The organism is Arthrobacter sp. GAS37, assembly GCF_044908325.1.
In the GTDB taxonomy this organism is placed as follows: domain Bacteria; phylum Actinomycetota; class Actinomycetes; order Actinomycetales; family Micrococcaceae; genus Arthrobacter; species Arthrobacter ramosus.
In genome coordinates this window covers 228,265-285,935 of sequence record NZ_JBIYDB010000001.1, presented here as the reverse complement: position 1 = coordinate 285,935, position 57,671 = coordinate 228,265, and the positions used below count along the sequence as shown (strand labels likewise).

Genomic DNA, 57,671 nt, shown 5'->3' with positions numbered 1-57,671 from the left:
CTGTGCTGGACTCAGGAATCGAAGTGCTCGCCACGGAAACAGTGGTTGCCAACGGACTGGATGCCGCCCGCTTGAACGGCCTGCCGGATGGAATGTCGCTCCCGTTGCGTCCCGTGTACGGCGACATACTGCGGCTGCGCGTCCCGGACCACCTGCAACCCCTGGTCACCGCCACGGTCCGTGGAATGGTGCGCGGAGTGCCCGTCTACATCGTGCCCCGCGACGACGGGACCGTGGTGGTCGGCGCGACGCAACGTGAAGACGGCTTGTCGGCGTCGGGGGGATCGGCCAACCCGGTGTCGGCCGGCGGCGTGTACCAATTGCTCCGCGACGCCCAGGTTCTGGTTCCGGCTGTGGCCGAACTGGAACTCCTGGAAGCAACTGCCCGAGCGCGTCCAGGCACTCCGGACAATGCACCGCTGTTGGGCCGTGTGGAACGTCGCGAAGGCGAAGGAACCGTGCCGGGCCTCATCGTGGCCAGCGGCTTCTTCCGCCACGGCGTGCTCCTCACCCCGGCAGCGGCGAAAATCTGCGTCGGACTCATGGATGGCGCCGTCGATCCCCGGTGGAACAAATTCCGCCCGGACCGCTTCTCCCGCCCGCTTTCAGTACCACGGGCCTCAACGGACGGCCCATCGGCCGATACCTCATATCCCCTTCCGAAGGACCACGCATGAACATCAAATTGAACGGCGCAGACCACACGTTGAGCGACGACGCGTCCGTGACCACCCTCGTCAGCCACATCACCGGAAGGGTTGTGGACTCCAGAGGCCAGGCGGCCGACGGACGCAAGATCGGCGTCGCCGTCGCACGCAATTCCGAAGTGGTGCCGCGCAGCCAGTGGGCTGCTACCGCGCTCGCAGAGGGCGACGAACTCGAAATCGTTACCGCAGTACAGGGAGGCTGAACCATGACCGCAGCAAGCACTCAAGCAGCAACCACCCGAACCGACGCCCTGGTGATCGACGGTGTTGAGTTCGGCTCGCGCCTCATCATGGGGACCGGCGGAGCCCCGAGCCTGGACGGCCTGGGGGCAGCCTTACTGGCCTCCGGCACCGAACTCACCACCGTGGCCATGCGGAGGTACTCGCCGACTGAAACAGGTTCGCTGTTCCAGTTGCTCGTGGACCATGGCATCCGTGTCCTGCCCAACACGGCCGGCTGTTTTACCGCCAAGGACGCTGTCATGACAGCCGAGCTTGCCCGTGAGGCGTTGGAAACGGATTGGGTGAAGCTCGAGGTCATCGCCGACGAACAGACGCTGCTGCCTGACGCCGTGGAGTTGGTGGATGCGACGGAGAAACTGGTGGACCGCGGCTTCAAGGTCTTCGCCTACACCAACGACGACCCTGTCCTGGCGCTTCGACTGGAAAACCTCGGAGCAACAGCGGTGATGCCCTTGGGCGCGCCTATCGGCACCGGTCTGGGCATCCTGAATCCCCACAACATCGAGCTGATTGTGTCCCGCGCTTCGGTCCCGGTAGTACTCGACGCCGGAATCGGCACCGCGTCCGACGCAGCACTCGCCATGGAGCTCGGTTGCGACGCCGTGCTGCTGGCCACCGCGGTGACCCGTGCGCAGAACCCGGTGCAGATGGGCGAGGCCTTCAAACACGCGGTCATCGCCGGTAGGCTGGCGAAGCAGGCGGGCCGCATCCCGCGCCGGGAACACGCCCTGGCGTCCTCGGCGATGGAGGGCCGGGCCGAGTTCCTCTAGCGGCCTATGTTGGCCGCTCCGGGGATTCCTGCGAATTCCACGTCAGCGAAGGAGCCCAGATGGCCGGCAAAGATGACATCCTCACCAGGTCCGCGATCGACGACGCCCTGGCGGAACTGCCGGACTGGCGGTACCGCCTGGGCGGCCTCGCCACCGTCTACAAATGCCCGACGTCGGCTGCCGCACTGGAGCTGATTGCCGCCGTCGGGCGCATCGCCGAGCAGCAGAACCACCACCCGGACCTCGACTGGCGGTACAACCGGGTGTTCATCCGGTACACCTCCCATGACGCCGGGAGCGCTGTGACCCAACGCGACATCCGGGCGGCCACGAGCGCCAGCGAAGCAGCCGCGGAAGCCGGGGCAGCGGCCGAACCGGGGCTCTATCGGACGGTTGAAGTCGGAATCGACACCCCGGATCCGGACGGGATCTCGGAAGTCTGGAGGGTGGCGCTCGGCTACCGCAAAGACCGCTTCGGAAACCTCGAAGATCCCTACGGGCGTGGGCCCAGGGTGTGGTTCCAAACAACTGAGACACCCAATCCGCATCGGATCCACCTGGATGTGCACCGAAGCCAAGCCGAATCCGGACCCGTTATGGAGAAAACGGCGGCAACCGGTGCGTTAATGGACCGTGACCACGCACCCCAACGGGTGGTGGTCACGGATTCACAAGGAAACAGGCTGTGCCTCTGCACAGAAGCGGGTGACACCCAAGTTTATCCGCGACACGCAAACAGCTAGGCGACGCCCGGATATGAGTGTCGCCGGCCCGTTTGAGTGTCGCCGGCCCGTTCGCGCAGCGCCAGCTAGAGTCGCAGGGCCGCGGTCAGCTGGGCGGTGTTGTGCCGCGTCCGATGGCGGCCCAGGAAGTAGGCGGCCACTGCGGCGGCCACGGTACCCAGAATGATGGGCAGAACCCACGGGATCCACGTCATGCCAGGCTGGTAGCCAAAGCCAAGTTGGATGAAGATCATCCAACTCAGCATGGCGACAGCGACGGAAACGCCGGCGGGCAGGGTTATTCCGTACGTGCCACGGTGTTTGTCAGTTCCCCAGACGATGAAGCCTGAGGCGATGGTGGCTAGCGCCACGATGACAAGTGAGAGCATGCGGACTCCTGGCTCGCTGGTGTTCTTGCGTATTGCTTAGAGAGCGCCGAATCCGACCCGGCGTACTTCCTCGGCGCCGATCTCCACGTATCCGAGGACGTTGCCGGGAACGATGACCTGGCGGCCCTTTTCATCGGTCAGACGCAGGTCCGTGCCATTGGCAATGGCCTCGCTCACGATCTTGGCAACAGCCTCGGCATCGAGAGCGGACTCAAGCGCGATCTCACGGCCAACATTCTGAATGCCGATCTTTACTTCCACAGCGGGGCCTCCCAGCCAATCAAGAAATTACTCAGTCTTCTATTTGTAGTCTAGGACTCTTTCGGGAAGCGACTGATTCCGCGCCAAGCTAAACGGTAGATCAGATCGCTGGCGACATCGAGGTCCAAATCGCCGTCAGTTTCGAGCCAATACCGGGCGCTGACCTGCGCCATTCCGGCCAGGCCGCGGCCCAGCAGCTGGGCCTCCAGCGGGGGCAGCTTGGTGTCTTCGGCGATGACCTTGGCGACGGCGTCGGCGAAGGTGCGGTTGAAAGTCTCCAGTCGGGAGCTGACGTCCGGGTCATTGATGAGATCGGATTCGAAGACGAGCCGGTGAGCTTGGTCATCGCCCGCGATGAAACGGTAGTAGGCACGCATGACGGCCTGGACGCGTTCCTTGTTGTCCGACGTCGAATTCAGCGCCGTGAGCATCTGGTCCGTGAGCATGGCCAGGTGGCTGTCGAGGAGTGCCATGTAAAGCTCCCGCTTGGACGGGAAGTGTTGGTACAGCACCGGCTTGCTGACATGGGCGGTCTCGGCGATTTCGTCCATCGCAGCACCATGGAAGCCGTTGGCAACGAAGACTTCCAAGGCAGCGTTCAGGAGCTGGGCCCGGCGCTCATCGCGTGGCAGCCTCGCCGAGCGTGGCGAAACGGTCCGATCTTGCCTGACCTGCGCCTCCTGTTTGATACGTGCACTCTCAGCCACTTGTCTGCCGCCTTTCCTTTGCAGTTATGACCACAATACTGCGCAGTAATATGACCGGGCGGCAGCGGCAGGCATACTTTGGAGTATGGCCACTATTTTTGCTGCCCAAACGTTGCCGTCTTCGCTGCCGCCACTCGTGGAACCGGCCGCGGAGCTGACCACCGAAGAGGTGGAACGGTACTCGCGCCACCTCATTATTCCCGAAATCGGAGCGGCCGGTCAGCGCCGGCTCAAGAACGCGAAAGTCCTCGTGATCGGGGCCGGCGGACTGGGCTCTCCGGCGTTGCTGTACCTGGCCGCCGCCGGGGTAGGGACGCTCGGAATTGTGGATGACGACGTCGTCGACCTCAGCAACCTGCAACGCCAGATCATCCACGGCGTGGGCGATGTCGGACGGCCGAAGATCGAATCCGCGCGGGATGCCATCAAAGAACTCAATCCGCTGGTCAACGTACAACTGCATAACGTGCGCCTGGACTCATCCAACGCTTTGGAGATTTTCTCAGGCTACGACCTCATCCTGGATGGCGCAGACAATTTCGCCACCCGATACCTGGTCAACGATGCTGCCGCGATTCTCGGCAAACCATACGTCTGGGGATCCATTTTCCGCTTCGACGGCCAGGTCAGCGTGTTCTGGGAGAAGCACGGCCCCAGCTACCGCGATCTCTATCCCGAAGCCCCTCCCGCCGGCTCGGTCCCGTCCTGCGGCGAAGGCGGCGTGTTCGGCATGCTGTGCGCTGCTGTCGGCTCCCTCATGGTGACGGAGGCAGTCAAGCTGATCACCGGCGTCGGGCGCTCCATGCTGGGACGCGTGGCGCTCTTTGACGCGCTCGGCGGCAGCTGGCGCGAAATCAAGGTTTCGAAAGACCCGGAGGCCGAGCCGATCACCGAATTGACCGACTACGAAGCTTTTTGTGGCATCGCTCCGGCCCCCGCAGGCGACTCGGTTCGGACCGTCACGGCCACCGAACTTTCCGGGATGCTCGAGGCCCGCGCGGCGGGGGAACGCGACTTTGAACTGGTGGATGTCCGCGAGATCGGTGAACACGAGATTGTGAACATCGACGGTTCGGTGCTCATCCCGCAGGGACGCATCCTGGCGGGAGAGGCCTGGACGGAACTGCCGCAGGACAAAGAGATCGTGTTCCACTGCAAGGGCGGCACCCGTTCCGCTGCGGTGCTCGCCGCGGCACAACGCGCCGGCTACACCCGGGTCAGCCACCTCGACGGCGGGATCCTTGCGTGGGTGCGCGACGTCGAGCCGGGCAAACCGGTCTACTGAACCCACTGTGCCGTTGAACACGAAAGGTCCCGATATGAGCGAGGAATCCATGGCCACACCGCAACACCCCATCGGATCGGGTTTCGGCCATGGCTCCACGGCATCGGACGTTGTGGCGGGAGTGGACCTCCGCGGTAAGTCAGCGATTGTCACGGGTGGCTATTCCGGGCTTGGCCTGGAAACGGTGAGGGCCTTGTCCTCCGCCGGAGCCAGGGTCACGGTTCCAGCCCGCCGTCCCGAACACGCCAAGGAAGTCCTCGCCGCGGCCGGCCTGGCACCGGAGCAAGTGACCGTGGAAGCCTTGGATCTGGCCGATCAGGAAGCTGTGAAGGATTTCGCGGCACGCTTCCTGGCGTCGAACCCTACGCTGGACATCCTGATCAACAACGCCGCCATCATGGCGAGCCCGGAACAGCGCGTGGGTCCGGGCTGGGAATCCCAGTTCGCCACCAACCACTTGGGCCACTTCACGCTTCTCAACACGTTGTGGCCCGCGCTGGCGGCTGCTGGTTCGGCCCGCGTAGTCTCCTTGTCCTCCACGGGACACAAACTCTCGCCCGTCCGTTTCGAGGACATCAATTTCGAGACCGGCTACGACAAGTGGAAGGCCTACGGCCAGGCAAAGACCGCCAACGCGCTGTTCGCCGTAGAGCTGGACCGTCTGGGCCGCTCCTCTGGGGTGCGGGCCTTCGCGGTCCATCCCGGCGGCATCATGACCGAGCTCCAGCGCTACCTGCCCCGCGAAGAGATGGTCGCCGCGGGCTGGATGGACGACGAGGGCAACGTCAGGGAGGGTTTCAAGACTCCGGAGCAGGGAGCCGCCACGTCCACGTGGGCAGCCACGTCCCCGGCCCTGGCTGGCATGGGCGGGGTGTATTGCGAAGACTGCGATATCGCCAAGCCCACGGACCCGGCCTCGCCGCTCGCCCGGTACCAGGGTGTGGATGCGCACGCAGTGGATCCGGAAGCCGCGACAAAGCTGTGGGCTGTGTCTGCCGAAATGACGGGCGTCAACGCCTTCGCCTAGGATTCGCGAGCCTCCCACAGCGATTCTCGAACCAGCGCCACAAGGGACATGCTCATTCTTGGTTGTTGTTGCTGGACATAACCCTGTTATGTCCAGTGCTGGTGATCAGGGGAGGGCATGCTCTGCGTGGAGCGAACCAGCACAGCGATTCTCGAACTACCGCCACAGGGGACATGCTCATTCTTGGTCATTGTTGCTGGACATAATCCTGTTATGTCCAGTCCTGGTGATCAGGGGAGGGCATGCTCTGAGTGAGTTCGAGCGTGGACAACGCCACCCGGGGGGCGGGCAGGGCCGCGTGGGCTAGGCGCTTTCAGCCTGCTGGGATGTCTGTTGGTGGTTGACAGGGCACTCGGCTGCGGGTGACGCAGCCGGCTGCTCAACCTGAATGCCGTACAAGGCCTCAAGGGCGGCCACGTAATCGTCTTGCTGGCCGTTCGCGGCGAGTTCGCGTGCGCGCACGGTGGGGATGTGGAGCAATTGCTTGACCATGCGGCGGAGCGCGAACTCGACCTCTTCTGCCGCAGCGGTGCAGCCGTGCCGGGCCCGGACTTTCTCCATCTCGGCGTCGAGCACGTTCATGGTGTGGCGGCGCAGCGCCACAATGGCCGAATCCACGGACCGGGCTTCGCGCTCTTGCTCGAAGGCCTCTGCCGCACCGGAAACAATAGTGCTCGCTTGTGCCAGCGACTCCGCTTGTTCCTGGGGTGCTGCGAGCCGCACGGATTCGAGCGTCAGGAGCTCGACGCCGTCGAGCTCGCCCACCGCGGGGTCGAAGTCGTGGGTGAGCGCGAGGTCGATCGCGATGAGCGTTTGGGTGGACAAAGCACGGACCTTGGCAAGCTCTTCGGCCTCAACACGGGTGTCCGATCCGCTGCAACCGATCATGACATCGGCGGCAGCGACGGCGGCGGGAAGGGTTTCGGCGTCGAGCGCGGTTCCGCCGCGGGTCGCCACGAAAGCCTCGGCGCGGCCGGAAGACGAGTAAACGCAGACGTCGGTGCAGCCGCGATCGCGAAGCAGCGACAAAGTGGCCCCGGCGTAGGCCCCGGTCCCGAAGACAACTACCTTCTTGGTGGTCCAGTCGGCATTCTCGGAGAGGTCGGTGGCGAGGTCCAGGGCAACTGAAACGATGGACAGGCCGCGCGAACCGAGGGCGGTCTGGGCCCCGACGTCCTTGGCCGTCTTGGAAGCGGCCTGGAACAAGCGGACCAGCCCGGAACTCGCGGTTCCTTCGTGCTGGGCAGTGATGAGGGCGCGGCGCACTTGGCCGGCGATTTCGCGTTCGCCGACGACGGCGGAGTCCAGTCCGGCGCTGACTGCGAAGAGGTGCCTGCTGACCTCAGGGCCGGTGCGGGTGCTGAAGGCGCGCGAAACGAGTTGCTCGTTGAGTCCGCTCAAGCCACTGATCTGCGTGACGAGCGCCGAGCGGGCAGCCTCAAGGTTCTCGACATGGGGCGTTTCGCCGTAGATTTCGTAGCGGTTGCAGGTGGCCAGGACCACGGCGCCGGAAACAAGCTGGGAATCGGCCAGAGCGGACGAGGCAACCTCGGATGAACCGTTGCTCAACTGAGCGACGGTCTCAAGATCGATGTCGGCGTGTGTAGCCACCAATGAGAAAAGAACCACAGCAAAGCAATCATAGCTTTTTCGTTGCCATGTAGAACAACGCACGCCAGTGGTTCTCCGCACTGACCGGAGTGACGCCCGTCACCTTGGATGGTGCGGGACAGGCTGTCGTTATCTTTTGATCCCGATCTTCGGCACAATCGAAGGCATGACTTCCAGTTCCGCACTGCCTCATTCTGTGTCGGCCAACGGCGTTTCCGGCACCGCCGCCTCAAGCCTTGATGCAAGCCACCCGCTCATGGATGGCCGCACCGCAGACTCCCCGCTGATCCAGGCGTATCGCGGAGGCAAGCCGTCCCGCCGTCCGGTCTGGTTCATGCGACAGGCCGGCCGATCGTTGCCGGAATACCTCAAAGTCCGTGAAGGCGTGGCGATGCTGGACTCCTGCCTGCGTCCCGAGCTCGCCTCCGAGATCACTTTGCAGCCGGTTCGCCGCCACGACGTTGATGCAGCCATCTTCTTCTCCGACATCGTCATCCCCCTCAAGCTGGCAGGTGTCGGCGTGGACATCGTCCCCGGCGTCGGTCCTGTCCTGGACAAGCCAGTCCGCACCGCGGCCGACGTGGCCGCCCTGCCGCAGCTGACGTGGGAGGCCCTCGAGCCGATCCGCGAGGCCGTACGCCTGACCGTGGCAGAGCTCGGCACCACGCCCCTGATCGGCTTCGCCGGTGCGCCGTTCACGCTCGCCGCGTACATGGTGGAAGGCAAGCCCTCCCGCGACCACCTCGGTCCGCGCACCATGATGCACGCCGATCCGGAAACCTGGACCGCCCTGGCCAACTGGGCAGCCGACGCCTCCGGCATGTTCCTGCGCGCCCAACTGGAAGCAGGCGCCTCTGCAGGGCAACTGTTCGACTCCTGGGCCGGTTCCCTTGGCCTGGCCGACTACGCCAAGTACGTCGCTCCCGCCTCGACCCGCGCCCTTGACCACGTCCGCCACCTCGGCGCGCCGCTGGTCCACTTCGGTACGGGAACGTCCGAGTTGCTCGTCGCGATGCGCGACGTCGGCGTGGACGTCGTAGGGGTGGACTACCGGCTGCCGCTTGACGAGGCAAACCGGCGACTGGGCGGCACCGTGCCCCTGCAGGGCAACATTGACCCCGCGCTGCTTTCCGCGCCGTGGGAGGTCCTGGAAGCCCATGTCCGCGAGGTGATCGCCGCCGGTTCCGCAGCCCCGGGCCACGTCCTGAACCTCGGCCACGGCGTGCCTCCGGAGACGGACCCCGCCGTCCTGACCCGGGTAGTGGAACTCATCCACTCGATCCCGGCAGGGTAGCGGGCATGCGCGGGACACGTGCACAGCCCGAACACGCACTTTCCGAAGATTCAGCAGCTAGGTTGACGGCCGTCGTCGTGGGCGGCGGCATTTCCGGCCTGCTCGCCGCCCGGGGACTGGCCAAGGCCGGGCTCACTGTCACAGTGCTCGAAGCGGGCAACGCGTGGGGCGGTTGCGTGGGAAGCCACACTGTTGGCGGCCTTGAGCTGGACAGCGGAGCAGAGTCCTTCGCCACGCGCTCCACCGCTGTGGCCGATCTCGCCCGCGATCTCGGGCTCGGCGGCAACATCGTGGCGCCCCATCCTGGAGGTGCCTGGGTGCAGTTGCCAGACGGCCCGCAGGAACTGCCCAAGACCGGAGTGCTCGGAATTCCGGCGAATCCCTGGGACCCCGAGGTCCGCCGTTCCTTGGGCTTCGCTGGCTCCTTGCGCGCCTCGCTTGACCGCTACCTGCCTGCCTCGGTCGGCACCTCGGCCGAGGTCACGAGTGTCTCCTCGCTGGTCCGGGCACGGATGGGCAAGCGGGTCCTCGAACGACTCGTGGCACCCGTCGTCGGGGGAGTGCACTCCGCCGATCCCGGACTGCTCGACGTCGACATGGTGGCCCCCGGACTGCGTGCAGCACTGCGCCAGCACGGTTCGTTGGCCGCGGCGGTGTCCAGCCAGCGCAAGGCCGCTTCGGGGTCGGCCGCTTCGGGCGAAAACGGAAGCGGGACGGCGAAGGCCGGATCCGCCGTCGCCGGCTTGAAAGGCGGAATGAACACCCTGGTCTCCGCCCTCGTGGCGGAGTTGCGTTCGCGGGGCGTCTCCCTTGTTTCCGGTGCCCGGGTGGATTCGGTCACCCGCACTGAAAGCGGTTGGCAGGCCACTGCGGCGGGCACAACGTACGACGCCGGACGGCTCGTCGTGGCACTCGACGGTCCCGCCGCCGTCGGGCTGCTGGAGGGGGCATTTCCGGAGCTGTCCGCGCTGCGTCCCGCCGCGGGCCCCTTGGTAAGCCTCGTGACCCTGGTGGTGGACGTGCCCGAACTGGACCGCCGTCCCCGCGGCACCGGCATTCTCGTCGCTCCTCAAACCGAGGGGATCGAGGCGAAAGCGCTCACGCATGCCACGGCAAAGTGGGACTGGCTGGCGGAAGAAGCCGGTCCCGGCACGCACGTGCTGCGCCTGTCCTACGGGCGGGGCGAGGGAACAGACGCGCCTGAATCGGCGGCCGCGCCGGATGACAATGCACTGTTTGAGGCTGCGCTCCGCGACGCCTCGACCTTGCTGACCGTGCCGATCGTCCGCGAAGACGTGCTCGATTGGGACGTTGTCCGTTGGGCGGGCGCGTTGCCGTTCGCCGCCGTCGGTCATAAACAGCGCGTTGCCGAGGTGCGCCGCATCTGCTCCGAAGCCGAGGGTCTGTCGGTTGTGGGCGGCTGGCTCGCCGGAAACGGCCTGGCTGCCGTGGTTGCGGACACTTCTGCACAGATCGACGCAGGTTTGTGAAATGCACCACTTCTACGCCTTGTAGAAGTGGTGCATTTCGACTTAGCGCCATCCACGGGGCAGACTTGTACCATGAGCCACACTTCTGTCGAATCTGTCACTAAAACTGCCGAATCCGAAGAGCAGTTCTTTACGCTGTGGACCGTGTTCAAGCGGTCGGGCGATGTCCTGCGCAGCGCCGATGCTGTCCAGGATTTCGAGCAACTGGCTGCCAAGCTCGCCGAGGACGGCGTGGTCCTCCGCGGAAGCTACGACGTCTCCGCCATGCGTTCCGACGCCGACATCATGGTGTGGCTCCACGGCGCCAAGCCCGAGGCCCTGCAACAGGCCGTCCGTGACATCCGCCGCAGCGCCCTGTTCGCCGGCACCGAGATCGTCTGGTCCGCCATGGGCGTCCACCGCGAAGCCGAATTCGCCAAGAACCACGTTCCCGCCTACGCCCGCGGCGTCGAGCCCAGCACCTGGCTGTGCGTTTACCCGTTCGTGCGCTCCTACGAGTGGTACATCCTGCCGGCCGAAGAGCGTGGAAAGATGCTGCGCGATCACGGCATGCTGGGCCGCGAGTTCCCCCAGGTCATCTCCAACACCGTGTCCTCCTTCGCCTTGGGCGACTGGGAGTGGATCCTCGGCCTGGAAGCACCCGAACTCGTTGACCTGGTCGACCTCATGCGCCACCTGCGGGCCACCGATGCCCGCAACCACGTCCGCGAGGAAATCCCGTTCTACACCGGTCGCCGCATCACCGCAGCGGAGATCGCCGAGGTCCTCGCGTGAGCGGCCGCCACTCCACCGGCCCGGCCAGCCTCACCGAGGTCAATGACGTCACCGAGGCCGGACGCATGGCTCCCAAGGAGTACGACGCCGTCCTCCTCGCCTCTTTCGGCGGGCCCGAAGGCCAGGACGACGTCATTCCCTTCCTGCGCAATGTGACCCGTGGCCGCGGCATCCCGGATGAGCGTCTCGAGGAGGTGTCCCACCACTACCGCGCCTTTGGTGGGATCAGCCCCATCAACCAGCAAAACAGGAACCTCAAGGCCGCCCTCGAGGCAGAGCTTGCATCGCGCGGCATCAGCTTGCCAGTGCTGTGGGGCAACCGCAATTGGGATCCTTATATCCCGCAGACGCTCCAGGAAGCCTACGACGCCGGCCACCGCAAGTTGCTGATGGTCACCACAAGTGTCTACTCCTGTTACTCCAGCTGCCGCCAGTACCGCGAGGACATCGGCATTGCGCTGACGGAGACCGGCCTTGACGGCAAACTCGAGGTGGACAAGGTCCGCCAGTACTTCGACCATCCCGGCTTCGTCGAACCCTTCGTGGAAGGAACGGCTGCAGGACTTGCGGAGATCAAGGAGAAACTGGCCGCGGCCGGTCTCCAGGACGCTCCGGTCCACATCCTGTTTGCAACGCACTCCATTCCAACCCGCGACGCCGAGGCCGCCGGGCGTTCGGACGCCGAGCCCCGCGAGTTCGAGCAGGACTCGGCTTATGTGGCCCAACACCTGGCCGCCGGCGCCGAGGTTGTTCGGCGGGTTGAATCCGAATCCGGACTCACTGCGCCATGGTCCTTGGTGTACCAGTCCCGTTCGGGCGCACCGAGTGTTCCATGGCTTGAGCCGGACATCAACGATGCGATCGAGGAATTGGCCGGCCAGGGGATCAAAGGCGTCGTGATCGTTCCGCTCGGTTTCGTCTCCGACCACATGGAAGTGGCCTGGGACCTGGACACCGAGGCCTTGGAAACGTGCAAAAACCTCGGCCTCGCCGCCACACGCGTCCCCACCCCGGGAACCCACCGCAAGTTCGTTTCCGGCCTGGTAGACCTCATTTGCGAGCGGACTGTAGCCAACAACATCGCCGATCGCCCCGCCATGACCGGACTGGGCCCGTGGTACGACATCTGCCGTCCGGGCTGCTGCGCCAACTTCCGCGGAGAGAAGCCCACGATTGCGGGTGCAGACACCACCGTCGGCACTGGCCATGATGCCTACCCTGTAGGAGAAGGCGCGAAATGACCGTACGGATCGGTACCCGCGCGAGCAAACTCGCGCTCACCCAGAGCCAGCAGGCAGCCGACCAGCTTGCCGCCGTCGGGGGCTTTCCCGTTGAACTGGTGCGCATCAAGACCGAAGGCGATGTCCGGACGGGCTCCCTGTCCCAGATGGGCGGCACCGGAGTGTTTGTCGCCGCCCTTCGCGACGCGTTGTTGGAGAACGCGTGCGACGTCGCGGTGCACTCCCTGAAGGATCTGCCCACGGGTGCGGCACCGGGACTCACCATTGCCGCAACGCCCAAACGCGTCGACGTCCGTGACGCCTTGTGCGCGCGTGACGGGCTCAAGCTCGCGGATCTTCCGCCAGGCGCACGGGTCGGTACCGGATCGCCGCGCCGCGCTGCCCAGCTGCGCGCCGCCCGCCGGGATCTCGACGTCGTGGACATCCGCGGCAACGTGGACACCCGGCTGGGCCGCGTTCCCGGGCTCGCAGGCAACGCAGAAGATTCACCCGGAGACCTCGACGCCGTCGTCCTGGCCGCCGCGGGACTGGAACGGATCAGCAGGCTCGACGCCGTGACAGAGTTCTTTGAGACCGATGTCATGCTTCCTGCCCCCGGACAGGGCTCACTTGCGATCGAGTGCCGCACCGTCGACGCTCCCGGACAGTCCGGCGCCGAAGGTTCCCAGGGCGCTCTGGCCCAGGCCCTGGCCGCCCTCAATGATGAAGACACCCGGCTGGCCGTCACCGCGGAGCGGGCCGTCCTGGCCCGCCTCGAAGCCGGTTGTGCTGCGCCGGTGGGTGCCTACGCTTACCGCAAGGGCAGCATGCTGTACCTGGAAGCGGTCGTCTGTGCTGTGGATGGGAGCAAGTCCGTACGCGAGAAAAAGGCCACCGACGGGCTCACTGAAGTGGGCGCCACGTTGCTGGGCATAGAAGTCGCCGAGCTCCTGCTTGCCGCAGGTGCTGCGGACATCGCAGATCTTGCAGCTTCCAGATAACCGGAGCCAACAGGAGACCATGGGACGGCACAGCGCAGTGAAGTCGGGGGAGGCCCGGGTCCTTGAAGGCGCCCGGGTTCTTGTGACGCGCAGCCCGGATCGTGCCGCCCCCCTCGTTAGTGCCCTTCGCGAAGCCGGCGCGGAGCCGCTCCTGTTGCCCTTGATCGACTTTGAGCGTGCCCGCGACCAGCATTCCCTCGAGGTCGCCTTGGACGCCCTCCGCGCGGGAGCGTACGGCTGGTTGGTGGTCAGCAGCATCACCACGGTGCGCGCCCTGAAGGAAAAAGCAGCCGAGCGTCGCTTGGAGTTGAAGGACCTGATTCCGGATTCCGTCCGGATCGCGACGATCGGCCCGTCGAGCCGGCGCGTCCTCGAAGCGGAGGGCGTTCCCGTGGACCTCGCGCCGGAAGACGTCCAGTCGGCAGCAGGACTCGTCTCCGTCTGGCCGACAGGCCCGGCCAATGTGCTGTTGCCCCAAGCGGACATCGCCGATTCGATGTTGGCGGAGGGGATCGAAGCCAAGGGAGCCGTGGTCCAGCCGGTGACGGCTTATCACACCGTGGACTACCCGGCGGTCCCCGAACGCAGGCTGACTGCTGCCTTGGCTGCGGCGAACGGCTGGAAGACGGGGGCGGGATCCGGGGCGCCGGAGCTCACCCCCGAAGCCGCCAAGGCTGAACTTTCCAGCGGCCGGCTCCACGCCGTCGTCGCCGCTTCACCCAGTGCGGCACGCCGCATCCACGCCTCCTTGGGGCCGCTGCGGGATTGCCGCTTTATTGCGATCGGGCGCTCGACGGCGGCAGAGGCTGCGGCTCTCGGGATCACGGTCGCGGCAACCGCCAAAGAACCCACACCCGACGGCATCGTGGCCGCCCTACGCACAGTATTCGCCACCGAAGGGAACGAAAGTTGAGCTTTCCAAACCACCGGCCCCGCCGGCTCCGCACCACCCCCGCCATGCGCCGGATGACCGCCGAACACCGGCTGGCCCCCGCGGACCTCATCCTGCCGGCCTTTATTCGCGAAGGACTCAGCGAACCGGCTCCGATCAGCTCCATGCCCGGTGTTGTCCAGCACACCACGGACTCGCTCAAGCGCGCCGCTGCGGAAGCCGTGGAACTGGGTGTCAGCGGCATCATGCTCTTCGGTGTTCCCGCAGTCCGCGATGCCCGCGGCACAGCCTCCCTGGATCCGGACGGCGTGCTGAACAAGGCCATCCGAGACGTCCGCGCAGAGGTTGGCGATGACCTGGTGGTCATGGGCGACGTGTGCCTCGACGAATTCACCGACCACGGCCACTGCGGTGTCCTGGACGCCAACGGTTACGTGGACAACGACGCCACCCTCGAAATCTACGCCCAGATGGCCGTGGCGCAGGCCGACGCCGGTGCCCACGTCCTGGGGCCGTCCGGGATGATGGATGGCCAGATCGCCGTGATTCGCCAGGCCCTTGAAGCGGCGGGACACCAGAACACTGCGCTTCTGGCCTACGCGGCGAAGTACGCCTCTGCCTTCTACGGCCCCTTCCGCGAAGCAGTGGACTCGCAGCTCAAGGGTGATCGCCGGACGTACCAGATGGATGCCGCCAATCGCCGGGAAGCCATCATCGAGGTGGAACTCGACCTCGAAGAGGGCGCTGACATGGTCATGGTCAAGCCGGCCATGAGCTACCTCGACATCCTGGCCGACGTCGCCGCCATGAGTCCGGTTCCCGTGGCGGCCTACCAAATTTCCGGTGAATACGCCATGATCGAAGCGGCTGCCGCGAACGGCTGGATCGATCGTCGCGGCGCCATCACAGAATCCGTGCTCGGCATCAAGCGGGCCGGCGCCGACATGGTGCTGACGTACTGGGCCTCCGAGCTTGCCGGCTGGCTTAAGGAGTCCTGATGACAGATACCGCTTCCACTCCCACGGCCCCTGTCGGAGCTACGGAGATCCTCCTCGGACTGAATACTTTCGGTGACGCCGGGGTGGACGCCGACGGCAACCCGAAACCGCATGCCCGGGTTTTGCGGGAGCTGCTGGCGGAAGCGGAACTTGCGGACGCCGTCGGGCTTCATGCCTTTGGCGTGGGGGAGCACCACCGCCGCGACTTCGCTGTCTCGGCGCCCGAAGTGTTCCTCGCTGCCGCCGCCGCCCGGACATCGCAGATCAAACTCGGTTCGGCCGTCACCGTGCTCAGCTCCGACGACCCCATCAGGGTCTTCCAGCGCTTCTCCACCGTTGACGCGCTCTCCAACGGTCGCGCGGAAGTGATGCTGGGCCGCGGCTCGTTCGTTGAATCATTCCCGCTGTTCGGCCTGGACCTGGCGGACTACGAAGTCCTGTTCGAGGAGAAGCTGGAACTCTTCGACAAGGTCCGGGCGCAGAAGCCCGTGCATTGGGAAGGCCGTACCCGGCCGAACGTGAACGGAATGAGCGTTTTTCCGCCGCTGGAACACCACTTGCTGCCAACGTGGATCGGTGTGGGCGGTACCCCCGAGTCGGTGCTGCGCTGCGCCCAATACGGCTATCCGATTATCTTCGCCATCATCGGCGGGGAGCCGCGCCGCTTTGCCCCGCTCGTGGAGCTCTACCGCGAGGCAATGGGGAAATACGGACACCCCATGCAGCAGATTGCTACACACTCGCCCGGCTACGTCGCTCCCACCGATGAGCAGGCCCGGGAGGAACTGTTCCCGCATTGGCTGGCCCAGCGCAACCGCATCGGCGCGGAACGCGGCTGGGGACCGGCGAGCAGGGGCGAGTTCGACGCCATGTGCGGCCCTGAGGGTGCACTTTACGTGGGTTCCCCGGAAACGGTCGCCCGGAAGATCGTCCTGCTGAAGCGGAACCTCGGCGTCGACCGTTTCGACCTGAAATACAGCAACGGAACCTTGCCCCACGAATCCATGATGCGCTGCATCGAACTCTTCGGCACCGTGGTGGCCCCACTGGTGACCGAGCAGCTTGCCGGCGCTTGAAGGCGCCTGAACCGCCCTTGCCGGCGCCTGAACCGTTCCAAATCCCTGAAAGAATAGGCACCATGACTTCAAACACCCCTGTCTCCGACCAGCTGTTCGACCGCGCCCGCTCCCTGATGCCAGGCGGCGTCAACTCCCCGGTGCGCGCCTTCGGTTCCGTCGGCGGCACCCCGAAGTTCATGGTTTCGGCGCAGGGTCCGTACCTGACCGACGCGGACGGCCGCGAATACGTCGACCTCGTGTGCTCATGGGGCCCGGCCCTGCTGGGGCATGCGCACCCGGCCGTCCTCGCCGCCGTCCACGCCGCCGTCGACCGCGGCCTGTCCTTTGGCGCCTCCACGCCCGATGAGGCAAACCTCGCCGCGATCGTCAAGGAACGCGTGTCCGCCGTCGAACGCATCCGCATGGTGTCCACGGGCACCGAGGCCACCATGACGGCCGTACGCTTGGCCCGTGGGTTCACCGGCCGCAACCTGATCGTGAAGTTCGCCGGCTGCTACCACGGCCACCTCGATGGACTGCTCGCTGCGGCTGGCTCGGGCCTTGCGACCATGGCTCTGCCCGGTTCCGCCGGTGTCACCGAAGCTGCCGCCGCTGAAACCCTCGTCCTGCCGTACAACGACCTCGACGCGGTGGAAGCCGCTTTCGCTGCGCACGGCAACAACATCGCTGCCGTCATCACCGAAGCCGCTCCCGCCAACATGGGCGTCGTCACGCCGAACGAAGGCTTCAACGCAGGCCTGTCCCGCATCACCCGCGAACACGGCGCGCTGTTGATTCTGGACGAGGTGCTCACCGGCTTCCGCACCGGCTACGCGGGCTACTGGGGCCTCACGGGCCGCCAGGAAGGCTGGACGCCGGACCTGCTGACCTTCGGCAAAGTCATCGGCGGCGGCATGCCGACGGCGGCGCTCGGCGGGCGCGCCGACGTCATGGATTACCTTGCGCCCCTTGGCCCGGTGTACCAGGCAGGAACCCTGTCCGGGAACCCGGTGGCAATGGCCGCCGGCGTCGCCACCCTGACGCTCGCGACGCCCGAGGTCTACAGCTTCGTGGATGCCCGCTCGCTGGAACTCTCGGCGGCGCTCTCATCGGCGCTGGACACCGCCGGCGTGGACCACTCGATCCAGCGCGCAGGGAGCCTCTTCTCCGTGGCCTTCGGCACTTCGGCCAACGGCGTCCACAACTACGCCGACGCCCAGGCCCAAGACGTCTTCCGCTACGCACCGTTCTTCCATTCCATGCTGGACTCCGGCGTCTACCTGCCGCCGTCGGTCTTCGAGGCATGGTTCGTGTCGGCCGCCCACGACGACGCCGCGATGAACCGGATCTTCGACGCGCTCCCTGCAGCAGCCAAGGCGGCAGCGGAGGCCACCGCGTTGTAACGGCGCTTTCCGATGTTTTGCAGCCTGCTCCTTGCACGCACCGCCGGGCCAGGAGCAGTCTGTGGGCAACGATCGAATCGACAAGGCGATGATTTATCTGCTCAAGCCGTCCAGAATTTCACTGCTCGTCCTCTTCGCCCTGATGGCCGGGGCATTTGCCGGCATTGCGCATGCCGACGCGCCTGACCGCGGGATCTCGGCCGTCGGAGACCCGCCCCCGGCGCCAAGCACTCCCCAGGCCGCCCCAGCGCCTGGGTTCTCCGACTCTCCGTCCGGGGGATCGCCGGACGTTTCTGCAACGCCAACCCGGCCTGCTGATCCGCCGCCGCCTCCGCACCCGACACCGGAACAGAGGCTCGCGGGCCTGACCCTGGAACAAAGGGTAGGGCAGTTGTTCATGGTGGCGGCCAAGGCCGACGGAAGCGATTCGAGCGCAGTGGCTGATCTCCTGAACAACCACGTGGGCAACATCTACCTGGCCGGACGCAGCCAAGCAGGTGTTGCGGCAACGGCATCGGTTGTGGCAAAGCTGAGGGCGGCCATTTCGCCGGCCTCAAGCCGTGGCTTGCCGCTGTCCGTCGCGACGGACCAGGAAGGCGGCTCCGTTCAAGTCCTCAGGGGACCAGGATTCCTGCCTATTCCCGCAGCCTTGGACCAGGGCAATTCGAGCCCCGAACAACTACGCGCCGACGCCCGGAACTGGGGGACCGAACTCTTGCAGGCCGGAGTGAATGTTGATCTGGCGCCCGTACTGGACACGGTTCCCAGCCCCGAATTTGCGCCCTCGAACAAGCCCGTTGGGGCGTTCAAGCGTGAATACGGCTTCACCCCGGCCGCGGTGTCCGAGCACGGGAACGCGATGGCGGCCGGACTGCGGGACGCAGGGGTGGCTCCGGTGGTCAAGCACTTCCCAGGAATGGGGCGCGTAAGCCTGAACACTGACGTCAGCGCGAACGTCCACGACGCCGAAACCACCCGGACGGATCCCTACCTGATGCCGTTCAAGGCCGCGATCGACGGCGGACTCCGGTGGGTCATGATTTCGAACGCCTACTACGACAAGATCGATCCCGACCATGTGGCGCCGTTTTCATCGGTGATCATGCGCACCATGTTGCGGACAGACGCAGGGTTCACCGGCATCATCGTGTCTGATGACCTTTGCAACGCCGTGCAACTGTCGCCTTGGAGCATGGGGGATAGAGCAGCGAATTTCATCGGAGCGGGCGGCACCATGGTTTTATGCGCGGACACTGCTTCAGTTCCGGCGATGTACGCCCAGGTCCTGCAACGGGCGCAGACCGATCCTGGATTCCGCAATTCAGTAGACGCCGCGGCCTTGACAGTTCTTCAAGTGAAGGCAGGGCAGTAAAGCGGACGCGGACGGCCGATCGCGGCCGGACGCAGAAAATCCCCGGCATCCGGACGATTTACCACTGTGGGTGGTTTGTCCGGAAGCCGGGGATCCTCGTTGTTAAGGCCTAGAGCACGTCCGAGAGGAAGCCCTTCAGGCGCTCGGTCCGCGGCTCGGTGAAGAGTTGTTCCGGCGATCCGGTCTCTACGACGACGCCTGCGTCCATGAACGTCACGGTGTCGGACACGTTCCTTGAGAAGCCCATTTCGTGGGTTACCACCACCATGGTCATGCCGCCCTTGGCCAGATCGGTCATGAGCGCGAGCACGCCCTTGACCAGTTCAGGGTCCAGGGCCGATGTTGCCTCGTCGAAGAACATGACCTCGGGCTTCATGGCAAGCGCGCGGGCAATGGCCACTCGCTGCTGTTGCCCGCCGGAGAGGTTGGCTGGCCGGGCGTCGGCCTTGTGCTTGAGCCCTACGAGGTCCAGTTGGGCCAAGGCATCTTCGCGTGCCTGCTCCTTGGACATGCCACGGAGCTTCCGCAGGGCGAGGGAGACATTTTCCACCACGGTCTTGTGCGGAAACAGGTTGAACTGCTGGAAAACCATGCCGATTCGCCGTCGCAGTTCATCCGGGTTGTCCTTAAGCACCGAACGGCCGTCCAGCAGTATGTCGCCCTGGGCGGGTTCGATCAGCCGGTTCATGACCCTCAGCAACGTGGATTTTCCCGAGCCGGAGGGGCCGATCACGGAAGCAGTTGCGCCCTTCTCGACGTGCAGGTCGATGCCGCGCAGGACATGGTTGGACCCGAAGGACAAATGGATGTTTTTAGCCGTCAGTGTTCCTGAAGCGAACTCGCTCATGCCTGGGCTCCCTTCCCGACGACGGCGGCTGCCTCGTCGGGTTCTTTCTTTTCCGGTCGGCCTGTCCTCAGGCGGCGGTCAATCCAGTTCACGAAATGTGTCAACGGAATGGTCAGCGCCAGGTAGAAGATTGCCGCCGCTACATAGGGCGACAGGTTTCCGCTGGTGGAGGCCGCATCCTTGCCGATCTGGAAGATCTCGCGCTCCGAGGCCAGCAAGCCAAGGAGGAAGACCAGCGACGACTCCTTGATCAACGCAATGAACTGGTTGACCAGCGCCGGCAGGACCCGCCGGACGCCCTGGGGAACCACCACAAGCCGCATGGCGGGGCCGTAGCCGAACCCCAGGGCACGTGTTGCCTCAAGCTGACCCTTGTCAACACTCTGGATACCGGATCGGAAGATCTCGCCGATGTACGCCGCCGACATCAGGGACAGCGCCGCGACGGCCAACGGATACGGGCTCGTGGAGCCGCTCAGCTGGCGGATGATCGGGCCGAAGCCGAGGCCGATCACCAGGATGGTGAGGACGGGAGGCAGCCCACGAAGGATATCGGTGTATACGCGGGCTATCCACCGGGCCACGGGGTTCCGGGAGATCCCCATCAAGGCGAGCGCCATGCCGAGCACCGTTCCGATCACGCCGGAGGTGACGGCCAAGACAATGGTATTCGGCAAGCCGACCGCGAACATCTTGGGGATGACTTCGCCTATCGCCTTCCAATCGAGGAAGGTCTCGCCGAGTTGCTTGAGGATTTCCTGGAGATCCATGGAACGCCTGGGTTACTTGGCCGGAATCTGGACGGCCTTGCTGCCCGGCTTCCAGCCCTGCGGGGTCTGCTCCGCCGTGGTCGGGCGGTCCTTGTACCACTCGGCCGTCAGCTTGGTCCAGGTACCGTCTGCGATCACGGCATCGAGGCCGGAGTTGAGGGCATCGATCAGAGGCTGGTTGTCCTTGTTCACGGCCCAGGCAGTGAAGTTCTGGGTGTTGACGACCTTTTCGGCGATCTTGGTGTTGTCGCCGTCCTTGACCTGGCCGGTTGCCTGCTGCGACGGGGCGACCCAGGCGTCAACCTGGCCGCTCTTCACGTTGGCGTAGACCGTGTTGTAGTCCGGGAAGCGGACGGGCTCAAGCTTGAGAGTGTTGGTGACGTAGTCGTCCTGGACGGTGCCCTGGACGACGCCGATGCGGACGTCGGACTTCAGGTCCGCGAAGCCCTTGATCTTGGAGTCGGTCTTGGTCACGACGGCCATGTAGCCGAAGTCGTAGCCATTGGTGAAGCCGACCGTCTCGCGGCGCTTGTCCGTGGTGGAGATCGAGGAGGATCCGACGTCGAACTGCTTGTTCTTGACCTGGGAGAGCAGCGCGGAGAAGTCAGTGGAGGCGAATTCGACCTTGAGGCCCAGCTTGGCGCCAACGGCGCGCAGGAGCTCGTTGTCATAGCCGGTGAACTTGCCAGAGGGATCGATGAAGATGTTCGGCGGGGCGTCCGAGAGCGTGCCGACCCTGATCGTGCCGTCGGTGATGAGGCCCAGCTTGGACTTGTCGATCTTGTCCACCGGAGTGACGTCCTTGGTGGTGTACTTGTCGAGCGTCTTCTGGTCGCTGCCCTGGAGGGCGTCGGTCGGCGAGGCGCTGCCGGTGCTGCCCGCTCCGCCACCGCAGGCGGCCAGGGACACGGCGAGAACTGCAGCCACGGGGACAGCAGAGAACCACTTCAGGGCTTTGATTTTCATCAAGCAAATCACTTTCATCGGGGAACACGCGTTCGTATCGAGACGGGCGGGGAACGCAGCCAAAGCAGGTTTGGGCCGCAATATCAGAACTCGACCCGCCAAACTTAATTATGTCATCCGTCTATTCAGCGATAAATTGACGGCGATAAGACGTGCGATTCCCGGAAAATCCGAATTAAATTCAGCATTCGATGGAATTTGTCCCTGAAGTGCCGCACCCTCCGGCGTCGATGGGGAATTTGTGACTGACGTCCAGCTGGCCTTCAGGCACCAGCTGCCATGTGACGTGCGTCCCATCATGCGGACACTGGAAAAGCGTCCGGTCCGTGGACGGGCGCTTTGAAAGTCCCGACGCTTTAGAAGTCTCCGCGGCTGGCATCTTCCGGCGGAAGAACCGGCCAATTGCCTTCGATGACGGCTGTTGGCTTTGTCTTGCGCAGGTAGCTCTGGAAATCGGCAGCCTGTGCAGCCGCCCAATCAACCTGGAGCTGGTGCAGCTTGGAAGCGGGCATCTGCAGCTTCGGGAATTTGCCGGCCATGGCATCAAGGACGCGCAGGGTGGCGAGGGCGTCTGCGGCGGAGGTGTGGGCGTTATCGAGGTTAACGCCGTACTCCTCGCACAGCGCGGTCAGGGTCCGCTTGCCCTTGCGGTATCGGTCGACCTGCTTGTTCATGACGTAGGGGTCAAGCACAGGGAAACGGCTCAGTTGGGGCACGCCGTAGCGGGCGGATTCGGCCGCCAGGACCGTGAAGTCATAGCTGGCATTGAACGCAATGACCGGCACGCCGTCGTCGAACAGTTCCTGGAGCGCTGCCGCGACTTCGCGCGTCACGTCTGCGGCCGGACGGCCCTCGGCCCTCGCCTTTTCCGTGGTGATGCCGTGGATCTCGCTGGCCTCCAAGGGGATCTCCACCCCAGGATCAGCCAACCATTCGAGTTCCTTGATGATGCCGCCGTCGTCGTCCACTACCGTGACGGAAGCGGTGACGATCCTCGCGGAACGGGAGTTCCGTCCGGTGGTCTCAAGGTCGAACGCGGCGCGGGGGAGGGTGTTCCAGGAGCTCATGCTTCAACGCTACCGGCGCCCTACGACAAGAACCGGACCGACACCCCTTCTGTGCCGATCCGGCGGCCCGTGCCGATAGGCTGGTGGCATGCGGATGGAGTTTGTGACGGCGGTGCTGGCCGTCGTGGATCTCATGCCGCCCGGCGTTGCCGTGTCCTACGGGGATGTTGCCGAGCTTCTGGGCTCGGGCGGTCCCCGGCAGATCGGATCGGTCATGAGCCATCACGGGAGCACGGTGGCTTGGTGGCGCGTACTGCGTGCAAGCGGCGAAGCTCCCCCCGGCCTTGAGTCGGAAGCGCTGCACCACTACTTGGACGAGGGAACGCCGCTGCACGGCGCCTACGCAGAGTATCTGCGCACTGGAGAGGGCCGCTGGCGGGTTGACCTGGCCCTGGCCCGGTGGGCTCCGACGGACCTCGACTTCGACAGTATCGACGCGATCTCTGAGCAACTCGAGCGTCAGCTCCATAAATTGTCGGTACCCGATGATGAAATGACCGTGTGAGTCCAACACCGACACCTCAAGCAACAACGCTGGAAGCAACAACACCGCCGCGGCAGGCACAATCGCGGCAGGCACAGTCGCGGCAGGCGCCCGCGCGGTTGCGCCTGCTTCCTCCGTGCGAGGTCCACTACGCAGCCCCGGAGCTGTCCGCCGACCAGTCCGCCGTCGTCGGGCTCCCGCACGGATCCGGGCCGGTCCTGATACCGGGGGCGCCGGGCACCGGGAAGTCCACTGTGCTCGTGGAAACCGCCGTCCGGCGGGTTCAGCGTGACGGTGTGGATCCGGAACGGATCCTGGTTCTCGCACCCGGCCGGCATGCAGCGTCGGCGTTGCGGGACACCTTTACGGGGCGGCTGGACCGCAGCTTGAGTACGACGCCGGCGCGCACCTGGGCGTCATACGCTTTCGATCTGATCCGGCGAGCCAAAGCCGAGGGCGTGCTGCCGCTCCAGCGGCCGCCCAAGTTGCTCTCGGGGCCGGAACAGGACCTCATCATCAAGGAACTGCTGGAGGGGCACGCCCGGCCGGGTTTTGAACTTCCTTGGCCACAGGACTTGTCCGCGGCATTGCCCACCCGGGGTTTCCGGCAGGAGATCCGGCAGCTCTTCGACCGGATCATCGAATCCGGCCGCACTGCGGAAGATCTCACGTCGCTTGCCTACGAATGCGGCAGACCGGACTGGATTGCTGCCGCAGACCTCTATTCGGAGTACCGGGATGTCCTGGACCTGCGCATGCCGGAGGCCTTTGACCCGGCAGGAATCATTACCGCGGCGCGCCAGATCTTCCAGGACTCACCCGGATTCCTGGCCGCAGAGCGCGAGCGGCTGCAGTTGATCCTGGTGGACGACGTCCAAGAGGCAAACCCCGCCGTGTTTGAACTGCTCGCGGACATCGCAGAAGGAAAGGACGTCTTGGTGGCGTCCTCCCCGGACACCGTGGTCCAAGGGTTCCGCGGTGCCCGGCCCGACCTTGTCTCCGAACTGCCGCGCCTTCTCGGCGGCCTTGCAGGTACTGTGCGGGAGCTCCCGCTATGGCACACCCACCGCCACCGCCCTGACGTCGCGAAAGCCTGGACGGGCGTGGCTGCGCGTATCTCGCAGCGTGCGGGAGGCCAGTTGGCCCGGCGTCTGGACCCACTGCCTGCATCGGCGGAGGAGGCTCGTTCCGGAGGTAGTCAGGCCGCGGGCCGGGTGGAAGCACATGTCCTTCCCTCCACAGTCCACGAATTGCGCTACGTGGCACAACGCATCCTTGAAGCACAGCTGCGCGAGAACCACGAGTTCGGCGACATCGCTGTGATCGTGCGCAACGGTGGGCAATTGGCCCAACTGCAGCGCTATCTGAGCGGTCAAGGAATCCCGGTCCGCGTCCCCGTCGCGGATTCCGCTGTCCGCGACGAAGTGGCTGTTCGTCCCCTGCTTGAGGTGTACGGCGTGGTGCTGGATGCCGCCAAGCTGACGCCTGAGTCTGCGGTCTCCCTTCTCACGTCGAGGATCGGCGGGGCTACAGCCATCGAGTTGCGCCGCCTTCGGCAATCCCTGCGCCGGGAGGAACTGTTGGGCGGTGGTGGACGGTCCAGCGATGCGTTGCTGGTCGAAGCGCTGCTGGAGCCGGGGGCGCTGGGGTCTTTGGGTATCGAGGGTAGCTCGGCATGGCGTTTGGCCCGCATGATCGCGGCGGGACGCCTCGCTGCCGCCGAACCCGGAGCCAACGCGGAGACGGTGTTGTGGGCATTGTGGCAAGCCACCGGTCTGGCTTCGCGCTGGACGGAAATGGCGCTCGACGGCGGCGCGGCCGGCGCCCGCGCGGACCGGGACCTCGACGCCATGATGGCTCTGTTCCACACCGCCGAGCGCTATGTCGACCAGCTCCCCGGCTCCGGACCCGAACAGTTCCTGGAGTATCTGCTCAGCCAGGAACTCCCCATGGACACCCTTGCCGCCAGGGCCCAGTTGGAGGAAGCAGTGGAGCTCATGACGCCGGCCAGCGCAGCCGGGCGGGAATGGGCCGTGGTCATCGTCGCGGGCCTCCAGGAGGGCGTCTGGCCCAACACCAGGCTCCGGGGTGAACTCCTCGGCAGTACTTTGTTTGCCGATGCGGTGGAGCATGGAGTTGAACACGCCTTGCAGCGCGGGCCGCTCAGCAGGCTGCGGGATATCCGCTACGACGAATTGCGGAGCTTCTCCACGGCCGTTTCGCGTGCCCGGGAAGTCCTCATCTGCACGGCGGTTTCTTCCGAAGACGAGCAGCAATCGGCCTTTCTCGACTACGTGGCGCCTTTGGAACCGGGACAGTACCAACGCGAGTACACGCCAGTAGGCCGGCCCATGACCCTGCGTGCCTTGGTGGCCGAGCTGCGGCAGCGCGTCCAGCCGGACGACGCCGCGCTTGCCCGCCCGGGCGTGGCCGAGGATGCCGCCGAAGCTGCGCGCGTGCTGGCACACCTCGCCACCGCAGAGCCCGCAGTGCCGGGCGCGCATCCGGATTCCTGGTGGGGATTGGCGCCGCTCAGCAGCGAGGAACCGGTGGTCCCGGAGCAAGGCACCGTGTTCGTTTCTCCTTCGAAGGTGGAAACTGTGCACAAATCGCCGTTGGACTGGTTTGTCCAGGCGGCCGGAGGCGAGGCCGCTACCGACTTTGCCCGCAGTCTGGGCACCTTGGTCCATGCGATTGCCCAGGAGTTGCCCGATGCCTCTGGCGCCGAGTATGTCGCCGAGCTCGTGCGTCGCTGGCCCACACTGGGCATGAAGGACAACTGGGAGGGCAGGCTGGACTTCCAACGAGCAGAGCAGATGGTCCGGAAACTCGCCCAATACGTCCTTGTCATGCGGAGCGAAGGCCGAACCCTGGCCGGGGTCGAAGCGGACTTCGAGGTTCCCCTTCCGGAGGTGCGCCTGGGCCACGTTGCCGAGGATTCCGATGCTGTCCGGAACGCCGTGCTTCGGGGACAAGTGGATCGTTTGGAAATAGACGCAGAGGGCAGGCTGGTGATTGTCGACCTCAAGACGGGCAAACGCCAGCCGGGCAAAGCCGAACTCGCCAGGCACCCCCAGCTCGGTGCGTATCAGGCGGCCGTCTTGCACGGGGCATTCCAGGATCTGCCTGTTCCGGGGCTTGTTCCCGGCGGTGCCGTGCTGGCACAGCTGGGGACCAAGACAAAGACGCCGGCGGTCCAAGTGCAGGAGCCCCTGGACCCGGGAGACAACTGGGCACAGGACCTTGTCAAGGAGGCCGCCGTGCTCATGGCCGGAGCAAGCTTCGAAGCGCGTCACGATCCCTCAAAAGGCAGCCATGGAGGCCACGGCTGCCGACTGCCCGATATTTGCCCATTGTGCGCTAGGGGAAAGCAGGTCACGGAATGACCGTCCAGACACTCGCAGAAACCGAGGCCGGAGACGCTGCCGAGGATGCCACGGTATTGCCGGAACCTCGGTTCTCGCCCGGCGAATTGGCCGATATCCTCGGCGAACGGAACCGCCCCACGGAAGAGCAATCCGCCATTATTGCGTCACCGTTGACCCCCCGGCTGGTCATCGCCGGCGCCGGATCCGGGAAAACCGCAACCATGGCGGACCGTGTGGTGTGGCTCGTGGCGAACGGATGGGTTCGCCCCGAAGAGGTCCTTGGCGTCACCTTCACCCGGAAAGCGGCAGGAGAGCTGGCCAGCCGTATCCGCGCCAAATTGGCCACCCTGCAACGCATAGCGTCCTCGGACAACGGGCAGTACGGCTTCCCGGAGGGCGTTGCAGGCTCCGATGAGCTTGAACCCAAAGTGTCCACCTACCACTCCTACTCCAGCGGGATCGTATCCGACTACGGCCTGCGCCTGGGTATCGAGCGCGATGTGGTGCTGCTCGGCGGCGCCCAGGCCTGGCAGCTTGCGAGTGAAGTGGTCGAAGCGTACGACGGCGACTATGAGCACTTCACCGCGGCCAAGTCCACGTTGGTCAACGCCGTGATGCAGTTGGCCGGCGAGTGCGCCGAACACTTGCGCGAACCCGCCGAGGTTCAGCACTGGTTGATGGACCGGGTGTCCGAATTCGCGCAATTGCCCTATATGTCCGCCGCGAAAAAGAACCCGAGCCAAGCTGCCGGCGATCTCGGCGCCATGTTGCGGACCAGGGCCAGCGTCGCAGACATGGTGGGGCGTTACCAAGAGGCCAAGAGGAATCGCGGCGTCCTCGACTTCGGCGACCTCGTTGCCCTCGCAGCGAAGATTGCCCAGGACATACCCTTGGCGGCTGCCACGGAGCGGGCCCGCTACAAGGTGGTGCTGTTGGATGAATTCCAGGACACCTCGCACGCGCAGCTGGTCCTGTTCTCCCGACTGTTCGGGGGCGGGCACGCAGTGACGGCGGTGGGAGATCCCAACCAATCCATCTATGGGTTCAGGGGTGCTTCGGCCGGCCAACTATTCCACTTTGTCCAGGAATTTCCCGTCCGGGTGGAAGACAGCTTTGGAACGGCATCCCTGGCCACCGCGCCCACCTCGTACCTGACCACTGCCTGGCGGAACGGGCGCAGCATCCTGGCCGCCGCCAATGTCATTTCCGCCCCCCTCAATAAGGCCGCCGCGAATGACGGAGCCCCGGGCTCCAGGGCCGAAGACAGTTCCGTTGCAGTACCGCCGCTACAGCCGAGCCCCGCAGCCGTGGACGGCAATGTCGTTCTCGGACGATTTGCCACCGACGAAGACGAAGCCGCAGCGATTGGGAGGGACGTCCGCCGCTACCGGCGCACAGTCTTTGAAACTGCGGCTGACGGTACCCCGGTTTCCCCCACCATGGCAGTACTTTGCCGCCGTCGGGCACAGATGGAGTGCGTGCGGCGTGAATTCGAGGTCCAAGGGATCCCGTACGAAATAGTCGGCCTCGGCGGTCTCCTCGACACCCCGGAAGTAGTGGATCTCGTGGCTGCGCTCCGGGTCCTCGCCGATCCCGGCCGTTCCGATGCCCTGATGCGTTTGCTGGCAGGTGCCCGGTGGAGGATCGGAACCGCTGATCTGATGGCATTCCGCGACTGGTCCCAGTTCCTGGCCAGGCGGCGATCCCACGGCGGTGCGGGAACCAGCGATGCGGGGGACGATGCGTCCAGCGCTGACGAAAGCCCGCTGGAGACGGTCGTGGAGAGCGACATTACCGATGCGGCCAGCCTTGTGGAAGCGCTGGACTTCCTGCCACGCCCAGGGTGGACTTCCGGCCATGGACGCTTCCTCAGCGCGGCGGCCTTGGACCGTCTTGGCCGGCTGTCTGCGGAACTTCGGAACTTGCGGGGGTTCATCGGAGACGATCTGACCACGCTGATCGGCGAGGTGGAACGTGCCATGCTGCTGGACATTGAGGTCGCTGCCAAGCCCGGGACGAGCATCCACCAGGCCCGCCGGAACCTGGACGCATTCCATGATGCCGCGGCGGGCTTCCTGCAGACTTCGCAGCGCGTGGATCTTTTGGCTTTCCTGGGATGGCTTGAAGCGGCCGCATCAGAAGAAGGTGGACTAGACATGGCCGACGCCGAGGTGAACCACGAAGCCGTGCAATTACTGACAGTCCACGCCTCCAAAGGCTTGGAATGGGACGTTGTCTTCGTCCCCGGTCTCAACGCCGGGGCCTTCCCGAGCAACCGGGACTCCCGGTGGAGCAGCGGTACCGCGGCCCTGCCATGGCCCCTCCGTGGCGACAGGGCGGATCTCCCCCAATGGGACCTGGACCAGCCGGACCAAAAGGGCTGGCTGGACGCCGAAAAAGACTTCAAATCGGAGGTCCAGCACCACGGCGAGGCTGAAGAGCGGCGCCTCGCCTACGTTGCCTATACGCGCGCAAAGTTCGTCCTGTGGGCATCGAGCGCCGCGTGGAATGGTTCCCGGGCAGGCATTGCCGAGACGTCACCTTTCCTTGCCGAGCTGGCAGGCCTTGCTGCTGAGGCAGGCAACGGCGCCGGCGGAGCATCGGACGCTGCCATTCACCCTCAGTCCCTCAGCGAAGACGCGCTGCCCACTGAGAGCCCCCTGACCGTCGGCACCGAGGTGGCGACCTTTCCCTATGATCCGCTCGAAGGTCCCAGCGACCCCCGCACGGGGGAACGGCTCCGCTTGGTACCGGGGCGGCGGGCCGCCATGGAGGCGGCAGCAACCCGGGTCAGGGACGCCGTCGAGGCACTGCGGACGGATTCGCCGCTCGTCATCGATGCTTCGCCGACGTCCCTCCGCGGGGCGGCAGCCGGCTGGGCCGCCGAAGCTGAGCTGTTGTTGGAACGGCAGCTGCGGCGGAAACCCGTTCAGGACGTCCATTTGCCCGGACACATCTCGGCATCCATGTTCGTCGACCTGGGAGACGACCCCAGGGCGGTCCTGGCCCAGCTCCGGCGCCCGGTGCCCCGCCAACCCGGGATCTCGGCACGCAAAGGCACCGCCTTCCATTCCTGGGTGGAGGAATACTACGGAACCACCGGCATGCTCGATCTCGACGAAGCGCCCGGCTCTGACTCCCACATCGACGAAGCCTACGGACTTGACGACATGGTGGCGACGTTTAGCAATTCAGAATGGGCACACCGGTCCCCGGCCTTCGTCGAAGTTCCCGTGGAAACAAGGATCGGGGACGTCGTGGTGCGCGGACGGATTGACGCGGTCTTCAAAGACGCCGCTGGCACATGGGAACTGGTGGACTGGAAAACGGGCAAGCGCCCGGCCGGCAGGCAACTCAAGACCCGCGCCGTGCAGCTGGCCGTCTACCGGCTGGCATGGGCGCGCCTCAAGGGTGTGCCGTTGGAGCAAGTGAGTGCAGCGTTCTACTACGTTGCCGATGACGCTGTCGTGAGGCCCCACGACCTGGGCACGGCCGAAGAACTGGAGAAGATCATCGCTTCCGCGCTGGGCAGCCGAAACCGATAGGCAGCCGAAACCACGATAGCTAAGCCGGGGCGGCCTAATGGTCCTTGGCGTCCTGTAGCGGCGCGGGCTCCACTATCGGGAGGGCCGTCGTCGAGGTGTCGTCTGCTTCGGACGGCGCCTCCAGCGTCGAGGCGGTCCCGTCTGCTGAATCTCCCACGGGCTCCGGGATGGCCGTAACACTCACCGTGGGCTTTGCTGAGTCGCCCTCCGAGGCCTTGGCTTCCGAAGCCATGACGACTGCCGGTGCTGCCAGCCCGTCCGCAGCGGCAAGCTCCGAAGCGGCAAGCTCTGAAGCCGCAAGGTCTGAAGCGGCAAGCTCCGCAGCGGCGGCTTCGGCCTCCTCGGCTGCCAACGCGTTTTGCTCCTCGATGTCGTCGGCGAGGGATTTGAGCATCGCCTCGGCTTCTGCCGTCATGTCACTGTGACCGGCTGCCAAGGCCTTGACGAGATACTGGGCCAGGGCGAATTCGGCAAGAAGTGCCGAGCGTCGCAGCAGGTGGCTGTCAGGCGTATCCCGCCGGGCTTCCGTGTAGTGCCGCAGTACGGACTCCACGAAGCGCTGTTCGTTTGACGCCACGAGCCAGGCGAAGTCATCGGCGGGGTCGCCGATCCGCAGATCGGTCCACCCCGTCACGGCCGTCACGCTGTCGCCATCGACCAGCAGATTGTCTTCATGGAGGTCGCCGTGGACTACACACGGGTTGAAGCGCCACAGCGCCACGTCTTCCAGTGCGTGCTCCCAGCGACGCAGCAGGGCTGGCGGAATCTTGCCAGTAGTGGCGGCCTGGTCCAGCTCGTTCAACTTGCGCTGGCGGAATTCGTTGGCCGTGTAGCTGGGAAGATCGGCGTTATTGACGAGGGATTGGGGGAGGTCGTGGACGGCGGCCAGCGCCACACCTATCTCTTTGGCCAAGGCATCACTGCAGGTGGACAACTCTTCGATGCTCCGCGTGGCCCCGGCCAAGTGGGCGTAAACAAATGTGCTCAGCGGGCCTTGGCGCACCGTTCCGGCCACAGTGGGCATCAGAAAAGGCAGCTCGGCCCGGATCGCCGGCGCGAAAGCCCGCAGAATCATGAATTCGGTTTCCAGCCGGGCGCTGGCTTCAGGATGGCGCGGCGATCGGACACGCCACCGCTTGCCCTCCGAATCCAGCAGAAGCGCCGAATCGAAATCGGCAGCATCATCCGGGGCGGAGGCGGCAGCCATCGGCGTCAGGCCGGGCACCGCCGCAGTAGCTACAGCGGCCAGTTCGAACGGTGTTCTTCTCACGTCTTCCACGGTAGATTGACAAGCGCCTCTGGCAGCGATGCAGTGCGGCGAGTCTTGAGATCCGCTGGAAAACAGCATCCAGGGGCGCGCATCGCCGAAAGATCCAAATGTCAATTGTCGGTGCGAGTCAGTACGGTAGGTACATGAGTTTCACCGAGTTCCAGGCGCCGGCAAACCACCTTATCGATACCGTTCTTCCGGTGCGCCCTGCCATGGTTGACCGCGGATCTGCTGAACGCCTGAAGCCGGGCATGCTTGACCAAGTGATCTCATCAGCTTCGGCCAAGGCCATGGTGTTGTCGCAGCGCCAAGCCCTCGTAGTGGGTGACAAGCTGTGGCTGGGCGACGCAGCGCCGCTCTTCGAAACCCTTCAAGCCGCCGGTGGACCGCTGACTGCCATTTATCTCGGCCGGACCCTTGCTGCTTCCTCTGTCGCGGAGCAAACCCCCATCGTCCTCTTTGTGTCCACTGAGCCGGTTTCGCCTGGAGCCGCGGGCCTTCCGGCCGACGGCTCCTGGGCGGGATTCCGGGAGGTCGCCGCCCGCCTCGGTGCCATGGACACAGCCTTGTTTGTTGAGGCCAGCGCCATTTCCAATTGGCATGCCACCCATACCCACTGCCCGCAGTGCGGAACTCCCACGGAAATCGAAGCCGGCGGCTGGGTTCGGCGGTGCCCGCGGGACAAGTCGGAGCACTATCCGAGGACCGATCCGGCCATCATCGTCACCGTGGTCGGTTCCGACGGCAGGCTGCTCCTGGGTGGAGGAGGGCCGCTTGACGCCAAGAACTACTCCACGCTGGCCGGCTTCGTTGAGCCCGGGGAATCGCTTGAACAAGCCGTGGTTCGCGAAATCGGGGAAGAAGTGGGTGTGCGGGTCACCGCTTGCCAATACCTTGGCTCGCAGTCGTGGCCGTTTCCGGCCTCGCTTATGCTCGGGTTTACAGCAACAACGGACGACGTCCAGGCCCGGCCCGACGGCGTCGAAGTCACCCGGGCCCGCTGGTTCAGCCGTGCGGAACTCCAGGCAGCCGTGCTCAGCGGCGAGATCACGATCTCAACGAGGCTCTCGATTGCGCGTTCCCTGATCGAGCACTGGTACGGCGGCGTCATCGAGGACCTCCAGCAGTGACAGACGGTATTTTCAGCGACACCGTTTCACTCGAGGACCGGATTCTCGGAGGCCTTGACGCCGAGCAGCGGGAAGTCGCCAGCAACCTTACTGGACCCATGTGCGTCCTCGCCGGAGCGGGTACGGGAAAAACCCGCGCCATTACGCACCGCATTGCCTATGGCGTCCACTCCGGTGTCTACAGCCCGCAGCGCCTCCTGGCCGTCACCTTCACCTCCCGGGCCGCCGCCGAGATGCGAAGCCGCCTGCGGGATCTCGGCGTCGGAAACGTCCAAGCACGCACCTTTCACGCCGCCGCGCTCAGGCAACTGCAGTTCTTCTGGCCGCAGGCGGTCGGCGGCGTCCTGCCGAACTTGCTGGACCACAAGGCGAACATGATCGCCGAAGCCGCGCGGCGGCTCCGGCTGAGTACCGATCGCGCTTCCATCCGTGACCTTGCGGCGGAGATCGAGTGGGCAAAGGTTTCCATGCTGACGCCGGCCAACTACCTTGAGAATGCCCAGGACCGCGGCACTCCGGGAGGTTTCGACCTCACCGCCGTCGCACGGGTTTTCCAGTCTTACGAAGACGTGAAGACGGACCGCAACGTGATCGATTTCGAGGACGTCTTGTTGATCACGGTGGGCATCCTTCAGGAAGACCCGAAAGTGGCAGCTACGGTCCGCGAGCAGTACCGGCACTTTGTGGTGGACGAGTACCAGGACGTTTCGCCGTTGCAACAGCGGCTTCTTGAGCTGTGGCTTGGCGGCCGCGACGAACTCTGCGTGGTGGGCGACTCCAGCCAGACCATCTACTCCTTCACGGGAGCATCTCCCAAGCATCTCCTGGGATTCAAGGGCCATTACCCGTCGGCGACGGTCGTCAAACTGGTTCGTGACTACCGTTCCACGCCTCAAGTGGTGAAGCTCGCCAACGATCTCCTCGGGTCCCGCCGCAGTGGTGGAACGGTTGCCGACGCCGCCTGGGCCAAACCCCTGCAATTGGTGGCCCAGCGCCCGGCCGGTCCGGAGCCACGGTTCATGGAATGCCCGGACGACGAGGCCGAGGCGGCGGTGGTCGCGGGCCGGATCCGGGAATTGATCGACGCCGGCACCAAGGCGAGCGAGATCGCCGTGCTCTTCCGCACCAACGGCCAATCGGAAGCGTACGAACAAGCTCTTGCTTCGGCGGGCATCGGCTACCAGCTCCGAGGTGGTGAGCGGTTCTTCGCGCGCAAGGAAGTCCGGGACGCCATCCTGCAGCTGCGCGCCGCCACACGTGCGGTGGCCGAGGATTCCGCCAAGGAGCCGCTGGGCCAACTGGTCCGGGACATCGTGGCTTCGCTCGGTTACACGGATGCCGCACCGCATAGCGGCGGTGCCCTCCGCGAACGCTGGGAGTCGCTGGCCGCGCTCGTGGCCCTCGCGGACGAGCTCGCCATTAGCCGCGGGCCGGAATTCACGTTGATGGAATTCGTCAACGAACTCCAGGAACGTTCGGTGGCCCAGCACGCCCCGACAGTCCAGGGCGTGACCCTCGCATCGCTGCACGCCGCGAAGGGCCTGGAGTGGGATGCCGTGTTCCTGGTGGGCTTGAGCGAGGGACTTATGCCCATTTCCTTCGCCGACACTCCCGAGAGCGTGGACGAGGAACGCCGCCTGCTCTACGTCGGGATCACGCGGGCACGCGAGCACCTGAACCTGTCCTGGTCCACAGCCCGCACGCCTGGTGGCCGTGCCAACCGCAAGCCTTCGCGCTTCCTCGACGGGCTCCGCCCCGATTCGGTGCTCGGAGCCAGCGCGCGCAGCCGCCCCACGCCACGGCGCAAGGCGGCAGCACCGGCGTCGTGCAGGGTCTGCGGCACGATGCTCGCCACTGGCGCTGAGCGCAAAGTGGGTCGCTGCAGTCAGTGCCCGCCCACGTACGAGGACCAGACCTTTGAGGCTTTGCGGCAGTGGCGCAAGGAAGAGGCCTTGAGCAACGAGGTTCCCGCCTATGTGGTCTTCACGGACGCGACCTTGACCGCCATCGCCGAGGCCCGGCCCACTTCACTTGAGGAACTGGCGCAACTCGCTGGTGTCGGGCCTTCCAAGCTGGAAAAGTATGGCGAAGCCGTGCTGGCAGTTCTGGTCGAGAACGGGTCTGCGTAGTGCCGCGGATCCCGGGACAGCCCGCTTTGCCGCTGACCACCGACGACGGCGCGCCCGTCGTCGTTCGTCGCTCGGCCCGCCGCCGTCGTACTGTGGCGGCTTTCTGGGAGGACGGGAACGCCGTTGTGGCGATCCCTGCCCACTTCACGAAGGCACAAGAAAGCGAATGGGTCCGGCGGATGCTGGACAAGCTCAAGCGACAGGGGGAGAGGGGCGCCCAGGGAGCCGGCAGGCGGAGGCCCGCGAGCGATGCGGCCCTTGCCGGCCATGCCGCGGAACTGTCCTCAAGGTACCTGGGCGGGCGCGCCATCCCGACGTCGGTCCGCTGGGTCAGCAACCAGAAGTCACGGTGGGGCTCGGCAACTCCGGCGGACGGGACCATCCGGCTTTCGGACAAGCTCCAAGCCATGCCGCAGTGGGTGATCGACTACGTGTTGCTCCACGAACTCGCGCATCTGCTGGTGGCCGGCCACAACTCCGCGTTTTGGCGCTTGCTTGAGGCATACCCCGAAACACAGCGGGCCAAGGCGTTCCTGGAGGGCGTCGCCTTTGCGACGTCGCGGGGGCTAGGACCGGATGAAGAAGGCGCCGACGCACCAGCCGGAGGCTGGGACGCCGACGCCGACTAGGTGTTCAAGGAGCGGCTAGGCCTTGGGCTCCCCGGGTTCCGTGCTGTCGGGGGAGTCTCCGTCTTCAGGCTTCGGAGCCTCCGGGCTGGCCTCTGTGTTCTCCTCATCCTTCGGAGCGTCGTAGCCACCTTCAAGGAGCTTCTGCAGTGCATCGTCCACTTCGGTGTCGCTGGCTTCAGCCAAGCGGCGCCGTTCGGTGAAGCCCGCCGGGTCGTCGAGGTCATGCGCCGTGGGGAGCAAATCGGGGTGCTGCCAGATGGCGTCGCGGCCGGCGATTCCACGTTCGTCCTTCAGCACCGCCCACAGCGTGGCAGCTTCGCGCAGGCGCCGCGGGCGCAGCTCGAGTCCCACCAAGGAGGAGAACGCGTGCTCAGCGGGTCCTCCCGTGGCGCGGCGCCTCCGCACTGTCTCGCGGAGGGCGACGGCAGATGGGAGCACATTCTCGGTGGCAGCGGCCGTGAGTTCGTCCACCCAGCCCTCAACCAGCGCCAGGGCTGTTTCGAGTTTCTCCAGGGCAGCCGATTGTTCGGGAGTGCGCTCGGGTGTGAACACCCCCTGGGAGAGGGCTTCTTGAATGCCCTCGGGGTTGCCGGGATCCAGGTCCCGGGCGAGGTCCTCGACGCGGGACAGGTCGATGTGGATGCCGCGGGCATAAGCTTCGATCGCCCCGAGGAGATGGCCGCGCAGCCATGGAACCTGCACGAAGAGCCGGGCATGCGCGGCTTCGCGGACGGCGAGGAACAACCGGACATCATTCTCGGGGACGCTCAGGCCTTCGCCAAACTTCGCCACATTGGCCGGTAGCAATGCCATCTCGAGATCAGCGAGCGGAACGCCGATGTCGGTAGAGCTGACCACCTCGGCGGACAGGGCCCCGATGGCCTGGCCCAGTTGCATGCCGAAGATTGCTCCGCCCATGTTCTGCAACATGGACGAAGTGCCACCCATCATGGCCTTCATTTCTTCCGGCATCTGCTGGGTCAGAGCATCCGAGAGGGCATTGGCGATGCTGTTGGCCACCGGCTCCGTGAGTCGTTTCCACGTCGCGAGGGTGGCTTCCACCCATTCAGCGCGGGACCAGGCGCGGCCGATGAGGCCCGTTGCCTGAAGATCGGTGACCGGATCCAACCAGAGTTCCGCGAGCCGGAGCGCCTCGTCGACTTCGCGGGCCTGCACGGCATTCACCGACGGATCCGTGCCTGCAGCGGCAACACGGCGGGCATTCTCGTGGGCGAGCTGCCAATTGACAGGGCCCTCGGAAGTGGAGCTCATCATGGCCTGCACTTGGGCGAACATTTGCTGCAGCATGTTGGGGTCGTTCGGCAGCCCTGCGGCCTTTGCCAATTCGGCGGGGTCGATATTGCCCATGCCTTGCCCGCCCATCAGGTTCTTCAGCATTTCTGCCAAGGGATCCACGGGTGAATCGTCTCCATTGGGAGGGGTATTCGGGTTGGAGGTCATGGTGCCGCCGATCGTCGGTGTGACTGGTGATCACTTTCAAGGTACCGCGATGCCCCGGGGCTGTCTGCCTCAAGAACGCGTCGTTCGCTCTAGGCAAAGCACGCCCGGCGCGCACAGCAAGTAGGGTGGATCGTTGGTAAGTTTACTGGCCTCCACCCTGAGGGGGGTCTAAACGGTAGCGTTGGGCATGCAGTTCCCGGCGCGGAGAGGTCTTTCATTGACTAGTTTGCCGAGCCCCGGAGCTGCCGGGGAACCCGGACAGCCTCTCGGCCCCTCCAACTCCCAGGACGTCCCGACGCCGCAAGGCCATTCCCCGGAGCAGGACTCCGCACAAACGCAGGAACCAGGGCAGGAACCGCCCCGCGCGCCCCAACCGGCACGGCGCCGCGACGGCCGGTACATCGCGATGCTGGTCTCCGGCGCCCTGACCATTGTGTTGGGAATCGCCGCGGCTGTTCTCCCTGTTCCCTACGTCGTGGAATCTCCCGGACCGACGTTCAACACCTTGGGCACGGACCACAACAAGCCGGTCATTAGCATCACTGGGCACGCGACGTATCCCGCCAAGGGAAATCTGGACCTGACCACCGTCTACATCAACGGCGGCCCCAACGGACCCGTGAACATTTTCGAGGCCTTCCAAGCCTGGCTGGACGGTTCCAAGGCCGTGTACCCCGAAGAACTTCTCTATCCCAAGGGCGTCACCAAGCAGCAATCCGAACAGGAAAGCGCGCTTGCCATGACTAACTCCCAGGAGAACGCAATAGCCTCGGCTCTTCAGGAAGAGAACATTCCGTACGGGCAGAAGCTTGCAGTCGCAGGGTTGTCCGACGGCTCGGCCTCCGCAGGCAAACTCCAGACAGGGGATGTCTTTACGTCGATCAACGGCAAGGCGGTCACGTCCCTGAACGTCGTCCAAACCGCACTGGCCGACGGCGCGGGCGCGCCTGCCGCCGTCGTCGTCGATCGGAACGGCAAGCCCGTGACGGTGAGCATTACCCCCGGCAAGGGCTCAAACGGCAAATACATCCTGGGTGTACTGCTGCAGTACAAGTTCACGTTCCCGTTCGACGTCAAGATCTCCCTGGACCAGGTGGGCGGACCGAGCGCCGGCATGATGTTCGCGCTGGGCATCATCGACAGCATCACCCCCGGCGACCTCACGGGGGGCAAGCATGTGGCCGGCACCGGCACCATTTCGCCGGACGGCACCGTGGGACCCATCGGTGGAATCGCCCAGAAAATGCGCGGAGCCCGCAACGGCGGCGCAACGCTTTTCCTCGCCCCTGCCGCCAATTGCGATGAGGTCGTAGGGCACGTTCCGGACGGGCTGCAGGTAGTCAAAGTGGACACTCTGGCGGACGCAAAATCAGCCGTGGAGCGACTCGCCTCGGGCCAGGACATGTCCCGCCTCCCGACATGCTCCAACAACTAGACTGATGATGGAACTTAGCTCCACTGCCACTCGTGGCACTAATGACGGCCCCCGCCATTAGCACCCGGCACCGGGGCCGACGAACACACGCACTGATGACCGTTAACTGACGACCAGCGATGAGGTATCGAGTTTGTCCCGTCCAGCCAGCACCAGCCCGCCCGGAAGACCGCAGCGGAGACGGGGTGCACTCACTCCAACTTTGATCATCGTCGCCGTCGCCGTGGTGGGATTCATTTTCTTCGCCAATGTGTGGACAGACGTCCTCTGGTATCAGCAACTGGGCTTCTTCGAAGTCTATTTCAGGGAGAACCTTGCCCGGATCCTGATCTTCCTCGCGGGCTTCGTCCTGATGTCCGTGCCGGTCTTCTACGCAATCCGCGTTGCCTACCATGCACGGCCCGTCTACGCTCCGGACTCCGAGACCAGGGACAACCTGAACCGGTACCAGGCCCAACTTGAACCCGTACGACGCGTGGTCATGATCGGCATCCCCGTGCTGTTCGGCCTCTTCGCCGGCAGCGCGGCCGCGAGCCAGTGGCAAGCGGTGCTTTTGTTCTTCAACCAGGTACCGTTCGGCCAGGCCGATCCCCAGTTTGGCCTGGACATCAGCTTCTATCTCATGACTTTGCCGTTCCTTGGCTTTGTCACGGGTTTCCTCATGAGCGTTGTGGTGATTGCCGGAATCGCGGGAATCCTTACCCACTACCTCTACGGCAGTATCCGGCTCATGGAACGCGGCATCTTCACCAGCCGTGCCGCCCAAATCCACCTGGCCGTGACCGGGGCCGTTTTCCTGCTGCTGCTCGGAGCCAACTTCTGGCTTGACGTCTACAGCACCGTCCAGAACAACGGCGGACACTGGGCAGGCGCCCTCTACACCGACGTCAACGCCGTGATCCCGACGAAGACCATCCTGGCTGTTGCCGCGGGTCTGGTGGCCATCCTCTTCATTGTGGCCGCCGTGATTGGCCGTTGGCGCTTGCCCGTGATCGGCACGGCCATGCTGATCATCACGTCCATCCTTGCGGGCGGTGTCTACCCCTGGGTGATCCAGCAGTTCCAAGTCCGGCCCTCGGAGCAGACGCTGGAAAACAAGTACATTGACCGCAACATTGCCATGACCCGGTCCGCCTACGGTTTGGACAAGATCAAGGTTTCTCCCTACAACGCCACCACGGACGCCAAGACCGGGGCCCTTGCCAAGGATGCCCAGACGGCCGCCAACATCCGGCTGTTGGACCCGAACCTGGTTTCCTCGGCGTTCTCCCAGCTGGAGCAGTACCGTCCGTACTACCAGTTCCCCAAGGCCCTTAACGTCGACCGTTACACCGTGAACGGCAAGACCCAGGACACCGTGATCGCTGTCCGCGAATTGAACCAGGACGGGCTGAACGCCAGCCAGCAGACGTGGGTCAACCGGCATATCGTCTACACCCACGGTTACGGCGTCGTGGCCGCCAAGGGCAATACCTTCACGGTTGACGGCAAGCCGGACTTCCTGCTGTCCGGAATTCCATCCATGGGTACCCTTGGCAGCGATGCGAGCTACCAACCCCGCATTTACTTCGGTGAAGATTCGCCGGACTACTCGGTGGTCGGCGCCCCGGATGGCGCTCCGCACCGCGAACAGGACCGACCGGCCGGCAAGGACACTTCCACTGAAACGCAGTACACCTTTACCGGCAACGGCGGCCCCAACGTCGGCAACTGGTTCAACCGCCTCCTGTACTCCATCAAGTTCCAGTCCTCGGACCTGCTGCTGTCTGACGGCGTCAACGAGAAGTCACAGATCCTTTACGACCGCACTCCGCGTGAGCGCGTGCAAAAGGTTGCTCCCTACCTGACGGTGGACGGAAGCGCCTATCCCGCAGTCGTCGACGGCCGGGTGAAGTGGATCGTGGACGGCTACACCACCAGCCAGTACTTCCCCTACTCCCAGCAGCAGCAACTGGGAAACGCTACGGCCGATTCGCAGACGACCTCCGGACGCACGGCGGCCCTGCCGAACAGCACCGTCAACTACATCAGGAACTCGGTCAAGGCCACTGTCGACGCCTATGACGGCTCGGTCACGCTGTACGCCTGGGATGACCAGGACCCCATCCTGAAATCGTGGGAGAAGATTTTCCCGACCACCGTCAAGCCGTACTCGGAGATGTCCGGACAGCTGATGAGCCACGTCCGCTACCCGGAGGACCTGTTCAAGGTCCAGCGTGAGTTGCTTGGGCGTTACCACGTGACCAATGCGGACAGCTTCTACCAGAACAACGACGCGTGGAGCGTTCCGAACGACCCCACGGTCACGGATCCCGTCCGGCAGCCTCCGTTCTACATGTCCCTGCAGATGCCCGACCAGACCAAGCCGGCCTTCCAGCTGACATCCTCCTTCATTCCACAGGTGGTCAACGGCGCCGCCCGGAACATCCTGTACGGCTTCCTCGCAGCCGATTCCGACGCCGGCAGCCAGAAGGGGGTGAAGGCGGACACGTATGGCCAGTTGCGATTACTCCAATTGCCAACGGATACCCAGGTTCCAGGCCCCGGCCAGGCCCAGAACAAGTTCAACTCCGATCCCGAAGTGTCGCGGGAACTCAACCTGCTCAGGCAGGGAGCATCCGATGTGCTCAACGGCAACCTTTTGACATTGCCGGTGGGCGGAGGCCTGCTTTATGTCCAACCGGTCTATCTGAAGTCCACCGGTGAGACGTCTTATCCGACGCTTCAGCGCGTGCTCGTGGCCTTTGGCGACAAGGTTGGCTTTGCCCCCACGCTTGACGGTGCGTTGAAGATCCTCTTCGGGGGCGACTCAGGGGCCTCGGCGGGAGACTCGGCCAATAACGGCCAGACCCCCACTCCTCCGGGGACTACTACGCCACCCGCCGCAGCGGATGCGCAGGCCCAGCTGAAGGCTGCGCTGGACCAGGCCAACAAGGCCATCCAGGATGGCCAGGCTGCACTCGCCAAGGGCGACTTCGCCGGATACGGTGCCCAGCAGAGCATCCTGTCCGCGGCAATACAGAAGGCGCTCGACGCCGAGTCCCGGCTTGGTGTCACCCCGGCCCCGTCGGCAAGTGCCAGCCCGTCAGCGAGCCCGTTGCCGACGCCCTCGCCCTCGCCGAGCAAATAGCTAACTCCAGCTGGCTGATTTCGGCTTAGCCGGGGTTTTGCAAGACCGGGCCAGCCCTGACCAGGGCTGGCCCGGTCTTCCTTTTGATCTGGCGGCCTGTGCTGGGTGCCTGGGCGCCGGGGAGACGGAGGTCACGTCGTCTGGATTTGGCCTGACATTCACCTGCAGGTAAAGTAGTTCTTGCGACGCGGGGTGGAGCAGTTCGGTAGCTCGCTGGGCTCATAACCCAGAGGTCACAGGTTCAAATCCTGTCCCCGCAACTGGAGAAAAGATCCGGCACAGTGGAAACACTGTGCCGGATCTTTTTGTTTTCCACCGATTTGCGGGTAGGGAGTGCGGGATGGGTAGATCGTGTGCCCGGTATGGCCGCGCGAGAATTGCCCCCTCTCAAGGGCTGTTACTTCTGTCCGACGGCTCCTTTAGATCCCAACGTGCCGCAGCGCACATCTAAGTGGTCAGAGGCGTCCCCGAATGTGCGGTAGAGTTGATTTTGCGACGCGGGGTGGAGCAGTTCGGTAGCTCGCTGGGCTCATAACCCAGAGGTCACAGGTTCAAATCCTGTCCCCGCAACCAAATAAACGAAAGAGTCCGCCCGTCTGGGCGGACTCTTTCGTTTAGCCCCCTATTTTCGCAATTTCTGGGCTATTAGGACAAAACGTGCGCGAATCCCGGAGCACGTCATGTGCGTCCCGGGATCGTCTTCGCTCGGATGTGCCGGATTCTGTTAAATCATTCGAATGGATAAATTGCGGGCCTGCGGAATCACGGCCCCGGCAGCTTCGGCGAAGAGAATGATCCAGCAGAATCCGACCGTGTCCATCGAACTGGATCTGCTCATGGACCTCCCCGGTCACCGGGATCCGGAGGCAACGTTCCAGCACCAGGCCGTGCGGCGGCGGAATGTCTTGAACACGGTTTAAGACGGCTATGCGGGCCGATCCGGGTGAATCGTTTTTCCACACGTAGAAGCGCCGAGATCCACACTGAGATTGCCCAAAAACACACTGATTTTTGGCAAATCTGTACGGATTTTGACCACTTCGACCGCTGAGAGGCGAAATATCGCGCTAGCTTCTTGGGCGGGGGAACAAAGCTTCATCATGGGATTTCCCCGCAGCCAGTTCAAGAAACTAGGAGGAAATCGATGCAAAAACTCTCAACGCTATTGCTCACGGCTCCCGCACTAATCCCACAACAAGCCGCGGACGCGATGGCCCGTCGTAAGAACGACGTCGGATTTCTGATCGTGATCCCGATTGTAGCCGTCATCGTCATGGGCTTCGTTGCCGCCTGGTTCTGGTATTGCCAGCAGCGTGGCGCCTGGCCGGCAATGGATATGCCGAGTTGGGAATCCGGGGGAACGTGGAAGCTCTACTGCCGGGTCTAGATCAACGCAACGGTGAATGAAACATTGAAATCTGTGCATTTCACCTGCAGGGTCGAGGAGCTCGGAAAAGACTATGGAAAGGTACAAGCGGTGCGGGACATCTCGTTCGAGCTTGTACCCGGAGAAGTATTCGGACTCCTCGGCCCGAACGGGTCCGGAAAGACAACCACCCTTCACATCCTGACTGGTTTGCTTGAGGCGAGCCGGGGCAGTGTTGAAGTCAAAGGCGTTCCTATTGGCCACAAGGAGTCCCGGCAATGGATCGGGTTCGCGCCCGATGACTTGCCATTGCCTTTGTCCTTGACGGGCACTGAATACCTGGATCTCCATCACCGGCTCCGGAAGCGTGACGACCGCGACGTTGCCGCCCGGTTGGCCGATGTGCTTGGTCTGACGACAGCCCTGGAACGATCCATCATTGGCTACTCCCATGGCATGAAGCGGAAGTTGCAGCTGATCGCCGCCGTCATGCATTCTCCGGAACTCCTCGTCCTCGACGAACCGTTTCGCGGGCTCGATCCGGAAGCTGCGGCTGTGCTTCGGGATTTGCTGGCGATGTTCGCCGGGGCTGGCGGTTCGGTGCTGATAGCCACACATGACATGCTTCGGGCCGAGCGCGATTGTGATCGGGTGATGATCCTCCATAACGGTCAACAGGCCGCATTGGGCAGCCCCTCCGGACTTCGCGAAGCCTATGGAGGGCTCGCATCGCTTGAGGCCGTGTTCCTTCAAGCAACGAAACTAGACGAGTTCCAGGCGGAGCGTCGGGAACAACTACAGGCGGCGCTCCGCGTTGGCCGGCTCGAGGAGGGACCTCAATGAACACGACGTCGAAAATAGTTGGTGCTGTCCTGGGTGGTATGGCCGGGGGACTGGCGCTTTCGTTCATTCTATTCGTGGCCACGAGCGTGATCGCCATTTCGACGGGCTCCCCGGCGACCCTGCCGGGCCTTTTTACCGCGACCGCCGGAACCGAAAACGGGGCATTGGCCTTGGAATTCCAGCCCAACTTCGCTGGAATCCTTGTGGTCATAGCGTTGTCGGTGCTTGTCAGCGTGTTGATGGCCGTGCGAAGCAGCAATGCGTCCCCGGGACCCTCAGGACGCAACTAGTGGGCGCCGCAGCGACGGTCGCCCGCACCGCGCTGACAGCCTGGACGCGAGAGACGGCGGGGCAACTCCGGCTCTCCGTACTTGCGATCAGAGCTCTCACGGTGACTGCGGTCGCTACCGCCTTGGCCTTCGGTACGATGCTGGCTTTGATGATCGGGGGCACGGAAGGAAGACAACAGATCACGCTCACACCGGGGTCGCTTTCCTTCATGCTGGGCGGCTCATTCCTGACGATCGCATTTCTCACCGCTTTGTTCTCGATACTGGGCCCATCCCGGAACTCCCTCGCGACTGTGCTGGAGATGCTCCCGGTTTCTCGGTGGGCTGTCTTCGCAGGGCTGCAGATGCCGGTACTGGCTTTGTCTTACATTTTGGCCTTCAGCCTCTGTATCCCTTCACTCGCCGCCCTTTGGCGCACCGGTGTCGACGGTTGGGCTGCTGCGGTTGCGTCGATTCTGCTCATGGTTTTCCTCGCCGCCGCCCAGTTGGCGGTCTTGGCCCTGTTCCAAACCCTCGGTTTCGCCTACCGGGCTTGGCTCAGGCTGCCGCGCTACTACGCTTTGACCTTCGCCGGGGTTTCTTGCTTCATCATCAGCACACTGCTCGTCTGGACGGATATCCTGCCGCTGCCGGAGAGCATGGCCGATACGGTCGAGGGCCCACGCAACTTCGCCATGCACCGCGTTTGGGGGCGTGCTCTGGCGCCGTTGTGGACCGGCGCCCCTACTCCGTGGCTGGACGTCGTGACGGGTGTGATCTGGCTGGTGATTCCGTTGGGTCTGATGTTCCTTGTGGCCCGCCTGGACATCGACAACCAGGCGGACGTGACGCTCCGGCTCTTCGCCAACGCCCCGCTTCCCCGGAACAGGCTGCTAGCTGCTGCTTACACCGACGGGATGCAACTCTTGCGTAGCCATCAGTTCACCGTGTTGGTATTCCTGTTGGCGATAGGGCTTGGCGGGGTCGTTGCCTTGTCCGGCCATCCTGAATTCGGGTTCCTCGCAGCGGCCTTAGCACCCAGCTTGGCGGTGGCACCTTCTATCGTCGGCATGCAATCTTACGGGCTGACAAGCAGGACCCACTGGGTCCAGCGTCACCTCACTGGACGCGCCACTGCCTGGGTTGCACCCAAACTCATCGCCTGCGCAATGATCTCGATGGTGATTGGTGCTGTTTTCGTCGGATCGTTGCTCGCTGCAGGTCTCCTCACCTCGGATCATTGGGCCCGGCTTATTCCTGATGCCGTCCTGGCCTGGGCTGCAGGCATGATTGGTGGAGTGCTCGTGCCGTTCAGCCGCGAGCAGCCTTTGGCCAGCGGTGCTACTGGCTTCACGGTCTTCCTGATCTATGGTGTCTCGTCTTCGGCGGCGCGCTGGACCGGAGCGGAGCTCGGGAAGCTTTTCGGCGATGCTTCGTACCTCGGGGAGATTCTCTCCAGCGCAGTGTTGGCTATCCTCCTTGCATCGGCACTGGGTCTCCTTGTACTCCGGGTGTCCAAGGATGGTTGACGAAGCGGCCAGAGGAACCGAGGTTTATCCGGTTGAGGGTGTAGTCCAGCAGAACGGGAGGTGGGCCTACGCTCCGCTGGGGATATCCATCTTGGCTCCGCCGCCGATTGTCCGACCGGACGGCGGCCCCGAAGACTTCACGCATGCGCTCGAGGCCCTCGACACCGGGTTGGCTTCATCCCGGCACGTCGGTTACCGAAGTTTCCTCAACAAAGTGCTGCGCGCTGCTCCCTTGCCCGCCACTGAATCGGCAGCTCTGCTACCGGGCAGAGCACGTGCCCAAACCCAAGCCTTGACGATGATGCTCAGAAGGCTGGGGTGGCCCCTGGCGCTCGTCGCTGGAGCTTGGTGGGCGACGGAATCCACTGGCCTGGCTGTACTTGGGCTCCTCATCTCGATGGCTTTCCTCGTCCTGGTGTCGTTGATTCTCCATGAACTGGGACACGTGGCCGTCTTCAGGATCTTTGCCCCATTTGCGCCGGCTTTGTTCAGTGTCCGTTCAGGGAGGTTCCGGCTAGTTCGTTGCTGCCTGCCAAAACATCAGGACCTTGCCGTCACCATTGCCGGTCCCGCTGCACCGCTCCTTCTCCCCGTGGTTCTGTGGCTCTTCTATGCATCGTTGCCCGTCCTGTTCTGGACCTCAGCGGTAGTCGCAGGAGCGCATCTTGCCTTGCTGCTTCGCGATGACGGCGATGGGCGTATGCTCCGCGTGGCTCTGAGGCAAGGTCCGGCCACGTAACCCACACCGATCCGAACGCTTCAGGCGTTGACAGTCAGATCCTGGAGGACGAAACTTGGGCCGAATGGCCCGTTCATCCGGACGGAATGGGCCGGCCAGGGAGGCCCGAGATGATCAATGCAACGATGGTCGTGGCGACAATTCCGGTCACGGATCTGGACCGGGCGAAGGAATTCTACGGCGGCATCTTGGGGCTGACCTTCCTCTGGGAAACTCCGGTAGGGGTCCGGTACCGGTGCGGATCCGTCAGTGAGATCTCAGTCTTCAAGCGTCCGCCTACTGCTACTGAGCACACCCTTGCCCATTTCGAAGTGGGCGACATCGAGGCCGTGGTCCAAGACTTGGCCGCCAAGGGCGTGGAGTTCCTGGACTACACGGAGGGTCCCCTCGCCACAACAGGGCACATCGCCCAGCTCGGCCCGGCCCGCGGCGCTTGGTTCCGTGATCCCGACGGGAACACCCTCGGCATTCGCCAGGGCTAGATCGATCGGTTCGAAAGCCGGATACCTGCCGCCGGGCCGGATCGCCATGCCCGGCGCGGAAAGTCCCGCCTCCCGGAAGAATCAATAGGAGTTCCAAGCATTGCTTCCCTCGCTCCATGGTAAATACTAGGAGTTCCTAGTATTCTCGATTCCAAGCGTCAGCCATTTGCATCGAGGGAGCTGTTGAATGAAGATCGTCGTGCTCGTCAAACAAGTGCCGGATACGGCCGAGGAGCGGAAGCTCGACCTGGCAACGGGCCAGCTCGACCGTGAGGCCGCCGACTCCGTGGTCGATGAAATCAACGAGCGCGCCCTCGAAGCCGCGTTGCGCATCAAGGATGCCAACAAAGGCACCGAAGTAGTGGCAATGATCATGGGTCCTGATGACGCCACCCAGTCCTTGCGCAAGGCCCTTTCCATGGGAGCCGATTCAGGGGTTCACATCGTGGATGATTCCCTGGACGGCGCCGACACCGGTCGAACAGCTGCGACGCTGGCGGCGGCATTGAAGGCAACCGGATTTGACGTGGTGATGGCCGGCAACGAATCGACGGATGGCCGCGCCGGCGTCGTACCCGCCATGGTTGCCGAACATCTCCAGCTGCCACTGTTGGGTTCATTGATCTCCGCGGAAATCGCCGACGACGGCGTACGGGGCGTTCGCCAGGGCGAGGGTGGAACCCTCAATGTCCGTGCCGGACTGCCCGCCATCATCACCGTTACCGAACGTTTCCCGGAGGCCCGGTTTCCCAACTTCAAGGGCATCCTGACGGCCAAGCGCAAACCCGTCACCAGGTTGTCCGTCGCCGAGCTCGGCGTCCCGACTGGTGCCAGCCGCACCGTAGTGGTCTCCACCGTTGAGCGGCCGCCGCGCGCGGCCGGACGAAAACTCATCGATGATGGGACCGCGGCCGACGAGCTGGCCGAGTTCCTCGTTGCGAACCGCCTGGTCTGAGGGAGGAAAAGAAATGTCGAATGTCTTGGCTCTCATTGAAGTTTCCCACCGCGGCGAGATTGCCGCTTCCGCCCGCGGGCTCCTGGCTGCCGCAGCCACGCTGGGCTCGCCGGTCGCCGTCGTCGTGTCGTCTGCACCCCTGGCGGACGACGACGTCGTGCGCCTGGGTGAGCTGGGCGCGGCAAGGATCTACTCGGCCGTGACGGCTGCCGCTGGCACTGTTTTGGTGGCACCCGCCGTGGATGCCCTGAGCGGGGCCGTCGACGCGTATGGGCCGGCGGCCGTCCTTACCGCGAGCTCGATGGACGGCCGCGAAGCAGCCGCCCGGCTCGCTGTGCGGGTCGGCGGGAGCGTGCTCGCCGACGTCGTGCAGGTGCGCAGCGACGACGGAACCGTTGTTGTCCAGCATTCGGTGTTTGGCGGGGCCTACACCGTCGAGTCGGTGGTGGAAGGCGGGCTGCCCATCCTGACCATCCGGCAGGGGGCGATCGAAGGCGAGGCTCCGGCAGCCACGGCAGACGTGGACACGGTGTCCCTGGAAGCGAGAACAGAAGGCGCCGCAGTCATTGACCAGTTCAACGACGATGCCGCCGTCTCGGTCCGGCCCGAACTTCGGACTGCCGCGACGGTGGTTTCCGGTGGACGGGGTTTGGGCTCGTCAGAGAATTTTGTGCTGGTTGAACAGCTCGCCGACACCTTGGGCGCGGCGATCGGTGCGTCACGCGCCGCCGTCGACGCCGGGTACATCGCCCAGACGGCCCAGGTAGGCCAGACCGGTGTGAGCGTGTCCCCGCAGCTGTACATCGCATTGGGAATATCCGGAGCCATCCAGCACCGCGCAGGCATGCAGACTGCCAAGACCATTGTGGCCATCAACAAAGACGAGGACGCGCCCATTTTTGAGGTGGCCGACTTCGGAATCGTTGGCGATATCTTCACGGTGGTTCCGAAACTCATCGAGGCCGTCAAAGCCCGTTCCAACTGACGGCGTAACAGGCTTTGGCCGCTTCGGTCCCAAGCCTGTTAGCTTGATGCGTCCCTGATTGCAAAGTTCTTCCGAGAGGTGTCTGAGAAGATGTCCACCCCCGCCAAAAAGTCGACAGCAGCCAAGAGCAAATGGTCCCAACCCCTCTGGGTGGTTCCAGGCGTGCTGGTCGTACTTTTGCTCATCGTCTTGTTGGCCAAATGGTTGACGGGCCTGTCGGGTGTGCAGTCGTTCTTGCACGACTTCCCAGGCGCATCCAGGCTCCCGGAGAACGCTCCTGTAGGTTTCCCGGCATGGCTCGGATGGCAGCACTTCCTGAACGTCTTCTTCATGGTGCTCATCGTCCGGTCCGGCTGGCAGGTCCGAACGGCCAAGAGGCCGCCAGCCCAATGGACCCGCAACAACAAAGGATTCATCCGGACCAAGAATGCGCCAACCAAGATCAGCCTGGACCTCTGGTTCCATCTGACCTTGGATGCCCTGTGGGTGTTGAACGGCATCGTCTTCATCATCGTGATCTTTGCGACCGGGCAATGGATGCGGATCATCCCGACCAGCTGGGATGTATTCCCCAACGCCATTTCCGCCGCCCTCCAGTACGCCTCGTTGAACTGGCCCACTGAGGACGGCTGGGTGAACTACAACGCCCTCCAATTGCTGACCTACTTTGTCACGGTCTTCATCGCCGCCCCGCTTGCCATCATCACCGGCCTGCGTACGTCCTCGGCATGGCCGAAGAAGGCCGGCACGGTGAACAAGATCTATCCCATCGAACTGGCCCGGGCAGTGCATTTCCCCGTGATGGTGTACTTCGTGCTCTTCACCATCGTGCACGTCACCTTGGTCCTCGCCACCGGGGCGCTGCGCAACCTGAACCACATGTATGGCGGCAGCGACGATATCAACTGGGTTGGTTTCGGCATTTTCGCCGTATCCCTCCTGGTGATTGTGGGCGCGTGGTTCCTCGCGAGGCCGCTATTCCTTCGCCCTGTCGCTTCGCTGATGGGCAAAGTCAGCAAGTAAACGCACCGAATAGCCAGAAAACACCGGACAACCCGGAGAACTGGGAAGAACTGCAAAGGAGTGCCAATGTTTGAGCTCACAGAGGACCAGCAAGCGGTGGTGGAGATGGTGCGCGACTTCGCCACAACGGCCATTGCGCCGCACGCAGCGGAATGGGACGAGACCAAGCATTTCCCCGTGGATGTCCTGCGCGAAGCGGGCACCCTCGGCATGGGAGGCATCTATGTCCGGGAAGAGTTCGGCGGCTCGGGGCTTTCCCGCACGGATGCGGCGCTGATCTTTGAAGAGCTGTCGAAGGCAGACCCCACCATCGCGGCCTACATCTCGATCCACAACATGGTTGTGTGGATGATCGACGCTTTCGGCAACGATGAGCAACGGGCCCAATGGGTGCCGCAGCTTGCGTCCATGGAGGCACTGGGCAGCTACTGCCTCACGGAGCCGGGAGCCGGCTCGGACGCCGCCGCACTGAGCACCAAAGCAGTGCTCGACGGCGATAGTTACGTTCTTAACGGCACCAAACAGTTCATTTCGGGGGCAGGAGCTTCGAGTGTCTATGTGGTCATGGCACGGACCGCGGACACGGGCAGCCAGGGCATCACCGCAATCGTCGTGCCCGCGGACGCGCCGGGCCTGTCCTTCGGCCCGAATGAGAAGAAGATGGGATGGAATGCCCAGCCCACCCGTCAGGTCATCTTCGAGGACGTACGGGTCCCTGTGGCGAACCGGCTTGGCGAGGAAGGCAGCGGATTCGGCATCGCGATGAAGGGCCTCAACGGAGGCCGGGTCAATATGGGCGCTTGTTCCCTGGGAGGCGGCCAGGCGGCCCTGGAGAAGTCCATCGCCTACCTCAAGTCACGCTCGGCTTTCGGTGGCCCGCTCATCAACCAGCAGTCCCTGCTGTTTGATATTGCCGACATGGATACGGAACTCGAAACTGCCAGGACCTTGATCCTCAGGGCCGCTGATGCCTTGGATCGTGGCGCCCCGGACACCGTGAGGTTGTGCGCAATGGCCAAGCGGGTCGCTACAGACGCCGGTTTCAACGTGGCAAACAAGGCCATCCAACTGCATGGCGGCTACGGATACCTGTCGGAATACGGCCTCGAGAAGATTGCCAGGGATCTGCGCGTCCACCAGATCCTGGAAGGCAGCAACGAAATCATGAGACTCATCGTTGGACGGCTCGCTGTAGGGGCATAAAGCACGCAGGAAGCACGAAGGGCCGGACCTCACGAGGTCCGGCCCTTCGTTTGGCGGATGGACTAGAGCTTGTCGAAGTCGGCTTCGTCCACCGTGTCATCTGCCGGAGCAGTAGCGCCTGCGCCGATCGCAGCCTTCGAACCACCCGACTTCAGGGCCGCCAAGCGAGCCTCGATTTCCGTCTGCTCGCCGAGGTCCTCAAGCTGGTTGAACTGTGCGTCCAGGCTGGAGGCTGCAAGCTCTTGTTGGCCGAGGACCTTGGCCTCTTCGCGGCGGATCTTCTCCTCGAAGCGGCCAACCTCGCTGGTGGGGTCCATGATGTCGATGCTCTTGAGGGCATCGTGCACCTGGGTCTGGGCAGCAACCGTCTTGGAGCGGGCAATCAGCTCATTGCGCTTGCTGGTGAGCTCGTTGAGCTTGCCCTTCATCTGGTCGAGACCGCTCTTGAGCTTGTCCACGACTTCCGACTGGGAGGCGATGTTGGGCTCGGCGGCCTTGGCCTGGTTCTCGGCCGACATCTGACGCTGGATGGCCACCTTGGCAAGGTTGTCGAACTTCACTGCGTCGGCAGGGCTACCAGTAGCACGGTACTCATCCGCCTTGCGGGAGGCTGCGAGGGCCTTGTTGCCCCAGTCCTGGGCGTTCTTGATGTCCTCGCTGTAGTCGGCCTGGAGCATGCGGAGGTTGCCGATGGTCTGCGCCACGGCGGACTCGGCCTCAGCGATGTTGTTCGAGTAGTCGCGGACCATCTGGTCCAGCATCTTCTGCGGGTCCTCAGCCTGGTCGAGCAAGGCATTGATATTCGCCTTGGCGAGCTGCGCGATCCGCCCGAAAATGGACTGCTTAACCATGGTGTTGCCTTTCGTCCTGCTCAGTGGTGCCCACTGAATCCAGTGATCAGTTCTTGTACCGCTTCTACGTGGGGGACAGGCCCCCACCTAGTCTTTGGAGCTAGAAGCTGCCGGAGTCGCCGCCGCCGAAGTCACCTCCGCCGCCGCCGAAGTCACCTCCTCCTCCGCCGTCGCCGCCGAAGAAGCCTCCGCCCCCACCGCCGTCGCCGCCGAAGAAGCCCCCGCCTCCGCCGTCGTTGTTTCCGCCGCCCCAGCCGCCGCCTCCGCCGTGCAGGATGGAGTTGATGAGTATGCCGCCGAGGATCGCTCCGCCGAGGCCACCGCCATTGCCTCCACCACCGAACATGCCGCCACGGCCGTAGCCTTGGTTGGCGAAGCCGCCGAACTGATCGACGTCGGACTGGGCCAGTTGCGCGGCTTGTGCAGCGAGCGACTGGGCCTGCTGTGCGTACGTCAGAGCGGTGACCGGGTCATTGCGGGAAATGGACAGGGCGTAGTCGAGATTCCGTTGGGCTTCGGCCAGCCGGGTACGCGCCTCGGTGCCCACGCCGCCGCGTCGCGCCGCGATGTAATCCGAGGTGGCGCTGATCTGGGACTGGGCAGCCATGATGGTCTGCTGGAGCGCGGCCTGTGCACGCCTTGCCTGTTCCTGCTGGTCACGGATTCCCGAGAGGGACTGGTCCAAGGCTTGGTGCGCCTTCTCCACGCGGTCCAAGGTGGCAATGGGATCGATTTTCCCGCCCTGGATTTCAATTTTGACCTGGGCCAGTGCGGCTTCGACTCCGGCCACCGGGCCAGCCAGCTCCGGGTGTTCGCCGGACTGGATCATCGCTTTGGCCTGTGCCAGGTCCTGGCTGGTCTCCACCACGGCGCCCTCCAGCGAGTTCCGGGCTTCGTCGAGGCTGCCCGCTACCTTGGAGATGGCGTCGATCAGCACGTTGGTCTGGTGCAGGCCCTCTTCCGCAGCGCGGACTGCTACTGCGGCAAGGCTGCTCTCACCTGCGGCGAGCTTTTCCTGTGCCGTAGTTGTTGCGTTTTGAACGAAGGCGAGCCGGTCTTTGGCCTGGGTGATGTTGTCGCTCACGTGGCCAAGAGCGCTGTCTGCGTATTTTTCGCGCAGGCCGTTGAGCGATTGCTCCGCGCTGTTGATCTTTGCCTCGGCTTCGTTGGCGCCGGCGGCAACATTGGCCAGAGCCTGGGGCGCGTTCTTCTCAAGCTCTCGCAGGGAATCGAAATCGGCCTTTTGCTCGCGCAACGACTCGAGGGCAGCCTCCGAGCGCCGGATGATTTCGCCAAGCCAACTGCGCTGCTGCTCTTCGGTGTCCGGGATGTGGTCATCGAGCTGTTGCTGGAGCTTGAAGGATTCGGTCATGTGGGTCTTGGCTTCCAGCAGGGCTTTGGTGAAGTTCCCGACGGCGGCATCGCCGTATTGGGCCTGCGCGAATCCGAGCTCCTGCTCGCTGGACTTGATGGTGTCATCCGCCTCGATGAGCAAGGACCCGGCTTTGCGCCGCAAGTCCGCGATGCTCAGGGAGGCCAGGGGATCGAGCTGTTCCCCCTGCGGACCGTAGCTGGCGCTGGATGCCTGGCTCTTCTTGCGGCGGTTGCGGAAGTACAAGTACGTGCCCACGCCGCCGGCCGCAACAACGCCCGCGCCGATCAAAACGACTGCACCTGAGTTGCCGCTCGGAACCGTGCCGCTGCCCCCGCCGGCGGCGTCGCCGACGGCGGCCGCGGTGTCGATGGCTGCCTGGGCAAAGTCTCGCTTGCCTGCGCCCAGATTGGCCGCGATGGCATTGGACGAAATGGTTGACCTCTTGGAATAGATCGCACTGGCAGAGTTGGGTGCGAAGTAGTACTGACCGGCCGCGGAGATGGCCAGAATGACGTCGGACCGGCCCATGCCCTTCTTGGTGGCCACTGCCGTGGCCCAGGCTTCGGGCGATGAGGGGTTTTCGAAGGAATTCACCGTGACCACGTACAAGTTGTATTTGTGGTCTTTCAGCAGCGTCTGGATGGCGTCCTGGACCTCGCCCTTGCGATTGCCCAAAACATTCGCGTTGTCCACGATGTTCTGGCCGGACGGGATGGTCACCGGGTCGGCGGCCCAGGCTGCGGTGGCCGGGAGGACCAGCATTCCAGCCAGGCCGATGACGGCGAGTACACGTTTCAACATTGACCGCATGTGCAACCCTTCAGCACGTCTGCGATTGGTCCGGGCCGGAACAATCGAAACAGAATGCATCAGCGCCCCCACGCATGGTTGTCAAGCGGCAGGTCGCTGTGGCAATTCCACTTGATACTATGGTGCACCTTTTGGGGCGTCCACAGCGGTAAATATGCCGCCAGCGAAACGGGGAGAAATCTGCCCTTCTCCAGCGTTGAGGGGCTAGTCGGTGCCATTCGAGGCCACAGGACCGTTCCGATGACGGCGTTCAGCAAGCTCCCAGCGAACGTCGACTCTTGATCCAGCAAGAGCGACGATAGTTAAGGGGACGAGGAAGAAAGGAAGTCCCATGACGGAGAACCCAGCACAGGGCGCCGCGCCTGAGAACAATGGCCCTGAGAACCATGGTCCTGAGGGCGCCGGCCAGGCGGAGGCGGACAAGCAATCCAATTCCCAGCCTACGGTCCCGCTGCCGGCATACCAGCCGGGTCAGGATTTCACTGCGCAGCCCGAACACGCTGCGAAGCCTGAACACCCCGCGCAGCCCGAATACAGAGCACAGACTCCGGTAGCTCCGGCACCCTGGGCCCAGGGCCCGGCCGAAAACGCCACCGAGCAGATCCAGGCTCAGCACAGCGCTCCCCAGAACGGCGCGCCCCAGAACGGAGCGCCCCAGAACGGAGCGCCACAGCACAGCGCGGGACCGCAACACCCCTACCCGCAGCACCAGCCTTTCTATGGCGGACCGAACCCTGCGCAGCACTATCCCACGCAGCAATTCCCGGCCCACCCGGGCGGTCCGGCGGCTAGCCCGAAGCGCAAGCCGGCCTTCGGCGTCGGGACCTTGGTGGCCTGCATCCTGGCCGCCGGTCTCGTCGGCGGAGGCGTTGTGGCCGCCAGCGATCAATTGCTGAACAGCCGGACCCCGGCGGCAGCCACTAGCGGCCAGACGGGAACCGTGATTGTCAACAACACGGACAACGTCAACGCCATCACCGCAGCCGCGGCCAAGGCTTCGCCGAGCGTCGTGACCATCATGGCCTCGAGCGGAAGCCAAGGCGGCACCGGTTCGGGCATCATCCTCGACGACCAGGGCCACATCCTGACCAACACCCACGTGGTGACCCTTGACGGTGCCAGCGCCAACGCCGCGATTGAAGTGCGGCTGAGCGATGGACGCGTCCTGAAGGCGACGGTAGTGGGTACGGACCCGCTTTCGGACCTCGCCATCATCAAGGTGGACAACGCCTCCGGCCTCGTGCCGGCTACCCTGGGTGATTCCAGCAAGATCAACGTCGGGGACAACGCAATCGCCATCGGCGCTCCGCTCGGCCTGCCCGGCACGGTCACCGACGGCATTGTGTCCACCCTCAACCGCACCATCAGCGTGGCTTCCTCGGCTGTTCCCAACGGCGGCTCCGACAATTCGCAAAATGGCGGGCAGGGCGGATTCCAATTCGCCCCTCCAGGCGGTGGCCAGAGCCAGAGCAGTGCGGGACAGGGCACCGTTTCGCTCAACGTGATCCAGACCGACGCGCCGATCAACCCGGGCAACTCCGGTGGAGCGCTTGTCAACACCAAGGGCGAGATCATTGGCGTCAACGTGGCGATCGCTTCTGCCGGGAGCAGCAGTGCCTCGTCTTCGTCCAGCGGCAACATTGGTGTGGGCTTCAGTATCCCCATCAACAACGCGAAGCGTATTGCGCAGGAACTTATCAAGAACGGCAAGGCCACGCACGGGCAGTTCGGCGTCAGCGTGCAGCCTAAGTCGGCCACGGGAAGCAGCTCCGGGTTCTCGGTGGGCGCGCAGGTTGCGGCCGTGACCGCGGGCTCCGCCGCTGAGAAGGCCGGGCTCAAGGTGGGCGACGTCGTGACCAAGTTCGCCGGCATGGATGTCAACGATCCCGAGCAGCTCACCGCGGCGGTCCGTGAGCAGCCGGCAGGCGCAACGGTCAAGGTGACCATCCAGCGCAGCGGCCAGTCGCAGGAGCTCGACGTGACCTTGGATGCTGCACCGTAACAGCTGCCCCGTAGCAGCTGCAGTAGCAGCGGATTCCAGCGGGGCATGGGCCCACCCCGCCGGGGTTCCCTGGCCGAGCTTGCGAGGCGAGGGTGGCGGTGGGGACTAGCAGTCGACGACGGCGGGCGGCACCACAAGCGGTGCGGCCCGCCGTTGTCGTGTGCTCTTGCTTCCGTAAGCGGGAGCTATCCACGAAACAGGAGTTAATGCGGGTACGCGGCGTTGTCCGACTTGTCCCGCAATATGCTTAGCTAGGACGAGCCCGTAAGCCGGGCACTCTTGGCCATGCGCCTAGTTGCTGGCCATCCCCGAGTATGGAAGGCTGCCTCGAACACAGTGGGAGATACATTGAAGATTGTTGTTCTGGTCAAGCACGTCCCGGACGCGCAGTTCGACCGACACCTCACCGGCCCAGGCAACACCACGGACCGCGACGAGAGCATTCTGTCCGAACTGGACGAGTATGCGCTTGAAGCCGCGCTGCAGCTCAGTGAAGCCCGCGGAGGTGCTAAGGCCGGCAACGAGGTCATCGCCTTGAGCATGGGTCCCGCCGGTGCCGTGAACGCCGTCAAGAAGTCCTTGCAGATCGGTGCCTCCTCGGGAGCGCATTTGAGCGACGACGCCTTGGCCGGTTCCGACGCCGCAGCCACCTCGCTGGCCCTCGCCGCGGCGATCCGGTATCTCGGCGCCGATTCGCCCGTGGACCTCGTCCTGGCGGGCATGGCCTCGACCGACGGCGAAACGTCCTTGGTTCCGGCCCAGCTCGCCGAGAGGCTCGGACTCCCGCAAGTCACTTTTGCTTCCTCCCTGGAGGTCAACGGCGAACGCGTCGTCGCGCGCCGTGACGGTGACGCCCACGCGGACACTGTGGAGGCAACCTTGCCAGCGCTGGTATCCGTGACGGACCAGATCAACGAGCCGCGATACCCCAACTTCAAGGGCATCCTGGCAGCCAAGAAGAAGAAAATCACGGCACTCACCCTGGCCGATATCGGCGTCGATGCCGCGCAGGTGGGCGCCGCGGGTTCGCTGACCGCCGTCGAGACCGCTGAAGCGCGGCCGCCGCGCACTGCCGGCACCATCATCACCGACGAAGGCGACGCCGGCATCAAGCTGGTTGAGTTCCTGGCCGCCCAGAAGCTGCTCTAAGAGGATTCCGACACATGGCAAAAGCACTTGTATTCATTGACAACCCGGGCGCGGCTCTCAAGAAGAGCAGCCTGGAACTCCTGACGATCGCACGTTCCCTCGGGGATGCGGTGGTCGCCTTCAACGGTGAGCTGCACGACGACGTCGCGGCCGCCCTGGGTGCCCATGGAGCCTCGGCTCTTTACCGCCCGTCCGCCACGGACCTGGACGACTACCTTGTTGCGCCGAAAGCGGCATATCTTGCCGCGGCAGTTGCAGCCTCCGGAGCCCAGACCGTCCTGCTGGAGAACACAGCCGACGGCAAGGAAATCGCGGCCCGTCTCGGCGTGAAGCTCAACGCCGGCGTCATCACCGATGTTGTGGGCGTCGACGCCGACGGCACGGCCCACAAGTCGGTCCTGGCGGGCTCGTACACCACCACGGCGAAGGCGCGCACCGCCGTCGCCGTGCTCACGGTCAAGCCGAACAGTGTCGACGTCGAGGCCCCGGCCGCGGCTAGCACGCCCGAAGCCGTCACTATCGATGTCCCGGCCGATGCCACCGCGAATGCCGCCCGGGTCACCGGGCGTGCAGAAAAGCCGGCCAGCGGCCGTCCTGAGCTCACCGAAGCCCGGATCGTGGTTGCCGGCGGACGC

Annotated in this window: 50 protein-coding genes and 2 tRNA genes (2 of these 52 only partly in view); 40 read left to right on the top strand and 12 right to left on the bottom strand. The window is 64.3% G+C overall.

What is annotated here, in order from left to right; translation table 11 throughout:
• The 4 genes in view from thiO to ABH924_RS01320 are tightly spaced (at most 59 nt apart) and all read left to right on the top strand, a layout consistent with a single transcriptional unit that may run on beyond the window.
• Positions 1-677 carry the 3' portion of a glycine oxidase ThiO gene (gene thiO / locus ABH924_RS01335; RefSeq protein ID WP_404496315.1) on the top strand. 634 nt of this gene lie to the left of the window's left edge, so only the last 677 of its 1,311 coding nucleotides appear in the window; its start codon lies off the left edge, out of view; it ends in the stop codon at positions 675-677.
• Positions 674-910: a sulfur carrier protein ThiS gene (gene thiS, locus ABH924_RS01330; RefSeq protein ID WP_234748291.1), complete on the top strand. Its 237-nt coding sequence runs from the start codon at positions 674-676 to the stop codon at positions 908-910. The genes thiO and thiS overlap by 4 nt, the downstream gene beginning before the upstream one ends.
• A gap of 3 nt (positions 911-913) precedes the next feature.
• Positions 914-1,720, top strand: coding sequence for a thiazole synthase (locus ABH924_RS01325; RefSeq protein ID WP_404496313.1), 807 nt, complete (start codon positions 914-916; stop codon positions 1,718-1,720).
• Positions 1,721-1,779: 59 nt separating this feature from the next.
• Positions 1,780-2,463, top strand: coding sequence for a 4a-hydroxytetrahydrobiopterin dehydratase (locus ABH924_RS01320; protein ID WP_404496312.1), 684 nt, complete (start codon positions 1,780-1,782; stop codon positions 2,461-2,463).
• A 65-nt stretch (positions 2,464-2,528) separates the two neighbouring features.
• Here ABH924_RS01320 and ABH924_RS01315 read toward each other — a convergent pair whose 3' ends face one another.
• Genes ABH924_RS01315 through ABH924_RS01305 form a run of 3 tightly spaced genes read right to left on the bottom strand, consistent with a single transcriptional unit; the run spans position 2,529 to position 3,799 of the window.
• On the bottom strand, positions 2,529-2,831 hold the full coding sequence (locus ABH924_RS01315; RefSeq protein ID WP_404496310.1) for a hypothetical protein: 303 nt from the start codon (positions 2,829-2,831) through the stop codon (positions 2,529-2,531).
• Positions 2,832-2,867: 36 nt separating this feature from the next.
• A complete protein-coding gene (locus ABH924_RS01310) occupies positions 2,868-3,092 on the bottom strand; it encodes a DUF3107 domain-containing protein (protein WP_059387503.1) in 225 nt (74 codons plus the stop codon).
• A gap of 50 nt (positions 3,093-3,142) precedes the next feature.
• Positions 3,143-3,799, bottom strand: a complete 657-nt coding sequence (locus ABH924_RS01305) for a TetR/AcrR family transcriptional regulator (protein WP_404496308.1) — start codon at positions 3,797-3,799, stop codon at positions 3,143-3,145.
• An 85-nt stretch (positions 3,800-3,884) separates the two neighbouring features.
• Here ABH924_RS01305 and moeB point away from each other — a divergent pair, with 85 nt between their 5' ends.
• Positions 3,885-5,084 (top strand): molybdopterin-synthase adenylyltransferase MoeB, encoded by a 1,200-nt coding sequence (gene moeB, locus ABH924_RS01300; protein WP_234748285.1) that lies wholly within the window; start codon positions 3,885-3,887, stop codon positions 5,082-5,084.
• Positions 5,085-5,118: 34 nt separating this feature from the next.
• On the top strand, positions 5,119-6,111 hold the full coding sequence (locus ABH924_RS01295; protein WP_404496306.1) for an SDR family NAD(P)-dependent oxidoreductase: 993 nt from the start codon (positions 5,119-5,121) through the stop codon (positions 6,109-6,111).
• Positions 6,112-6,414: 303 nt separating this feature from the next.
• Here the strand turns inward: ABH924_RS01295 and ABH924_RS01290 are convergent, their stop codons facing one another.
• Positions 6,415-7,740, bottom strand: a complete 1,326-nt coding sequence (locus tag ABH924_RS01290) for a glutamyl-tRNA reductase (protein WP_404496304.1) — start codon at positions 7,738-7,740, stop codon at positions 6,415-6,417.
• 148 nt (positions 7,741-7,888) lie between these two features.
• Here ABH924_RS01290 and hemE point away from each other — a divergent pair, with 148 nt between their 5' ends.
• From hemE to ABH924_RS01240, 10 genes are all read left to right on the top strand, one after another.
• The gene (gene hemE, locus ABH924_RS01285) at positions 7,889-9,016 is read left to right on the top strand and encodes a uroporphyrinogen decarboxylase (RefSeq protein ID WP_234748279.1); all 1,128 of its coding nucleotides are present in this window, start codon (positions 7,889-7,891) and stop codon (positions 9,014-9,016) included.
• 5 nt (positions 9,017-9,021) lie between these two features.
• On the top strand, positions 9,022-10,506 hold the full coding sequence (gene hemG, locus ABH924_RS01280) for a protoporphyrinogen oxidase (RefSeq protein ID WP_404496301.1): 1,485 nt from the start codon (positions 9,022-9,024) through the stop codon (positions 10,504-10,506).
• A gap of 72 nt (positions 10,507-10,578) precedes the next feature.
• A complete protein-coding gene (gene hemQ / locus ABH924_RS01275; RefSeq protein ID WP_234748275.1) occupies positions 10,579-11,280 on the top strand; it encodes a hydrogen peroxide-dependent heme synthase in 702 nt (233 codons plus the stop codon).
• 65 nt (positions 11,281-11,345) lie between these two features.
• A complete protein-coding gene (locus ABH924_RS01270; RefSeq protein WP_404496557.1) occupies positions 11,346-12,521 on the top strand; it encodes a ferrochelatase in 1,176 nt (391 codons plus the stop codon).
• The gene (hemC, locus tag ABH924_RS01265; protein ID WP_404496299.1) at positions 12,518-13,501 is read left to right on the top strand and encodes a hydroxymethylbilane synthase; all 984 of its coding nucleotides are present in this window, start codon (positions 12,518-12,520) and stop codon (positions 13,499-13,501) included. The genes ABH924_RS01270 and hemC overlap by 4 nt, the downstream gene beginning before the upstream one ends.
• A gap of 19 nt (positions 13,502-13,520) precedes the next feature.
• The gene (locus ABH924_RS01260; protein WP_404496297.1) at positions 13,521-14,414 is read left to right on the top strand and encodes a uroporphyrinogen-III synthase; all 894 of its coding nucleotides are present in this window, start codon (positions 13,521-13,523) and stop codon (positions 14,412-14,414) included.
• Positions 14,411-15,391 carry a porphobilinogen synthase gene (gene hemB, locus ABH924_RS01255; RefSeq protein ID WP_234748266.1) on the top strand — a complete coding sequence of 327 codons (981 nt, stop codon included), beginning with the start codon at positions 14,411-14,413 and terminating at the stop codon, positions 15,389-15,391. Before ABH924_RS01260 ends, hemB begins: the two co-directional genes overlap by 4 nt.
• Positions 15,391-16,467 (top strand): LLM class flavin-dependent oxidoreductase, encoded by a 1,077-nt coding sequence (locus tag ABH924_RS01250; RefSeq protein WP_404496295.1) that lies wholly within the window; start codon positions 15,391-15,393, stop codon positions 16,465-16,467. Before hemB ends, ABH924_RS01250 begins: the two co-directional genes overlap by 1 nt.
• 62 nt (positions 16,468-16,529) lie before the next feature.
• Positions 16,530-17,852: a glutamate-1-semialdehyde 2,1-aminomutase gene (gene hemL, locus ABH924_RS01245; RefSeq protein ID WP_404496293.1), complete on the top strand. Its 1,323-nt coding sequence runs from the start codon at positions 16,530-16,532 to the stop codon at positions 17,850-17,852.
• A 61-nt stretch (positions 17,853-17,913) separates the two neighbouring features.
• Positions 17,914-19,224, top strand: a complete 1,311-nt coding sequence (locus ABH924_RS01240) for a glycoside hydrolase family 3 N-terminal domain-containing protein (protein ID WP_404496291.1) — start codon at positions 17,914-17,916, stop codon at positions 19,222-19,224.
• Positions 19,225-19,333: 109 nt separating this feature from the next.
• Here the strand turns inward: ABH924_RS01240 and ABH924_RS01235 are convergent, their stop codons facing one another.
• The 4 genes from ABH924_RS01235 to ABH924_RS01220 form a co-directional block, all read right to left on the bottom strand.
• Positions 19,334-20,071 (bottom strand): amino acid ABC transporter ATP-binding protein, encoded by a 738-nt coding sequence (locus ABH924_RS01235; RefSeq protein ID WP_234748260.1) that lies wholly within the window; start codon positions 20,069-20,071, stop codon positions 19,334-19,336.
• Complete coding sequence (locus ABH924_RS01230) at positions 20,068-20,841, bottom strand: amino acid ABC transporter permease (protein WP_404496289.1); 774 nt, start codon at positions 20,839-20,841, stop codon at positions 20,068-20,070. Before ABH924_RS01230 ends, ABH924_RS01235 begins: the two co-directional genes overlap by 4 nt.
• Positions 20,842-20,853: 12 nt before the next feature.
• The gene (locus ABH924_RS01225; RefSeq protein WP_404496287.1) at positions 20,854-21,807 is read right to left on the bottom strand and encodes an ABC transporter substrate-binding protein; all 954 of its coding nucleotides are present in this window, start codon (positions 21,805-21,807) and stop codon (positions 20,854-20,856) included.
• Positions 21,808-22,163: 356 nt separating this feature from the next.
• Positions 22,164-22,874, bottom strand: coding sequence for a 3'-5' exonuclease (locus ABH924_RS01220; RefSeq protein WP_234748257.1), 711 nt, complete (start codon positions 22,872-22,874; stop codon positions 22,164-22,166).
• 88 nt (positions 22,875-22,962) lie between these two features.
• Between ABH924_RS01220 and ABH924_RS01215 the strand changes: the two genes are divergently transcribed.
• The 3 genes from ABH924_RS01215 (at position 22,963) to ABH924_RS01205 (ending at position 30,271) form a co-directional block, all read left to right on the top strand.
• Positions 22,963-23,379 carry an MGMT family protein gene (locus ABH924_RS01215; protein ID WP_234748254.1) on the top strand — a complete coding sequence of 139 codons (417 nt, stop codon included), beginning with the start codon at positions 22,963-22,965 and terminating at the stop codon, positions 23,377-23,379.
• Between the two features lie 98 nt (positions 23,380-23,477).
• A complete protein-coding gene (locus ABH924_RS01210; protein WP_404496556.1) occupies positions 23,478-26,744 on the top strand; it encodes an ATP-dependent helicase in 3,267 nt (1,088 codons plus the stop codon).
• Complete coding sequence (locus ABH924_RS01205; protein WP_404496285.1) at positions 26,741-30,271, top strand: ATP-dependent helicase; 3,531 nt, start codon at positions 26,741-26,743, stop codon at positions 30,269-30,271. The genes ABH924_RS01210 and ABH924_RS01205 overlap by 4 nt, the downstream gene beginning before the upstream one ends.
• Before the next feature lie 34 nt (positions 30,272-30,305).
• Here the strand turns inward: ABH924_RS01205 and ABH924_RS01200 are convergent, their stop codons facing one another.
• The gene (locus ABH924_RS01200) at positions 30,306-31,541 is read right to left on the bottom strand and encodes a macrolide 2'-phosphotransferase (protein ID WP_404496283.1); all 1,236 of its coding nucleotides are present in this window, start codon (positions 31,539-31,541) and stop codon (positions 30,306-30,308) included.
• A gap of 143 nt (positions 31,542-31,684) precedes the next feature.
• Here ABH924_RS01200 and nudC point away from each other — a divergent pair, with 143 nt between their 5' ends.
• The 3 genes from nudC to ABH924_RS01185 are packed head-to-tail and all read left to right on the top strand — an operon-like array spanning position 31,685 to position 35,429.
• Entirely contained in the window at positions 31,685-32,671 is a 987-nt protein-coding gene (gene nudC / locus ABH924_RS01195) for an NAD(+) diphosphatase (protein ID WP_404496281.1), read from the top strand.
• Positions 32,668-34,800, top strand: a complete 2,133-nt coding sequence (locus ABH924_RS01190) for an ATP-dependent DNA helicase UvrD2 (protein WP_404496279.1) — start codon at positions 32,668-32,670, stop codon at positions 34,798-34,800. Before nudC ends, ABH924_RS01190 begins: the two co-directional genes overlap by 4 nt.
• Positions 34,800-35,429, top strand: coding sequence for a M48 family metallopeptidase (locus tag ABH924_RS01185; protein WP_234748238.1), 630 nt, complete (start codon positions 34,800-34,802; stop codon positions 35,427-35,429). The genes ABH924_RS01190 and ABH924_RS01185 overlap by 1 nt, the downstream gene beginning before the upstream one ends.
• Before the next feature lie 15 nt (positions 35,430-35,444).
• On the opposite strand, the gene ABH924_RS01180 is transcribed toward ABH924_RS01185, so the two are convergent.
• Positions 35,445-36,890, bottom strand: coding sequence for a zinc-dependent metalloprotease (locus tag ABH924_RS01180; protein WP_404496277.1), 1,446 nt, complete (start codon positions 36,888-36,890; stop codon positions 35,445-35,447).
• A gap of 226 nt (positions 36,891-37,116) precedes the next feature.
• Here ABH924_RS01180 and ABH924_RS01175 point away from each other — a divergent pair, with 226 nt between their 5' ends.
• From ABH924_RS01175 to ABH924_RS01105, 15 genes are all read left to right on the top strand, one after another.
• Complete coding sequence (locus ABH924_RS01175) at positions 37,117-38,325, top strand: PDZ domain-containing protein (protein ID WP_404496555.1); 1,209 nt, start codon at positions 37,117-37,119, stop codon at positions 38,323-38,325.
• Positions 38,326-38,458: 133 nt separating this feature from the next.
• Positions 38,459-41,455 (top strand): UPF0182 family protein, encoded by a 2,997-nt coding sequence (locus tag ABH924_RS01170; RefSeq protein WP_404496275.1) that lies wholly within the window; start codon positions 38,459-38,461, stop codon positions 41,453-41,455.
• A 186-nt stretch (positions 41,456-41,641) separates the two neighbouring features.
• Positions 41,642-41,715 (top strand) — tRNA-Met (locus ABH924_RS01165).
• Positions 41,716-41,951: 236 nt separating this feature from the next.
• Positions 41,952-42,028 (top strand) — tRNA-Met (locus ABH924_RS01160).
• Between the two features lie 164 nt (positions 42,029-42,192).
• The gene (locus ABH924_RS01155; RefSeq protein ID WP_404496273.1) at positions 42,193-42,375 is read left to right on the top strand and encodes a hypothetical protein; all 183 of its coding nucleotides are present in this window, start codon (positions 42,193-42,195) and stop codon (positions 42,373-42,375) included.
• Positions 42,376-42,599: 224 nt separating this feature from the next.
• Positions 42,600-42,842, top strand: a complete 243-nt coding sequence (locus ABH924_RS01150; RefSeq protein WP_404496271.1) for a hypothetical protein — start codon at positions 42,600-42,602, stop codon at positions 42,840-42,842.
• A gap of 90 nt (positions 42,843-42,932) precedes the next feature.
• Complete coding sequence (locus tag ABH924_RS01145) at positions 42,933-43,664, top strand: ABC transporter ATP-binding protein (RefSeq protein ID WP_404496269.1); 732 nt, start codon at positions 42,933-42,935, stop codon at positions 43,662-43,664.
• Positions 43,661-43,954, top strand: coding sequence for a hypothetical protein (locus ABH924_RS01140; RefSeq protein ID WP_390279266.1), 294 nt, complete (start codon positions 43,661-43,663; stop codon positions 43,952-43,954). The genes ABH924_RS01145 and ABH924_RS01140 overlap by 4 nt, the downstream gene beginning before the upstream one ends.
• The gene (locus tag ABH924_RS01135; protein WP_404496267.1) at positions 43,954-45,462 is read left to right on the top strand and encodes a hypothetical protein; all 1,509 of its coding nucleotides are present in this window, start codon (positions 43,954-43,956) and stop codon (positions 45,460-45,462) included. The genes ABH924_RS01140 and ABH924_RS01135 overlap by 1 nt, the downstream gene beginning before the upstream one ends.
• Positions 45,455-46,201, top strand: a complete 747-nt coding sequence (locus ABH924_RS01130; RefSeq protein WP_404496265.1) for a hypothetical protein — start codon at positions 45,455-45,457, stop codon at positions 46,199-46,201. The genes ABH924_RS01135 and ABH924_RS01130 overlap by 8 nt, the downstream gene beginning before the upstream one ends.
• Positions 46,202-46,311: 110 nt before the next feature.
• The gene (locus ABH924_RS01125) at positions 46,312-46,683 is read left to right on the top strand and encodes a VOC family protein (protein ID WP_404496263.1); all 372 of its coding nucleotides are present in this window, start codon (positions 46,312-46,314) and stop codon (positions 46,681-46,683) included.
• A 187-nt stretch (positions 46,684-46,870) separates the two neighbouring features.
• Positions 46,871-47,638 carry an electron transfer flavoprotein subunit beta/FixA family protein gene (locus ABH924_RS01120; protein WP_234748215.1) on the top strand — a complete coding sequence of 256 codons (768 nt, stop codon included), beginning with the start codon at positions 46,871-46,873 and terminating at the stop codon, positions 47,636-47,638.
• 13 nt (positions 47,639-47,651) lie between these two features.
• Positions 47,652-48,623 (top strand): electron transfer flavoprotein subunit alpha/FixB family protein, encoded by a 972-nt coding sequence (locus ABH924_RS01115; RefSeq protein WP_404496261.1) that lies wholly within the window; start codon positions 47,652-47,654, stop codon positions 48,621-48,623.
• 90 nt (positions 48,624-48,713) lie between these two features.
• Positions 48,714-49,646, top strand: coding sequence for a cytochrome b/b6 domain-containing protein (locus ABH924_RS01110; RefSeq protein ID WP_234748211.1), 933 nt, complete (start codon positions 48,714-48,716; stop codon positions 49,644-49,646).
• Between the two features lie 66 nt (positions 49,647-49,712).
• Positions 49,713-50,849, top strand: coding sequence for an acyl-CoA dehydrogenase family protein (locus ABH924_RS01105; RefSeq protein WP_234748210.1), 1,137 nt, complete (start codon positions 49,713-49,715; stop codon positions 50,847-50,849).
• A gap of 62 nt (positions 50,850-50,911) precedes the next feature.
• On the opposite strand, the gene ABH924_RS01100 is transcribed toward ABH924_RS01105, so the two are convergent.
• Both ABH924_RS01100 and ABH924_RS01095 read right to left on the bottom strand, forming a co-directional pair.
• The gene (locus ABH924_RS01100; RefSeq protein ID WP_404496260.1) at positions 50,912-51,700 is read right to left on the bottom strand and encodes a PspA/IM30 family protein; all 789 of its coding nucleotides are present in this window, start codon (positions 51,698-51,700) and stop codon (positions 50,912-50,914) included.
• Between the two features lie 100 nt (positions 51,701-51,800).
• Positions 51,801-53,885, bottom strand: coding sequence for a TPM domain-containing protein (locus ABH924_RS01095; RefSeq protein WP_234748205.1), 2,085 nt, complete (start codon positions 53,883-53,885; stop codon positions 51,801-51,803).
• Positions 53,886-54,216: 331 nt separating this feature from the next.
• Between ABH924_RS01095 and ABH924_RS01090 the strand changes: the two genes are divergently transcribed.
• The 3 genes from ABH924_RS01090 to ABH924_RS01080 all read left to right on the top strand — a co-directional run.
• On the top strand, positions 54,217-55,887 hold the full coding sequence (locus ABH924_RS01090) for a trypsin-like peptidase domain-containing protein (protein ID WP_404496258.1): 1,671 nt from the start codon (positions 54,217-54,219) through the stop codon (positions 55,885-55,887).
• 348 nt (positions 55,888-56,235) lie between these two features.
• Positions 56,236-57,036: an electron transfer flavoprotein subunit beta/FixA family protein gene (locus ABH924_RS01085; protein ID WP_404496256.1), complete on the top strand. Its 801-nt coding sequence runs from the start codon at positions 56,236-56,238 to the stop codon at positions 57,034-57,036.
• A gap of 14 nt (positions 57,037-57,050) precedes the next feature.
• Positions 57,051-57,671: the 5' portion of an electron transfer flavoprotein subunit alpha/FixB family protein gene (locus ABH924_RS01080; RefSeq protein WP_234748197.1), read on the top strand. The gene runs 333 nt beyond the window's last position; only the first 621 of its 954 coding nucleotides appear in the window; the start codon lies at positions 57,051-57,053; its stop codon lies beyond the right edge, outside the window.

Coding starts and splice junctions, on each gene's coding strand:
- thiS (WP_234748291.1), top strand. CDS start 674: ATGAACATCAAATTGAACGGCGCAGACCACACGTTGAGCGACGACGCG.
- ABH924_RS01325 (WP_404496313.1), top strand. CDS start 914: ATGACCGCAGCAAGCACTCAAGCAGCAACCACCCGAACCGACGCCCTG.
- ABH924_RS01320 (WP_404496312.1), top strand. CDS start 1,780: ATGGCCGGCAAAGATGACATCCTCACCAGGTCCGCGATCGACGACGCC.
- ABH924_RS01315 (WP_404496310.1), bottom strand. CDS start 2,831: ATGCTCTCACTTGTCATCGTGGCGCTAGCCACCATCGCCTCAGGCTTC.
- moeB (WP_234748285.1), top strand. CDS start 3,885: ATGGCCACTATTTTTGCTGCCCAAACGTTGCCGTCTTCGCTGCCGCCA.
- ABH924_RS01295 (WP_404496306.1), top strand. CDS start 5,119: ATGAGCGAGGAATCCATGGCCACACCGCAACACCCCATCGGATCGGGT.
- hemE (WP_234748279.1), top strand. CDS start 7,889: ATGACTTCCAGTTCCGCACTGCCTCATTCTGTGTCGGCCAACGGCGTT.
- hemG (WP_404496301.1), top strand. CDS start 9,022: ATGCGCGGGACACGTGCACAGCCCGAACACGCACTTTCCGAAGATTCA.
- hemQ (WP_234748275.1), top strand. CDS start 10,579: ATGAGCCACACTTCTGTCGAATCTGTCACTAAAACTGCCGAATCCGAA.
- ABH924_RS01270 (WP_404496557.1), top strand. CDS start 11,346: ATGGCTCCCAAGGAGTACGACGCCGTCCTCCTCGCCTCTTTCGGCGGG.
- hemC (WP_404496299.1), top strand. CDS start 12,518: ATGACCGTACGGATCGGTACCCGCGCGAGCAAACTCGCGCTCACCCAG.
- ABH924_RS01260 (WP_404496297.1), top strand. CDS start 13,521: ATGGGACGGCACAGCGCAGTGAAGTCGGGGGAGGCCCGGGTCCTTGAA.
- ABH924_RS01250 (WP_404496295.1), top strand. CDS start 15,391: ATGACAGATACCGCTTCCACTCCCACGGCCCCTGTCGGAGCTACGGAG.
- hemL (WP_404496293.1), top strand. CDS start 16,530: ATGACTTCAAACACCCCTGTCTCCGACCAGCTGTTCGACCGCGCCCGC.
- ABH924_RS01235 (WP_234748260.1), bottom strand. CDS start 20,071: ATGAGCGAGTTCGCTTCAGGAACACTGACGGCTAAAAACATCCATTTG.
- ABH924_RS01230 (WP_404496289.1), bottom strand. CDS start 20,841: ATGGATCTCCAGGAAATCCTCAAGCAACTCGGCGAGACCTTCCTCGAT.
- ABH924_RS01225 (WP_404496287.1), bottom strand. CDS start 21,807: ATGAAAATCAAAGCCCTGAAGTGGTTCTCTGCTGTCCCCGTGGCTGCA.
- ABH924_RS01220 (WP_234748257.1), bottom strand. CDS start 22,874: ATGAGCTCCTGGAACACCCTCCCCCGCGCCGCGTTCGACCTTGAGACC.
- ABH924_RS01215 (WP_234748254.1), top strand. CDS start 22,963: ATGCGGATGGAGTTTGTGACGGCGGTGCTGGCCGTCGTGGATCTCATG.
- ABH924_RS01205 (WP_404496285.1), top strand. CDS start 26,741: ATGACCGTCCAGACACTCGCAGAAACCGAGGCCGGAGACGCTGCCGAG.
- nudC (WP_404496281.1), top strand. CDS start 31,685: ATGAGTTTCACCGAGTTCCAGGCGCCGGCAAACCACCTTATCGATACC.
- ABH924_RS01180 (WP_404496277.1), bottom strand. CDS start 36,890: ATGACCTCCAACCCGAATACCCCTCCCAATGGAGACGATTCACCCGTG.
- ABH924_RS01155 (WP_404496273.1), top strand. CDS start 42,193: ATGGATAAATTGCGGGCCTGCGGAATCACGGCCCCGGCAGCTTCGGCG.
- ABH924_RS01150 (WP_404496271.1), top strand. CDS start 42,600: ATGCAAAAACTCTCAACGCTATTGCTCACGGCTCCCGCACTAATCCCA.
- ABH924_RS01140 (WP_390279266.1), top strand. CDS start 43,661: ATGAACACGACGTCGAAAATAGTTGGTGCTGTCCTGGGTGGTATGGCC.
- ABH924_RS01130 (WP_404496265.1), top strand. CDS start 45,455: ATGGTTGACGAAGCGGCCAGAGGAACCGAGGTTTATCCGGTTGAGGGT.
- ABH924_RS01125 (WP_404496263.1), top strand. CDS start 46,312: ATGATCAATGCAACGATGGTCGTGGCGACAATTCCGGTCACGGATCTG.
- ABH924_RS01120 (WP_234748215.1), top strand. CDS start 46,871: ATGAAGATCGTCGTGCTCGTCAAACAAGTGCCGGATACGGCCGAGGAG.
- ABH924_RS01115 (WP_404496261.1), top strand. CDS start 47,652: ATGTCGAATGTCTTGGCTCTCATTGAAGTTTCCCACCGCGGCGAGATT.
- ABH924_RS01110 (WP_234748211.1), top strand. CDS start 48,714: ATGTCCACCCCCGCCAAAAAGTCGACAGCAGCCAAGAGCAAATGGTCC.
- ABH924_RS01105 (WP_234748210.1), top strand. CDS start 49,713: ATGTTTGAGCTCACAGAGGACCAGCAAGCGGTGGTGGAGATGGTGCGC.
- ABH924_RS01100 (WP_404496260.1), bottom strand. CDS start 51,700: ATGGTTAAGCAGTCCATTTTCGGGCGGATCGCGCAGCTCGCCAAGGCG.
- ABH924_RS01095 (WP_234748205.1), bottom strand. CDS start 53,885: ATGCGGTCAATGTTGAAACGTGTACTCGCCGTCATCGGCCTGGCTGGA.
- ABH924_RS01090 (WP_404496258.1), top strand. CDS start 54,217: ATGACGGAGAACCCAGCACAGGGCGCCGCGCCTGAGAACAATGGCCCT.